The organism is Aeromicrobium sp. Leaf350, from assembly GCF_916858655.1.
Lineage (GTDB): Bacteria > Actinomycetota > Actinomycetes > Propionibacteriales > Nocardioidaceae > Aeromicrobium.
Map to the genome: position 1 here is coordinate 1686605 of NZ_CAKASL010000001.1, position 55691 is coordinate 1742295.

General features: G+C 73.1%; 55 protein-coding genes (2 of these 55 running past the window's edge). 32 read left to right on the forward strand and 23 right to left on the reverse strand.

What is annotated here, in order from left to right:
- The 8 genes from LO931_RS08480 to aqpZ form a co-directional block, all read right to left on the reverse strand.
- Positions 1-882, reverse strand: partial view of a S1C family serine protease gene (locus tag LO931_RS08480; protein ID WP_229052970.1) — the 5' portion only. 639 nt of this gene lie to the left of the window's left edge; 882 of the gene's 1521 nt are visible here — the first part of the coding sequence; it begins with the start codon at positions 880-882; its stop codon lies beyond the left edge, outside the window.
- Between the two features lie 19 nt (positions 883-901).
- Positions 902-2359, reverse strand: a complete 1458-nt coding sequence (locus tag LO931_RS08485; protein WP_229052971.1) for a cell wall metabolism sensor histidine kinase WalK — start codon at positions 2357-2359, stop codon at positions 902-904.
- Positions 2356-3045 carry a response regulator transcription factor gene (locus tag LO931_RS08490; protein ID WP_229052972.1) on the reverse strand — a complete coding sequence of 230 codons (690 nt, stop codon included), beginning with the start codon at positions 3043-3045 and terminating at the stop codon, positions 2356-2358. The genes LO931_RS08485 and LO931_RS08490 overlap by 4 nt, the downstream gene beginning before the upstream one ends.
- Before the next feature lie 106 nt (positions 3046-3151).
- Complete coding sequence (locus LO931_RS08495; protein WP_229052973.1) at positions 3152-4012, reverse strand: fructosamine kinase family protein; 861 nt, start codon at positions 4010-4012, stop codon at positions 3152-3154.
- 10 nt (positions 4013-4022) lie between these two features.
- Positions 4023-4523, reverse strand: a complete 501-nt coding sequence (locus LO931_RS08500; RefSeq protein ID WP_229052974.1) for a low molecular weight protein-tyrosine-phosphatase — start codon at positions 4521-4523, stop codon at positions 4023-4025.
- 4 nt (positions 4524-4527) lie between these two features.
- Positions 4528-4914 (reverse strand): phage holin family protein, encoded by a 387-nt coding sequence (locus LO931_RS08505; RefSeq protein ID WP_229052975.1) that lies wholly within the window; start codon positions 4912-4914, stop codon positions 4528-4530.
- Between the two features lie 39 nt (positions 4915-4953).
- Positions 4954-5916, reverse strand: coding sequence for an EamA family transporter (locus LO931_RS08510; RefSeq protein WP_229052976.1), 963 nt, complete (start codon positions 5914-5916; stop codon positions 4954-4956).
- 16 nt (positions 5917-5932) lie between these two features.
- Complete coding sequence (gene aqpZ, locus LO931_RS08515) at positions 5933-6637, reverse strand: aquaporin Z (protein WP_229052977.1); 705 nt, start codon at positions 6635-6637, stop codon at positions 5933-5935.
- A 71-nt stretch (positions 6638-6708) separates the two neighbouring features.
- Here aqpZ and hisC point away from each other — a divergent pair, with 71 nt between their 5' ends.
- The 5 genes from hisC to LO931_RS08540 all read left to right on the forward strand — a co-directional run bounded on the left by hisC (position 6709) and on the right by LO931_RS08540 (position 12711).
- Positions 6709-7755, forward strand: a complete 1047-nt coding sequence (gene hisC / locus LO931_RS08520; protein WP_229052978.1) for a histidinol-phosphate transaminase — start codon at positions 6709-6711, stop codon at positions 7753-7755.
- 197 nt (positions 7756-7952) lie between these two features.
- Positions 7953-9074, forward strand: a complete 1122-nt coding sequence (locus LO931_RS08525; protein WP_229052979.1) for a thiamine pyrophosphate-dependent dehydrogenase E1 component subunit alpha — start codon at positions 7953-7955, stop codon at positions 9072-9074.
- Positions 9071-10060 carry an alpha-ketoacid dehydrogenase subunit beta gene (locus tag LO931_RS08530; protein WP_229052980.1) on the forward strand — a complete coding sequence of 330 codons (990 nt, stop codon included), beginning with the start codon at positions 9071-9073 and terminating at the stop codon, positions 10058-10060. Before LO931_RS08525 ends, LO931_RS08530 begins: the two co-directional genes overlap by 4 nt.
- Positions 10060-11340, forward strand: a complete 1281-nt coding sequence (locus tag LO931_RS08535; protein ID WP_229052981.1) for a dihydrolipoamide acetyltransferase family protein — start codon at positions 10060-10062, stop codon at positions 11338-11340. The genes LO931_RS08530 and LO931_RS08535 overlap by 1 nt, the downstream gene beginning before the upstream one ends.
- Positions 11341-11427: 87 nt before the next feature.
- Positions 11428-12711, forward strand: coding sequence for a nitrate/nitrite transporter (locus LO931_RS08540; RefSeq protein WP_229052982.1), 1284 nt, complete (start codon positions 11428-11430; stop codon positions 12709-12711).
- A gap of 13 nt (positions 12712-12724) precedes the next feature.
- Here the strand turns inward: LO931_RS08540 and LO931_RS08545 are convergent, their stop codons facing one another.
- Entirely contained in the window at positions 12725-13240 is a 516-nt protein-coding gene (locus LO931_RS08545) for a GNAT family N-acetyltransferase (protein WP_229052983.1), read from the reverse strand.
- A gap of 76 nt (positions 13241-13316) precedes the next feature.
- A complete protein-coding gene (locus LO931_RS08550; protein WP_229052984.1) occupies positions 13317-14252 on the reverse strand; it encodes an oxidoreductase in 936 nt (311 codons plus the stop codon).
- 464 nt (positions 14253-14716) lie between these two features.
- Here LO931_RS08550 and galE point away from each other — a divergent pair, with 464 nt between their 5' ends.
- The 13 genes from galE to LO931_RS08615 all read left to right on the forward strand — a co-directional run bounded on the left by galE (position 14717) and on the right by LO931_RS08615 (position 28503).
- Positions 14717-15718, forward strand: coding sequence for a UDP-glucose 4-epimerase GalE (galE, locus tag LO931_RS08555; RefSeq protein ID WP_229052985.1), 1002 nt, complete (start codon positions 14717-14719; stop codon positions 15716-15718).
- On the forward strand, positions 15715-16788 hold the full coding sequence (locus LO931_RS08560) for a GNAT family N-acetyltransferase (RefSeq protein ID WP_229052986.1): 1074 nt from the start codon (positions 15715-15717) through the stop codon (positions 16786-16788). The genes galE and LO931_RS08560 overlap by 4 nt, the downstream gene beginning before the upstream one ends.
- A gap of 121 nt (positions 16789-16909) precedes the next feature.
- On the forward strand, positions 16910-18142 hold the full coding sequence (locus tag LO931_RS08565) for a hypothetical protein (protein WP_229052987.1): 1233 nt from the start codon (positions 16910-16912) through the stop codon (positions 18140-18142).
- Between the two features lie 15 nt (positions 18143-18157).
- Complete coding sequence (locus tag LO931_RS08570) at positions 18158-19276, forward strand: glycosyltransferase (protein WP_229052988.1); 1119 nt, start codon at positions 18158-18160, stop codon at positions 19274-19276.
- Positions 19273-20787, forward strand: a complete 1515-nt coding sequence (locus LO931_RS08575) for an oligosaccharide flippase family protein (RefSeq protein WP_229052989.1) — start codon at positions 19273-19275, stop codon at positions 20785-20787. The genes LO931_RS08570 and LO931_RS08575 overlap by 4 nt, the downstream gene beginning before the upstream one ends.
- Positions 20784-21596, forward strand: coding sequence for a polysaccharide deacetylase family protein (locus LO931_RS08580; RefSeq protein WP_229052990.1), 813 nt, complete (start codon positions 20784-20786; stop codon positions 21594-21596). The genes LO931_RS08575 and LO931_RS08580 overlap by 4 nt, the downstream gene beginning before the upstream one ends.
- Positions 21590-23047, forward strand: coding sequence for an O-antigen ligase (locus tag LO931_RS08585; RefSeq protein WP_229052991.1), 1458 nt, complete (start codon positions 21590-21592; stop codon positions 23045-23047). Before LO931_RS08580 ends, LO931_RS08585 begins: the two co-directional genes overlap by 7 nt.
- 1 nt (position 23048) lies before the next feature.
- On the forward strand, positions 23049-24161 hold the full coding sequence (locus LO931_RS08590) for a glycosyltransferase family 4 protein (RefSeq protein WP_229052992.1): 1113 nt from the start codon (positions 23049-23051) through the stop codon (positions 24159-24161).
- Positions 24158-25258, forward strand: a complete 1101-nt coding sequence (locus LO931_RS08595; protein ID WP_229052993.1) for a glycosyltransferase — start codon at positions 24158-24160, stop codon at positions 25256-25258. The genes LO931_RS08590 and LO931_RS08595 overlap by 4 nt, the downstream gene beginning before the upstream one ends.
- Entirely contained in the window at positions 25255-26046 is a 792-nt protein-coding gene (locus LO931_RS08600) for a hypothetical protein (RefSeq protein WP_229052994.1), read from the forward strand. Before LO931_RS08595 ends, LO931_RS08600 begins: the two co-directional genes overlap by 4 nt.
- Before the next feature lie 17 nt (positions 26047-26063).
- Entirely contained in the window at positions 26064-27389 is a 1326-nt protein-coding gene (locus tag LO931_RS08605; protein ID WP_229052995.1) for a polysaccharide biosynthesis tyrosine autokinase, read from the forward strand.
- Positions 27386-27853 carry a hypothetical protein gene (locus LO931_RS08610; RefSeq protein ID WP_229052996.1) on the forward strand — a complete coding sequence of 156 codons (468 nt, stop codon included), beginning with the start codon at positions 27386-27388 and terminating at the stop codon, positions 27851-27853. The genes LO931_RS08605 and LO931_RS08610 overlap by 4 nt, the downstream gene beginning before the upstream one ends.
- Positions 27850-28503 (forward strand): sugar transferase, encoded by a 654-nt coding sequence (locus LO931_RS08615; protein ID WP_229052997.1) that lies wholly within the window; start codon positions 27850-27852, stop codon positions 28501-28503. Before LO931_RS08610 ends, LO931_RS08615 begins: the two co-directional genes overlap by 4 nt.
- A gap of 293 nt (positions 28504-28796) precedes the next feature.
- On the opposite strand, the gene LO931_RS08620 is transcribed toward LO931_RS08615, so the two are convergent.
- From LO931_RS08620 to LO931_RS08645, 6 genes are all read right to left on the reverse strand, one after another.
- A complete protein-coding gene (locus LO931_RS08620) occupies positions 28797-31622 on the reverse strand; it encodes a CHAT domain-containing protein (RefSeq protein ID WP_229052998.1) in 2826 nt (941 codons plus the stop codon).
- A gap of 7 nt (positions 31623-31629) precedes the next feature.
- Positions 31630-32229, reverse strand: a complete 600-nt coding sequence (locus LO931_RS08625) for an anti-sigma factor (protein WP_229052999.1) — start codon at positions 32227-32229, stop codon at positions 31630-31632.
- On the reverse strand, positions 32226-32840 hold the full coding sequence (locus LO931_RS08630; RefSeq protein ID WP_229053000.1) for an RNA polymerase sigma factor: 615 nt from the start codon (positions 32838-32840) through the stop codon (positions 32226-32228). Before LO931_RS08630 ends, LO931_RS08625 begins: the two co-directional genes overlap by 4 nt.
- Before the next feature lie 388 nt (positions 32841-33228).
- A complete protein-coding gene (locus LO931_RS08635) occupies positions 33229-33747 on the reverse strand; it encodes a hypothetical protein (protein ID WP_229053001.1) in 519 nt (172 codons plus the stop codon).
- 77 nt (positions 33748-33824) lie between these two features.
- Complete coding sequence (locus LO931_RS08640; protein ID WP_229053002.1) at positions 33825-34613, reverse strand: maleylpyruvate isomerase family mycothiol-dependent enzyme; 789 nt, start codon at positions 34611-34613, stop codon at positions 33825-33827.
- Positions 34614-34711: 98 nt separating this feature from the next.
- Complete coding sequence (locus LO931_RS08645) at positions 34712-36589, reverse strand: acyl-CoA dehydrogenase (RefSeq protein WP_229053003.1); 1878 nt, start codon at positions 36587-36589, stop codon at positions 34712-34714.
- Between the two features lie 216 nt (positions 36590-36805).
- On the opposite strand from LO931_RS08645, the gene LO931_RS08650 reads away from it, so the two are divergent.
- From LO931_RS08650 to LO931_RS08660, 3 genes are all read left to right on the forward strand, one after another.
- The gene (locus LO931_RS08650; protein ID WP_229053004.1) at positions 36806-37525 is read left to right on the forward strand and encodes a hypothetical protein; all 720 of its coding nucleotides are present in this window, start codon (positions 36806-36808) and stop codon (positions 37523-37525) included.
- Between the two features lie 25 nt (positions 37526-37550).
- Positions 37551-38285: a hypothetical protein gene (locus LO931_RS08655; RefSeq protein ID WP_229053005.1), complete on the forward strand. Its 735-nt coding sequence runs from the start codon at positions 37551-37553 to the stop codon at positions 38283-38285.
- A 90-nt stretch (positions 38286-38375) separates the two neighbouring features.
- Complete coding sequence (locus LO931_RS08660) at positions 38376-39137, forward strand: hypothetical protein (RefSeq protein ID WP_229053006.1); 762 nt, start codon at positions 38376-38378, stop codon at positions 39135-39137.
- A gap of 27 nt (positions 39138-39164) precedes the next feature.
- Here LO931_RS08660 and LO931_RS08665 read toward each other — a convergent pair whose 3' ends face one another.
- A complete protein-coding gene (locus tag LO931_RS08665) occupies positions 39165-39914 on the reverse strand; it encodes an enoyl-CoA hydratase (protein WP_229053007.1) in 750 nt (249 codons plus the stop codon).
- Between the two features lie 30 nt (positions 39915-39944).
- On the opposite strand from LO931_RS08665, the gene LO931_RS08670 reads away from it, so the two are divergent.
- The 4 genes from LO931_RS08670 (at position 39945) to LO931_RS08685 (ending at position 43588) form a co-directional block, all read left to right on the forward strand.
- Positions 39945-40847, forward strand: a complete 903-nt coding sequence (locus tag LO931_RS08670) for an alpha/beta fold hydrolase (protein ID WP_229053008.1) — start codon at positions 39945-39947, stop codon at positions 40845-40847.
- A 153-nt stretch (positions 40848-41000) separates the two neighbouring features.
- On the forward strand, positions 41001-42323 hold the full coding sequence (locus tag LO931_RS08675) for a hypothetical protein (protein ID WP_229053009.1): 1323 nt from the start codon (positions 41001-41003) through the stop codon (positions 42321-42323).
- Entirely contained in the window at positions 42307-42963 is a 657-nt protein-coding gene (locus tag LO931_RS08680; RefSeq protein WP_229053010.1) for a GNAT family N-acetyltransferase, read from the forward strand. Before LO931_RS08675 ends, LO931_RS08680 begins: the two co-directional genes overlap by 17 nt.
- 61 nt (positions 42964-43024) lie before the next feature.
- On the forward strand, positions 43025-43588 hold the full coding sequence (locus LO931_RS08685) for a dihydrofolate reductase family protein (protein WP_229053011.1): 564 nt from the start codon (positions 43025-43027) through the stop codon (positions 43586-43588).
- Between the two features lie 34 nt (positions 43589-43622).
- Here the strand turns inward: LO931_RS08685 and LO931_RS08690 are convergent, their stop codons facing one another.
- A complete protein-coding gene (locus LO931_RS08690; RefSeq protein WP_229053012.1) occupies positions 43623-44012 on the reverse strand; it encodes an RNA-binding S4 domain-containing protein in 390 nt (129 codons plus the stop codon).
- 32 nt (positions 44013-44044) lie between these two features.
- Between LO931_RS08690 and LO931_RS08695 the strand changes: the two genes are divergently transcribed.
- Entirely contained in the window at positions 44045-44269 is a 225-nt protein-coding gene (locus tag LO931_RS08695; protein WP_229053013.1) for an RNA-binding S4 domain-containing protein, read from the forward strand.
- A gap of 3 nt (positions 44270-44272) precedes the next feature.
- Here LO931_RS08695 and LO931_RS08700 read toward each other — a convergent pair whose 3' ends face one another.
- A complete protein-coding gene (locus LO931_RS08700; protein ID WP_229053014.1) occupies positions 44273-45214 on the reverse strand; it encodes a DMT family transporter in 942 nt (313 codons plus the stop codon).
- A gap of 93 nt (positions 45215-45307) precedes the next feature.
- Here LO931_RS08700 and LO931_RS08705 point away from each other — a divergent pair, with 93 nt between their 5' ends.
- Positions 45308-46555: an ATP-binding protein gene (locus tag LO931_RS08705; RefSeq protein ID WP_229053015.1), complete on the forward strand. Its 1248-nt coding sequence runs from the start codon at positions 45308-45310 to the stop codon at positions 46553-46555.
- 45 nt (positions 46556-46600) lie between these two features.
- Here LO931_RS08705 and LO931_RS08710 read toward each other — a convergent pair whose 3' ends face one another.
- Positions 46601-47227, reverse strand: a complete 627-nt coding sequence (locus LO931_RS08710) for a TetR/AcrR family transcriptional regulator (protein WP_229053016.1) — start codon at positions 47225-47227, stop codon at positions 46601-46603.
- An 81-nt stretch (positions 47228-47308) separates the two neighbouring features.
- Between LO931_RS08710 and LO931_RS08715 the strand changes: the two genes are divergently transcribed.
- From LO931_RS08715 to LO931_RS08725, 3 genes are all read left to right on the forward strand, one after another.
- Positions 47309-48670 carry a cytochrome P450 gene (locus LO931_RS08715; RefSeq protein ID WP_229053017.1) on the forward strand — a complete coding sequence of 454 codons (1362 nt, stop codon included), beginning with the start codon at positions 47309-47311 and terminating at the stop codon, positions 48668-48670.
- Complete coding sequence (locus LO931_RS08720; protein ID WP_229053018.1) at positions 48667-49491, forward strand: SDR family oxidoreductase; 825 nt, start codon at positions 48667-48669, stop codon at positions 49489-49491. Before LO931_RS08715 ends, LO931_RS08720 begins: the two co-directional genes overlap by 4 nt.
- Positions 49492-49585: 94 nt before the next feature.
- A complete protein-coding gene (locus tag LO931_RS08725) occupies positions 49586-50005 on the forward strand; it encodes a hypothetical protein (RefSeq protein ID WP_229053019.1) in 420 nt (139 codons plus the stop codon).
- A 3-nt stretch (positions 50006-50008) separates the two neighbouring features.
- Here the strand turns inward: LO931_RS08725 and LO931_RS08730 are convergent, their stop codons facing one another.
- The gene (locus LO931_RS08730; RefSeq protein ID WP_229053020.1) at positions 50009-52963 is read right to left on the reverse strand and encodes a crotonase/enoyl-CoA hydratase family protein; all 2955 of its coding nucleotides are present in this window, start codon (positions 52961-52963) and stop codon (positions 50009-50011) included.
- A 115-nt stretch (positions 52964-53078) separates the two neighbouring features.
- Between LO931_RS08730 and LO931_RS08735 the strand changes: the two genes are divergently transcribed.
- Complete coding sequence (locus LO931_RS08735; RefSeq protein ID WP_229053021.1) at positions 53079-53681, forward strand: TetR/AcrR family transcriptional regulator; 603 nt, start codon at positions 53079-53081, stop codon at positions 53679-53681.
- On the opposite strand, the gene LO931_RS08740 is transcribed toward LO931_RS08735, so the two are convergent.
- A complete protein-coding gene (locus LO931_RS08740; protein ID WP_229053022.1) occupies positions 53682-54431 on the reverse strand; it encodes a glycoside hydrolase family 16 protein in 750 nt (249 codons plus the stop codon).
- A 7-nt stretch (positions 54432-54438) separates the two neighbouring features.
- Entirely contained in the window at positions 54439-55413 is a 975-nt protein-coding gene (locus LO931_RS08745) for a hypothetical protein (RefSeq protein ID WP_229053023.1), read from the reverse strand.
- Between the two features lie 238 nt (positions 55414-55651).
- On the opposite strand from LO931_RS08745, the gene LO931_RS08750 reads away from it, so the two are divergent.
- Positions 55652-55691: the 5' end (the start) of an RNA polymerase sigma factor gene (locus LO931_RS08750; RefSeq protein WP_229053024.1), read on the forward strand. The gene runs 467 nt beyond the window's last position; the window shows 40 of its 507 coding nt (coding positions 1-40); it begins with the start codon at positions 55652-55654; its stop codon lies off the right edge, out of view.

The following is a 55691-nucleotide window of genomic DNA, read 5'->3' on the forward strand; positions in this document are numbered from 1 at the left end:
CGAGCTGCCGAGCGTGGCGGGCTTGAGCCCGCTGACGCCCTCGGCCTTGATGACCGCGAGGTCGGTGACCGGGTCGCGGCCGAGGATCGTGGCCTCGGCGTTGGTGCCGTCGCTGAAGGCGACCGTGATGGTGCCCTCCTCGGCGGCCGTCTCGACGACGTGGTTGTTCGTGAGGATCTCGCCGTCGGCGCTCAGGATCACGCCGGAGCCCGAGCCGCCCTCGTCGCCGCTGCGGACGTTGATCTGCACGACCGAGGGCATGACCTCGCGGGCCACGGTCTCGACGTCGCCCGTCGGGGCCTTCTCGTCGGAGGCGGGGACGTCGAGCGCGGACGTGCCGTCGGGCACCGAGCCGCCGTCGTCGTCACCCTGCAGGGCTGCGCCGCCGTAGCCGGCTCCGGCGGCGATGACCGCGACGAGCGCACCGATGCCGACGACCTTCGCGATCCGCTTGCCCCGACCGGAGCCACCCGAGCCGGAGCCCGTGGCGTCGCCGTCGGTGGGAGGAACGGCCGGGGGCACGAACGGCGGGCTGTCCGACGAGCCTGTCGGAGGGGGCCCGGACTCGGTGGGCGGCGGGACGACCGCGCCGACCGGCAGGACCGAGGTCGAGGCAGGGGCGCCGGCACTGGCCGGGTCGACCGGGTCGCTGCTCAACGGCTCTGACGCGCGGCCGGCGGACGACTCCGCCATCTGCGGCGCGACGGGCGGCGGCGGGGCCTGGGTCGCGAGGTGCTCGGTGGCCGTCTCGTCGGCGGCGGTGCCGCCGGGAGCAGGCGCGTCAGGATCCTTCTCGGGCGTCGTGTCGCGGCTGGAGTCCTCGGGGACGTCCACGGGCGGCGCAGGAACGCGCTCGGCGAAGGGATCGTGCGGTTCGTTCATGGGGACAGGATCTCCGTGGTCACTGAGACGGCTCTGAGACGGACGTGTGAGGCGGCGAAGGGTTGGACCCGGGAACGGTCATGCGGAAGGTCGCTCCCTCGCCGGGCTCGGACTCGACCTCGACGGTACCGCCATGGCGTTCGGCGGCACGGCGAACGATCGACAGGCCCAGGCCGGAGCCGGGGAGCGTGCGTGCCTCGCGCGAGCGGTAGAAGCGCTCGAACACGTGCGGGAGGTCGGCCTCGGCGATGCCCGGGCCGTGGTCGCGGACCGTCACGACGCCGTCGAGGAGCGACACCTGGACCGTGCCCTCGCTGGGGCTCCACTTGGCGGCGTTGTCGAGCAGGTTGGTCACCGCGCGCTCCAGCGCCCGCGGCTCGCCGACGACCCACCAGGGCTCCAGCGTGGCCTCGAACGTGACCGCCGGCGCGCGCAGCTGCACCCGGTTGATCGCGTGCTGCACGACCTCGGACAGGTCGAGCGGCTCGGGGTCGTGGTGCAGGGGCTCGTCACGGGCGAGCTCGACGAGGTCGCCGATCAGGGAGGTGAGCTCCTCGACCTGGGCGCTGATGTCGACCATGACCTCGGTCGACTGGTCGTCGGTCAGCGGGCGTCCGGCGGCGTTGGCCTGGGTCAGGAGCTCGATGTTGGTGCGCAGGCTCGTCAGCGGGGTGCGCAGCTCGTGGCCGGCGTCGGCGACGAGGCGACGCTGCTGGCTCTGCGACGCGTCCAGGGCGACCAGCATCTGGTTGAAGGACGTCGTGAGGCGGGCCAGCTCGTCGCGGCCGACGACCTCGATCGGCTGCAGCTCCTGCGTGCGGGCGACGTGCTCGGCCGCACGGGTCAGCCGGCGGACGGGCCGCAGGCCGTTGGAGGCCACGGCCCAGCCCGCGGCACCGGCGACCGCCATGCCGGCGAGCGTCGTGATGACCAGGACGAGCCCCAGCCGGTCGAGCGTGTGCTGCACGGAGTCCATGCGCTGCACCATCACGAGGGCGGCGGCGGGGCCCGCCTGCACCGCCACGACGCGGTACGCGTCGCCGTCGACCATCGCGGTGCGGGCCGAGCTGGTCTGCTGCCCGAGCGAGACCGCGACCTCGGTCTCGGTGAGCTGGACCTTCGTGCTCCCGGTCAGGGTCGCGAGCACGCGGTCGCCCTCGACCCGGTAGATCTCCATGCCGGCGACGTCCAGGAGGTCGGCGTCCTGCTCGTTGAGCGCTCCGGGCGTGTACCCGGCAGCGACGGCCTGCTCCGCGCGGGCCCGGATCGAGGCGTCGAGGTTGTCGACGAGCTCGGCGCGGACGACGACGTAGACGCCGGCGCTGACGCTGCTCAGGGTCAGCGCGACCGCGGCGGTGGTCAGGGTCGCGACGCGGGCCGCCAGCGAGACGCGCAGCGTCCACTGGTGCATCCGCTGGTGCACCGTCTCGACCACGCCACGGCGGGGGTGTTCGCGCTCGGTCGTCGCCTGGCTCACGGCGGCGTCTCGCGCAGGACGTACCCGACGCCACGCACGGTGTGGAGCAGGCGGGTCTCGCCCTCGGCCTCGAGCTTGCGGCGGACGTAGCCGACGTAGACCTCGAGGGAGTTGGCGGTCGTGGGGAAGTCGAAGCCCCAGACCTCCTGCAGGATGAACGACCGCTCGAGCACCCGCTTGGGCCGCTGCAGGAACAGCTCCAGCAGCGTGAACTCGGTGCGGGTCAGCGAGATCTCGCGGTCGCCGCGGCGCACCTCGCGGGTCACCGGGTCGAGCGACAGGTCCGCGAACGTCAGCGGCTCCTCGTCCTCGAGGCCGGGGGTGATGCTGGCGCGGCGCAGCAGCGCGCGCAGGCGCGCGAGCAGCTCCTCGAGCGCGAACGGCTTGGTCAGGTAGTCGTCGGCGCCCGCGTCGAGGCCGTCGACGCGGTCGGTCACGGCGTCGCGGGCGGTGAGCACGATGATCGGCACGTCGTTGCCGGCGCTGCGCAGCGCGCGGGTCGTCTCCAGGCCGTCGAGCCTCGGCATCATGACGTCCATGACGATCGCGTCGGGCTGCACCTGCGGCGTGCGGGCGAGGGCGTCGACGCCGTCGGTCGCCACCTCGACGGTGTAGCCGTTGAACTCCAGGGACCGCCGGATCGAGTCACGAACGGCGCGATCGTCGTCGACCACGAGTATGCGCATCCCCCCAGTCTGCCGGGTGCTGCTGAAGGAGGCCTGAGTTTTGGGAGTCCGGAACGCTGAGGAGCTCCCTTCGAGGCTCGTCCCTCGCACCTCAGGGAGCGGAGGGTCAGAGGAGCGAGCGGGCGGCGTCGGCCGCGCGGGCGCCGTAGCCGCCGCCGAACAGCACCGCGTGCACCAGCAGCGGGTGCAGCTGGTGCAGCGCGACGCGGTCCTCCCAGCCCTCGGCGAGAGGGGCGGCCTCGTCGTAGGCGTCGAGGATGCGCTGCAGGTGCGTGATGCCGAACAGCGAGAGCATCGCCAGGTCGGTCTCGCGGTGACCGCCGTGCGCCGCGGGATCGATGATCCACGCGGTGTCGTCCTGGCCCCACACGACGTTGCCCGACCAGAGGTCGCCGTGCACGCGCGCCACCGGCTCGGGGTCGCCGGCGAGGGTGTGGATGCGCTTGACGACGGTCTCGATGACGTCGGCCTCGTCGGGGGTGAGCGCTCCGCGCTGCACCGCCGCCCGCACGTAGGGCATCACGCGTCGCGAGGCGTAGAACTCGGGCCACGAGGGCAGCGGACGGTTGGGCAGCGGCGCGAGACCGATGTAGCCGTCCTGCGCCGCACCGAACTCGTCGGCGCCGGCCGCGTGGGTGGCGGCGAGGGCGCGACCCAGCGACTCGGCGGCCTCGGTCGTGGGCCGGCCGGGCTCGATCCAGGACAGCACGAGGCAGTCGTCGTCGACCGCCAGCAGGTCCGGCACCGCGGCACCGCCGGCGTCGCGCAGCCACCGGAGGCCGCGCGCCTCGGCGGCGAAGAAGCCGGCCGGGGCCTGGGGGCGGGTCTTGATGACCGCGGAGCGGCCGTCGGACAGTCGGAGCCGGGTCGAGGTGCAGATGTCGCCACCCGCGACCGGGGTCGTCGACACCACGGCGACGCCGAGCAGCTGCTCACCGCGTGCCGCGGTGCCCGTCATCCGTGCCATGTCGAGGACTTTACGGGGCGCTGGGCCGAAGGTGTTCCGTGAGCGCATCGCTCGTGCGCTCCACCATCGCGAGCACACGGGTGAAGCCGCCCTCGTCGCCGAACCAGGGGTCCGGGACCTCGAGGTCGTCGGGCCCGGCCTCGGGGTCGAACGAGCGGTACATCCGCACCTTCTGCTGCTCCTCGACGGTCGGCGCCAGCTCGAGCACGTCGGCCTCGTTGCTGTGGTCCATGACCAGGATCAGGTCGTTCTCGGCGTAGGAGTCGATCGAGAACTTCCGGGCCCGGTGCCGGCTGGCGTCGTAGCCGGCCTCGGTCAGCGTGGCCGCGGCGCGGGGGTCCATCGGGTCGCCCGTGTGCCACCCGCCGGTGCCCGACGAGGTCACCGTGAACCGGTCGCCGAGGCCGGCCGCCTCGAGGCGGTCCTCCAGCACCACGTGGGCCATGGGGGAGCGACAGATGTTGCCGAGGCAGACGAGCGTGACGCGGTACGGGGCGGCGGCTGCGGCCACGGGGTCAGTCACCCTCGGGCAGGAACGCCCGGACGACGGCCTGCGCGATCGAGATGACGATCGAGGCGAGCACGGCCCACCAGAAGCCGTCGAGGATGAAGTGCACGCCGAAGCCGTCGCTGATCGCCTCGACCAGCAGCAGCATGAGCGCGTTGATCACGAGCAGGGCGAGGCCCAGCGTCAGGATGATGAACGGCAGCGACAACAGCTTCACGACCGGCGCGACGAACATGCTGATGACGGTGAAGAACAGGCCGACCAGGACCACCGCGAGGACCCGGTTCGTCATCGTCTCGTTGGGCTCGCCGATGTCCATGTGGCTGCCGAGCAGCCAGGCCGCGAAGGCGAGCGCGACCGAGCTGGCGACCCAGGTGCTGAGGAAACGTTCCATGGGGCGAGTCTGGCAGAGGCCCGATCCGGCCGCTCCGCGCTACACCGGGGTCGGGGGGAGGGTCTCCACCGCGACCCGTCGGGAGGTCTGGGCCAGCACGATCCCGCCCAGCACGAGCAGCACGCCCAGGACCTGCACGGGCGCGAGGCTCTCGGCGAACCACAACCAGCCGACGACGACGGCCCCGGCCGGCTCGAGCATCGCGACGACGCTGACGGTCATGGCCGGCAGGTGGCGCAGGGCCAGGAGCAGGAGGAAGAACGGCGCCGTCGTGCCGAGCACCACGACCGACGTCATCGCGACCCAGGCGGGCACGCTCAGATGGTCGAGCCGCCCCAGCATCGAGGCCGTGCTGCCGAGCTGGTCCGCGGTCCAGAACGGCTGCACCACGTTGAGCACGACCGTCGCGACGAGGAACGCCCACAGGATCACGGCCAGGGGCGTCATGCTGCCCGTGTCGTGCTCGCCGAGCAGGAAGTACGCCGCGAAGCACAGACCCGCCGCGAGCGCCGCGAGGAGCCCGATCCCGTCGAACGCGACGCCGGACCAGATCCGCCCGACGAGCGCGAGCCCGACGAGCGCCAGGCCGAGCGCCGGCCACATGCGGGGCTGCACCGGCTCGCGACGCACGAACCGCACCCACAGCACGACCCAGACCGGTCCGAGGTACTCCACGAGCAGCGCGATGCTGAGCGGCAGCCGGTCGATCGCGACGTTGTAGAACCCCTGCAGGCCGGCGACGCCGACCAGTCCGAGCCCGATCACGAGCGGGACCTGGCGCCCCCGCGGCAGCCGGAAGGCGGTGCGCTCGGTCAGCAGCGCGATCAGCACCAGCACCAGCAGCGCCCCCGTCACGCGCACCGCGGTGAAGGTCTCGATGTCGGTGCCGGAGCGCAGCGGGACCCGCGACATCCCGGCGTTGACGGCGAACAGGACGGCCGCCGTCAGGACGAAGGCGTAGCCGATCCAGGGGCGGGTCGGCGCGGGGGAGGGCGTGCTCACGCCTCCATGGTGACGGTCAGTCGCGGCCGAGGATCACGTGGTGCACGGCTCCGGCGATCGCCGCCCCGACGAGGGGCGCGACGACGAACGCCCACTGCTGCGCCAGCACGTCGCCGCCGGCGAACCACGCGACCCCGAGCGAGCGCGCCGGGTTCACCGACGTGTTGCTGATCGGGATGCTCACGAGGTGGATCAGCGTCAGGCCGAGCCCGATCGTCAACCCGCTGAAGCCCACGGCGGCCCGCTTCGCCGAGGCGCCCAGGATGATGAACAGGAACACCGCGGTCAGGAGGGTCTCGGCGACCAGCACCGACGTGAGGTCGTAACCCTCGGGCGATCGGTCGCCAAAGCCGTTGGTGGCGAAGGCGCCCTTGGCCGAGAACCCGTCGGTGCCCCGCGCGATGACGTAGAGGACCCCTCCAGCGATGCTCGCGCCGGCGACCTGGACCGCGGCGTAGCCGGGCACGTCCTTCCACGCGAAGCGGCGTGCCAGGGCGAGCCCGACCGTGACGGCCGGGTTGAAGTGCCCACCCGAGACCGGGCCGAAGGCGTAGGCGCCGGTGACGACCGTGAGGCCGAAGGCGAGCGCGACACCGAGGTAGCCGACCTCCTCGCCAGCGAAGATCGCGGTGCCACAGCCGCCGAGCACCAGCCAGAAGGTCCCGAGCGCCTCGGCGCCGAGACGCTGGGCGGTGGTGGGGTCGGACGTGAGAGGGGTCATGCCCGCACGGTAGACCCGCGATGGCCCCTCCGGGAGACCCGAACTGACCACCCCGGCCTAGTCTCGAGGTCATGACGACTCCCGTGCCCAGGCCCGCGATCGCCGCCGTCCCGCCGTACCGTCCGGGTCGGCCCGCCGTGAGCGACGAGCTCAAGCTGTCGAGCAACGAGCTGCCCTTCGCGCCGCTGCCCGGCGTGCTGGCGGCGGCCACCCAGCTGCTCGGCCGGATGAACCGGTACCCCGACGCCGGCTGCACCGCGTTGTACGAGGCGCTGGCCGAGACCTTCGAGGTGGAGCCCGACCAGCTGGCCGCCGGCACCGGCTCGGTCGACGTGCTCTACCGGGCGATCGCCGCGTTCGCGGGACCCGGTGACGAGGTCGTCCTGCCGTGGCGCTCGTTCGAGGCGTACCCGCTCGCGGTCGCCGTGAGCGGTGCGACCGCCGTGACCGTGCCGCTCCGCCCGGACGCCACGCACGACATCGACGCGATGGCGGCGGCCGTCACCGAGCGCACCAAGGTCGTGCTGGTCTGCACCCCCAACAACCCGACGGGACCGGTGGTCACGGCCACCGAGCTCGAGCACCTCCTGGCGCGTGTCCCGTCGCACGTGCTCGTCGTGGTCGACGAGGCGTACGTGGAGTTCGTGCGCGACCCGCTCGCGGCCTCGGGCCTGGCCGCGCTGCAGACGCACCCGAACGTCCTCGTGCTGCGCACGTTCTCGAAGGCTCACGGCCTGGCGGGCCTGCGCGTGGGCTACGGCATCGGCTCGCCCGACGTCATCGAGGCCGTGCGCGTGGCGGTGCCGTTCGGCGTCACGGACGTGGCGCAGGTCGCCGCGATCGCGTCGCTCGGCGAGACCGACGCGATGCGTCGCCGGGTCGAGACCGTCGTGGCGGAGCGCGACCGGGTCGCCACGGCGCTGCTCGCGGCCGGGTGGGAGGTGCCGGTCTCGGAGGCGAACTTCGTCTGGCTGCCCGTCGGGGCCCAGGCCCTCGCCGTCGCGGCCCGCTGCGAGCCCGTCTCGGTCAGGCCGTTCGCGGGCGAGGGCGTCCGGGTCACGATCGGCGACCCGTCGGCCAACGACCTCGTGCTCGAGGCGCTGCGCGACCCGGTGTGACGACAGCAGGGCCGTGCTGGTGTCGGCGTGCGGCCGGTGACGTCTGTGTTGCAACCGGGTGAAAGCCCTTCCCGAAGGGCCCGTCCTCCCTTAGCGTGAGTGGGACCTAGGTCACGTCGCCCGTCCTCACCTGGTCGGCGGCGAACCACCGACACTGCCGCCGGAGACCCCGGCGTCGGCCGACGTTGGGGGATCCCATGAACCCGTCCCTGCCCACCGAGAGCGATGAGTCCGACCTCGTCCGCCTGCTGACGCCCGAGGGCGCGCGGGTGGAGCACGCGGATGCCGGCTGGTCCGGCACGGACGCCGACCTGTTCGCGCTGTACCGCGACATGGTCCTGACGCGTCGCATCGACACCGAGGGCTACGCCCTGCAGCGCCACGGCGAGCTCGGCCTGTGGCCGCCGTGCCTCGGGCAGGAGGCCGTCCAGGTCGGCACCGCCCACGCCCTGCGCGCGCAGGACATGGCGTTCCCGACGTACCGCGACCACGGCGTCGCCTGGGTCCGCGGCGTCCCGCCCGAGCGTCTCCTCGGGATCTACCGCGGCACCGAGCACGGCGGCTGGGACCCGGCCGAGCACGGCATCGCGCTGCCGGCGATCATCATCGGCGCCCAGACCCTGCACGCGGCCGGCTACGCGATGGGCGTGCTGATGGACGAGGCCGTGGGCCATGCCGACTCCTCGCGTGACGCGGCCGTGGCGGTCTACCTCGGCGACGGGGCCACGAGCCAGGGCGACACGCTCGAGGCGATGTCGTGGGCCGCGTCGTTCTCGCTGCCGCTCGTGTTCGTGATCGAGAACAACCAGTACGCGATCTCGACCGCCACCAGTCGTCAGACGACGGTGCCGCTCGTGCGCCGCGCTGCCGGCTTCGGCATCCACGGCGTGCGCGTCGACGGCAACGACGTGCTGGCCTCGCAGGCCGTCATGGAGGCGGCCCTCGGCCGGGCTCGCGACGGCCACGGCCCGACCGTGATCGAGGCGGTCACCTACCGTCGCGGCGCCCACACGACCTCCGACGACCCGTCGCGCTACCGCGCGGGGGAGGAGACCGAGTACTGGGAGGCGCGCGACCCGATCGCCCGGGTGCGCGTCCTGCTCGACTCGCTCGGCACCTTCGAGCGGGAGCTCGCCGAGCTCGACGCCGAGGCCGAGGCCCTGGGGGAGCGGCTGCGATCTGCGTGCCGCACCCTGCCCGAGCCCGACCTCGCGGCGCTGTTCGACCTGGTGCACGTCGAGACCACGCCGGAGCTGCGGGAGCAGCAGGAGGCGGCGATCGCCTGGAAGGCCCTCGACACGGAGGAGACGGCGTCATGACGCGCATGAGCATCGCGGCCGCCCTGAACGCCGGCCTCCGCGCGGCCCTGGAGTCCGACCCGCACGTGGTGCTGATGGGTGAGGACATCGGCGCGCTCGGCGGCGTCTTCCGTGTGACCGACGGACTGCAGAAGGACTTCGGGGCGGCGCGCGTGATCGACGCGCCTCTCGCGGAGTCGGCCATCATGGGCACCGCCGTGGGGCTGGCGATGCGCGGCTACCGCCCCGTGGTCGAGATCCAGTTCGACGGCTTCGTCTACCCGGCGTACGACCAGCTCGTGAACCAGGTCGCGCGTCTGCACTACCGCTCCGGCGGGCTCGTGCGCATGCCGATCGTGGTGCGCATCCCCTACGGCGGCGGCATCGGTGCGGTCGAGCACCACTCCGAGAGCCCCGAGGCCCAGTTCGCGATGACGCCGGGCCTGAAGGTGCTGACCCCGGCCACGGCGCACGACGCGTTCTGGATGGTGCAGGAGGCGGTGGCGTCGGACGACCCCGTCGTGCTGATGGAGCCGAAGCGGCGGTACTGGGAGTCGAGCGAGGTCGGTGACCAGCCGGCGCCGACCTGGTCGTCGGTCGTCCGCCGCGAGGGCAGCGACGCGACGCTCGTGACGTACGGCCCGATGGTCGCGACGTGCCTGGCGGCGGCCGAGACCGCCGCCGCGGAGGGCCGCGAGATCGAGGTCGTCGACCTCCGCACGCTCTCGCCGCTGGACCTCCAGCCCGTCATGGCATCCGTGCGCCGCACCGGTCGCGTCGTCGTCGTGCACGAGGCCCAGCGCACGCTCGGCATCGGCGCCGAGGTGGCGGCTCGCATCGGCGAGCGCTGCTTCTTCCACCTCGAGGCCCCGGTGGGCCGGGTGACGGGATACGACATGCCGTACCCGCCGAGCCGCGTCGAGGAGGAGTTCCTGCCGGACGTCGACCGCATCCTCGACGCCGTCGACGCGACCTTCACCGCCGGCTCCGACGGGGAGGCCCTCTGATGGCGCAGTTCCGTCTCCCCGACGTGGGTGAGGGCCTGACCGAGGCCGAGATCGTCACGTGGCACGTGGCGGTCGGCGACGTCGTGGCGGTCAACGACGTGCTCGTCGACATCGAGACCGCGAAGTCGGTCGTCGAGCTGCCGAGCCCGTTCGCGGGCACCGTGACCGACCTGCTCGTGGAGCCCGGTCGCACCGTCCCGGTCGGCACGCCGATCGTCGCGATCGGTGAGGCCGCCGAGGTGGCGGACGCCGCGGCCGAGGAGAAGGCACCCGAGATGCTCGTGGGCTACGGGCCCAAGGACGAGGCGTCGGGAGGTCGGCGACGCCGGCGAGCCGCCGTGCCCGCCGCCGTGGGTGCCACGGCCACCGCGACGGTGGAGCGTCCGCGTGCCGCGCCGCCGGTGCGGCTGCTGGCCCGCCGCCTGGGTGTCGACCTGGCCCGCGTCCCGTGCGACGGCATCGTGACCCGCCGCGACCTGGAGAGCTTCGTGCGGTCGCACGACGGCGACGCGTCTCGGGTGGCTGGCGACGCCGCTGCGGCGCCCGCCCCCGCCCCCGCGACTGCGCCTGCGCCTGCGCCGAGCGCGGGGGACCGCACGGTTCCGCACACCGCCGTGCGCCGCGTGACGGCGGCGGCGATGGTCGCCTCGGCCTTCACCGCGCCGCACGTCACGGAGTGGGTCGAGGTCGACGTCTCACGCACGGTCGAGCTCGTCGAGCGCCTGCGCGGCGAGCGGGAGTGGCGCGACGTCCCCGTCTCGACGTTGCACCTGGTGCTGCGCTCGGTCTGCCTCGCGCTGCGCCGCACGCCCGAGCTGCACGCCGTCTGGGGCGACGACGCCCTGACGATCCCCGAGCACGTCGGCCTGGGGGTCGCGGCGGCCACCGACCGAGGGCTCGTGGTGCCGGTCGTGCCGCAGGCCGAGACCCTCGACCTCCGCGGGATCGTGGAGCAGGTCGGCGAGCTCGTCGCGGTGGCGCGCAGCGGTCGTCTCCAGCCGGCCCAGATGGCCGGAGGCACCTTCACGGTGACCAACATCGGGGTCTTCGGCGTCGATGCCGGCACCCCGATCCTGCCGCCGGGGCAGACCGGGATCCTGGCCGTCGGGGCCATCACGCGCAAGCCGTGGGTGGATGAGCACGACCAGGTCGTGCCGCGCTGGGTCACGACGCTCGCGCTGAGCTTCGACCACCGCGCGGTCGACGGTGCGCAGGGCTCCCGCTTCCTGCGCGACGTGGCCGACCTGCTGCACGACCCGGCCCTCGCCCTGACCGTCTGATCCCGCGAGACGTGGTCGCTCCGGCCTCGGATTCCGCCGCGAGGCGGTGCCGGAGTGACCACGTCTCGGGGGACCTAGGATGAGCGGGTGCTGCTGAGGCGAGATCGTCAGGGGTCGGCGGCCCTCATCTGGGCGGTCGCGCTGGCGGCCTACCTCCTCGCCGTCTTCCACCGGTCGTCCCTGGCGGTCGCGGGCCTCGAGGCGGCCGACCGGTTCGGCATCTCGGCGGCCCAGCTCGCCACCTTCACGACGGTGCAGCTCATCGTCTACGCCGGCCTGCAGATCCCGGTCGGCCTGGCGCTCGACCGGTTCGGTCCGCGGCGCCTGCTCGTGATCGGTGCCGTCGTGATGACGATCGGCCAGGCCTGCTTCGCCTACGTCGACTCCTACCCGGCCGCCGTCGCGGCCCGGGTCCTGGTCGGCGCCGGCGACGCCCTCACCTTCACCTGCGTGCTGCGGCTGATCGCGACCTGGTTCGCGGGCCCGCGCGTGCCGCTGATGACCCAGCTCACCGGCGCTACGGGCCAGGTCGGCGCCATCGCCGCAGCGCTGCCCATGACGTGGGCCTTCCGGCACTGGGGCTGGACCAACGCCTACCTCACCGCGGCCGGGCTGGGGGTGCTCGTCACGGTCCTCGTGCTGCTGGTGATCCGCGACGCCCCCGGCACGTGGCGGCGTCCCGGACCCGCGATCTCGGTCGCGTCGGTGCGGTTCAGCCTCGCGGAGTCGTGGCGGCACCCGGGCACGCGGCTGGGCTTCTGGACGCACTTCACCACGCAGTTCAGCGGCACGACCCTGGCCCTGCTCTGGGGGTACCCGTTCTTCGTGCGCGGCGAGGGCCGCACGTCCGAGCAGGCCGGCCTGTTGCTGACGCTCCTGGTCGTCGCCCTCGTGATCGCCGGGCCCGTGCTGGCACTGATCACGTCCCGGCACCCCTACCGCCGCTCGGACCTCGTGATGGGCATCGTCGTGGCGATGGCCGCGGCCTGGGGAGTCGTGCTCGCGTGGCCGGGGGACGCGCCGACCTGGCTGCTGGTCGCGCTGGTCGTGGTGGTGGGCATCGGGGCGCCCGCCTCGGTCATCGGCTTCGAGTACGGGCGCGAGTTCAATCCCGACGTCCGGCTCGGCGCCGCCATCGGCATCATCAACCAGGGCGGCTTCCTCGCGAGCCTGCTCCTGGTGGTGGCGATCGGGCTGATCCTGGACTGGCGCACCCCGAGCGGATCGGACTACACGTCCGAGGCGTTCCGGTGGGCCATGTCGGCGCAGTACGTGCTCTGGGCGCTGGGGCTCGCGAACATCTGGCGGGCGCGTCGCCGCACCCGCAAGCACGTCGCCGCGGTCCCGGAGACCGGAACCGCGGCGACGTAGGGGGGCTGCTGCGTCAGCGTGTGCGCAGCATCATGAGGTTGACCTTGCCCTCGTGCTCGAGGCGGCCCACCTCCCGGTAACCGCGTCCCGTGTGGAACGCGATCGATCCGTCGTTGGTCTCGTAGATCTCCAGCCCGATCGGCAGGTCGCCCTCGATCGCGTCGTACAGACGCGAGGCGACGCCCTGGCGGCGGTGCGTGGAGGCGGTGACGATGCGGTCGAGGTAGACGTAGTCCTTGAGACGGTCCTCGAACCAGCGGTAGCGGCTGGAGTCGTAGTCGGCGCCCGGGGGCAGCGTGATGACGAAGCCGGCGATCGCGCCGTCGTCGTCCAGCACCAGCGCGTCGTCGGCCTCGGCCACGAGGGCGGCCAGCGACTCGCGGTCGAGCGGGCCGACGCCCTCCAGGGCACCCTGGTTGATGTCGATGACCGCGTCGAAGTCGGCGGCCTCGAGGGGCCGCACGTAGGGGCCGCTGGTGTCGGGCAGCGCCTGCTCCAAGGTCGGGGTGGACGTGATGTTCGTGCTCATGTCTGGGCTCATCGGGCTCTACGTTATGTCAACTCCGCCGGCCACGCATCTTGAGCGACTCCGGACGACGGCGGGATCAGGCCACCGTGAAGGTCTCGCCGACCGCCCGCTCGGACGCCTCCCAGAGCAGGGTGGCGAGCTCGGGGTCGCGGGCGGCACGGGTCATCGAGGCGGGTCCGGGCTTGCCGCGGACGCCCCCGAGACCCCGGGGTCCCAGGTACTCGCCGCCCTTCAGGGCCGGGTCGGTCGCCGCCTGGAGGACAGGCAGCGACCCGGCGCGCGCGGACTGGGCGACGACCTTGGTGACCTGGTGCATGAGGAACGTGAGGGGGTTGCCGCCCCCGACGGAGAAGCCCGTCTTGGTGAGCTCGGTCGAGGCGTACCCGGGGTGCGCCGCGACGCTGACGACGCCGGTGCCGGCGGCCGCGGAGCGGCGCTGCAGCTCCTGGGCGAAGAGCAGGTTGGCGAGCTTGGACTCCCCGTAGGACTGCAGCCGCTTGTAGCTCCGGGGCGAGCCCTCGGGGGTCAGAGTGCGCAGGTCGATGCCGCTCACGGTGGTGTGGGCGATCGAGCTGACGGCCACGACCCTGGCCTGCGACGCGCGCAGCAGCGGCCAGAGGCGCGCCGTCCAGAGGAAGTGGCCGAGGTGGTTGGTCGCGATCTGCAGCTCGAAGCCGTCGACCGTGCGACGGAACGGCGGCGTCATGATGCCGGCGTTGTTGACGAGCACGTCGATGCGGTCATAGGACTCCAGGACCTGGTCGGCCGCGGATCGTGACGACGCCAGGTCGGCCAGGTCGAGCGTGACGACGTCGACCTCGACGTCCGGCACCTCGCGCCGCAGCTTCTCGAGCGTCGCGTCCGCCTTGGCCGCGTCGCGGGCCGTCACGACGAGCGAGGCGCCGTGCCGGGCCAGCTCGAGCGCGGTCTGCGTGCCGAGGCCTCCGGTCACCCCGGTGATGAGGGCGCGCGTGCCGGAGAGGTCGCCGATGTCGTCGGTCTTCCAGGTCATGCCGTCACGCTAGCGGCGCCCCGGTGGATCCGCCGAGGTTCGGGAGAGGGGCGGCGGGTGGAAGCGGCTCGGCGTCCCCGCGGGACAAGCGGCATGGACCAGGAGCGGTGGGCCGCGGCTCACCAATGTCCGCACGCCGCCCGGACTCCGTCAGGACCGGAGATGATGCATTCGGGTGGCCCCAGCGACCGCGAGGCATCGGTCCTCGGCGGTCGGGCACTGGGAATGATGCTTTCCGGTTCCCGGGGCGACCCGGATGCATCACCTCCGGTTCCCGCGCCGCTCCGCCCGTCCCATTCCGTGGGATTTCTTGGTCTCGCGCCTCGGGACGTCCGACGTCGAGAGCGCTCTGACCCGACCTCTTGATCCGCGCGCGGTGTCGGTCCGGAGGCGGTTTGATCCACCGGGAGCACGTGAGTTTCGGGACCCTGCGCACGGCCTTTCCGCGTGCCAGATTTCAACCCATGAAGGTTCTCGTCACGGGTGGTGCGGGCTACATCGGCTCCACCACCGCGAAGGCACTCGAGCGCGCCGGGCACGTCCCCGTCGTGCTCGACTCGCTGCGCACCGGACCCCGGGCCTTCGTGCGCGACCGGATCTTCTACGAGGGCGACGTCGCCGACCGGGTCCTGCTGCGCCGCATCGTCGACGAGCACCCGGACCTCGGCGCCGTGATCCACATGGCGGCCCGCATCGTCGTGCCGGAGTCGATCGCGCAGCCCGCTGCCTACTACCGCGCGAACGTCTCCGCCTCCCTCGACCTGTTCGACGAGCTCGACGCCCTCGGTCTGCACCGCGTCGTCTTCTCCTCGTCGGCCGCCGTCTACGCGCCGACGGCGTCCTTCGAGGTCGACGAGTCGAGCCCCCTCGCGCCGGCGTCGCCGTACGCCCGCAGCAAGCGGATGATGGAGGAGGTCCTGCAAGACCTCGCCGCCGCGAGCGGCCTCCGCGCCGTCGTGCTGCGCTACTTCAACCCCATCGGCGCCGACCCGGAGCTCGACTCCGGCGTCCACCTCCCGGAGCCGTCGCACGTCATGGGCCGCCTCGTCATGGCCGCCCGCGGCGAGCTCGACGCGTTCACGATCACCGGCACCGACCTCCCGACCCGCGACGGCACCGGCCTGCGCGACTTCGTGCACGTGTGGGACCTGGCCGAGGCGCACGTGCGCGCCGTCGAGCGGTTCGACGAGCTCGTCGACGACAGCCGTCCGAGCGTCGTGATCAACCTGGGCACCGGTGCCGGCGTGACGGTGCGCGAGCTCCTCACGGCCTTCGAGGCGGTGCACGGCTCGCCCGTGCCCGTGCGTGAGGCCGAGGCGCGCCCCGGCGACGCCGTCGGCGCCTTCGCCAACGTCGACCGCGCGGTCGACCTGCTCGGCTGGAAGGCCCGTCTCGGCCTCGAGGACGGCATCGACTCCGCGCTGCGATGGGCGGCACGCCGCCCCGAGGTTCTGGGGACCGCATGAGTGCGCTGCGCATCCTCGAGGTCTCGACCCTCGGCGACCGGGCCCCCGCCTGGGACGCCCTGGCCGCGACCCTCCCCCTGCCGACGCCGTTCCTGATGTCGTGGTGGATCGAGGGCGTCGCGACCGAGGAGGACCACTTCGTGCTGGTCCTCGACGGCGAGACCCTCGTCGGCGGCTGGGCGCTGAGCCGGCGTCGGGTGCTCGGCGTGGACCGCTTCACCGTGCAGGGTGGCGGCAAGCTGTGCCCCGACCACCTCGACGTGGTGGCGCACCCGGACCGCGTGGCCGAGGTCTCGGCCGCGCTGAGGACGTGGTGGCGTCGACCGGGGGCCCGGGTGCTGGACCTCGACGGAATCCGCGAGGACGCGCTCGTGACCGGCGCGATCGCGCCCGAGGCGCGGGTCGACGTCGTCGACGTCGCGCCCTACGAGAAGCTCGCGGCCGACCCGGAGGCGTATCTCGCCGCTCGTTCGAAGAGCTTCGCCAAGAGCAGCCGCAAGTACCGGCGCCGGCTCGACAACGCGCTCGTGATCCACCGCCGCCTCGCCGACGACGAGGTCCCCGCCGCGATGGAGACCTTCGCGGCGCTGCACCGCGTCCGCGACGACCGCGTCGAGCTGGCGCGCGAGCTGCCACGCATCCTGCGTGCCGTCGAGCTCGGCACCGCCGCCGGCGGCGTGCGGGTGTACGTCGGCGAGAAGGACGGCGCGACGGGTGCCGTGCTGGTGCTGTTCGCCGCCGGCGGGCGCCTGTGCGTCTACCAGACCGCCCGCGTCGTCGACGACCCCTCGTACAACCACATCGGCACGGTGCTCGACGTCGAGGCGATCATGGACGCCGCTGCCGACGGGTTCCACGAGATCGACTTCCTGCGGGGCGACGAGTCCTACAAGCGTTCCTTCGTGGCCGACGAGCGGCGTCTGCTGCGGGCGCGCGTGGCGCGTGGCGTGCGCGGTCGAGCACTGCTGGCGGCCACGCTGCTGGCCGGCCTGCTGCGCCGCCGTGCCGGTGCCGTCTACCGGTCCGTCGTCGCTCGCTCACGCGCCGACGGCGCCACGACCGCCGACTGATCTCTCCGCGCAGCGCCTGGAACGGCAGGCCAGATCGTCGACATGACGCGATCCGCGAAAAAAGTTTCAGAAAGTTTGGATCCGGATGGATCAGACCGGGGTCTCCCTGCACTAGAGGGACATGTTCAAGCGCGACAAGGACGACCTCGGGGACGACGCCGACACCCGAGCCACTGCCTCCGACGGCCAGACGGCCGGATCCGTCGACGACCAGGTCACCGACCAGGCCGACGACTCCACCAGCTCCGACTCCGCTGACGGCCCTGCCGCCGACGCGGTTCCGCCCGTGGCCCCCCGCCGGTCGCGGTCCCGCGACTCGTCGGAGGACGTCGACATCGACACCCTGCTCCGGCGCCTCGACGAGGTCGCTCGCTCCGCGGGCGAGTCCGGCGGCGGAGCACTGCGCCGCGTGACCGACGAGGTCCAGCAGCACAGCGACGCCCTCGCGGCCACCTCCAGCGCGCGCCAGGAGGCCCAGCGCCTCCTCACGCTGGCGACCGAGGAGCGCGAGCGCGCCTCGACCGCCGGTGCGGCGATCATCGAGGAGGCCCGCCAGATCGCAGCCCGCCTGACCGGTGAGGCCCAGTCGCACGCCGCCGAGGCCATGGCCGAGATCCAGCGGTGGGCCACGGGTCAGCGCGAGTCGATCGCCACGGTCGTCTCCGACCTCGCCGAGGCCGCCCACCGCGAGGCGGAGGACGTCCGCGAGTCGGCCTACGCGACCGCGATGGAGGAGGCTCGCGCCTCCGCCGAGACCTACGTGTCCCGCGCCGCCGCCCTGGCGACCCGTGACGCCGAGGCGCACCGCGCCCAGGCCGCCGAGGCCCTCGGCCGCACGACCGAGGTCGTCAGCGCCGCCCACGGCACGATGCAGGAGTTCGCCGTCACGATCTCGTCGTTCGTCGAGTCGATGAGCGGTCACCTCGAGGCGCTGCAGCAGGTCGTCGAGCAGGCCGAGGCCAGCCGCGCCGCGGCTGCCGAGCAGGCGCCGATCGCCGTCGATCCGCAGAGCTGGTCGCGGTCCGGGCTCGTCGACGACGACCTGGAGCTCATCGTCCTGCCGGTGCCCGTCCGTGGACCGGTCGAGGCCGACGAGACTGACGAGACCGAGGGCGACGACACCTCGGCCGACGAGGCGACGTCCGAGGACGAGCAGGTCGCCGAGACCGAGTCCACCGACGATGAGACGCCCGCGGACGACGCGGCCGAGACCGCCGTCGAGGAGACCCCGGACGAGTCCGAGGAGACCCCGGGCGACGACGAGGACGACTCCACCCCGCCCGCCGGCACGCTGCCCCCGCCGCCCGCCGGCCGTCCGCTGGGGTCGCTGTTCCGCGACCCCGGCTACCCGTGAAGAGCAGGAGCCCCGATGCGCGTCCTGCACGTCTCCGAGGCACTCGGAGGAGGGGTGACCTCCGCCGTGACGGCCATGGTGGAGGCGACTCCTGAGATCGACCACCACCTGTACGCCCGACCGCGTCATCAGCACGACGTGGGCATCGACACGGCGCGGCACTTTGCCAGCGTCCACCCGATGTCGGGCAACCCGGCGGTGGCGATCGGCGAGCTCAGGGCGCTGGTGCGCGAGATGTACCCCGACGTCGTGCACGCGCACTCCTCCGTCGCCGGCGTCGTGGTGCGCATGGCCGGCCTGGACCTGCCGAGCATCGTGTACAGCCCGCACTGCTTCGCCTTCGAGCGCCGCGACGTGAGCGGGCTCGCCCGACGGGCCTTCCGCACCATCGAGCGGGTCCTGGCCCCGCGCACCGACCTGCTCCTGGCGGTCGCTCCGCACGAGATGGACCTCGCGGCCGAGATCGGCCACCACGCGCTCGCCTACGTGCCGAACCGCGCGACGATCGTGCCGCGCGCCCACGCCGAGTTCCGCTCGCCCATGAGGATCGTGACCGTCGGTCGCGTGTGCGCGCAGAAGGACTGGCGCTACCTCGTGCACCTCAAGCGCTTCGTCGACGACCAGATCGGTCTCGACGCGACGTGGGAGTGGCTGGGCGACGGCGACGAGTCCGGCGTGCGTGAGCTCGACGACGCCGGCATCGACGTCTCGGGATGGATCGATCGCACCGAGGTCCTCGACCGGTTGACCGAGGCCCAGGTCTACGTGCACACGGCCGCCTGGGAGGCCGCACCCATCAGCATCCTGGAGGCCGCGAGCCTCGGCCTGCCGCTCGCGATCCGCTCGGAGCCGGCGCTCGACAGCCTCGCCCTGCCGGGTCTGGCCAGGGGCGTTGGTGCCCTCGCGGCCCGTCTCGAGGCGCTCGCGAACGAGCCGGCTTGGGTCGCCGCGCAGGACGCGTCGCTCGCTCTCGCCGGCCGTCACTCGGCCGAGGCGCAGGCCCAGCACCTGCTGCGCGCCTACGACCGCGCGATCGGTGGCACGCCGGCGGTCTCGCTCGTCCCGACCGGTGGTGCGGCGGGCTTCGGCGTCGTCGACGGCGTGGCGCTGCGGCGCGCGGGGAGCGACGGATGAACCGTCCCGAGGAGCACATCGAGGGAGAGACCGACCCCGACCTCCGCGACCCCGAGCCCGTGCTCCGCGAGCCCGACCTCGACGAGCCCGTGCTCGCCGAGGCGGCCAAGGGTGCGGGTTGGCTCGGGCTCGGCGCGGGGGTCGTGAAGGCGTCGCAGACGATCGTCCTGCTGATCCTCGCGGCGATCCTCGCGCCGAGCGCGCTCGGCGTGCTCGCGATCGGTGCACTCGTGCTGAACGTGACGTCCTCGATCACCGACCTCGGCAGCAGCACCGCCCTCGTGTACTGGCGCGGCGACGTCGACCGCGCCGCCCGCAGCGCGCTCTCCGTGGCGCTCGGCTCCGCGCTCGTCCTGACCGCCGTGGTGTGGGCGATCGCGCCCGCCATGGCCGAGGTCCTGAACACGGGCCCCGACGGCGCCTCCGTGATCCGCGGCCTGATGCTCTGCCTGCCGTTCCTCAGCGTCGCCGGCGTGAGCCAGGAGCTGCTGCGCCGCGACCTGGCGTTCAAGCGCCGTGTCTTCCCGGACATCATCTCGGGCATCACCGGCGCGACGGTCTCGGTCGTGCTGGCTGCGTCCGGTCTCGGCGTGCACTCGCTCGTGGTCGGCCAGCTCGTGCAGGCCGTGCTCGTGATGCTGCTGTGCTGGGCGATGCGCCCACCGGTCCTGCCCGGCTGGCGCCGTTCCGACGTCAGCGGACTCGTCGCCTACGGCGGCAGCCTCGCCGGCGCGAACATCGTGCAGCTGCTCATGCTCAACGTCGACTACGTGATCGTGGCCCACCAGCTGGGCGCGACGGACCTGGGCGTCTACTCGATGGCGTTCCGCCTCGCCTACATGCCGTTCCTGGTCGTGGGCATGGTCGTGGCCGGAGCAGCGTTCGCGTTCCTCTGCCGCCTCGAGGGTCCTGCCGTCGGCCGTGCCGTCGGCCAGGTCGCGGTGGCGCTCTCGGTCATCTCGGTGCCCCTGCACCTCGGGATGCTGCTGCTCGCACCGCAGCTCGCGCTGCTCGGCGACCAGTGGGAGCCCGGCGTCCCGGCGCTGCGCTGGCTGGCGCTCTACGGCCTCGCGCTCACGGCGCTCCACCTGCTGATCACGGCCCTCAACGCCGTGTCCCGCACCCGCGACGGACTGGTGCTCAACCTGCTGCACCTCGCCCTGCTGACGGGTCTGCTGGTGACCTTGACGGGCCGAGGTGTCGAGCTCGTCGCCGTGTCCCAGCTCGTGGCCGTCCTGGTCACGGCCGTCGTCGCCGGATTCGTCGTGCGCCGCCGGATCGAGGGGATCGACCTCGTGCGCATCCTCGTCGTCCTGCGGCCCGTGCTGATCGGCGCGGCCGCGATGACGGCGACGGGGCTCGTGGCACACGCGCTCATGCCGTGGTCCGTCGTGTCGGTGCCCGGCCTCCTGCTCGTCGGCGTCCTGATGGTGGCCGCCTATGCCCTGCCCCTGTGGACCTCGCGGCGTCGCTTCGTCGCGCTGGTCACCGCCCTGAGGAGTAACCCATGAGAACCAGTGCCCGCCTCGCCGGTCAGATCGTCAGCCCCGCCGCTCGTGTCGTCTCGCCCGTCCGCGGGCTGACGATGCTCGGCTGGCACCGCATCGGCGACGCGCCGGACGGTCTCACGACGTCCTTCGACGACCTGCGTCGTCACCTCGACGCGATCGAGGGCTGGGGCGCCACGGTGCTGCCGCTGCTCGAGGCGGTCCGCCGCCGGGCCGACGGCACGCTGCCGTCGCGCTCGGTCGTCCTGACCTTCGACGACGGCTACGCGAGCGTCGTCGAGAAGGCCTGGCCCGAGCTGCGCGAGCGCGGACTCCCGGCCACGCTCTACGCCGTCAGCGGCTACCTCGAGGCCGGCCGTCGCTTCCCGTGGGACCACGAGCACGCGCCCGACGCCGACCTGACCCGCCTCGTGACCGCGTCCGAGCTGCAGGACGCGGCCGCGGACGGGCTCGACATCGGGTCGCACACCGTGACCCACCGCTGGCTCCCGGGCCTGCGTCCTGCCGACGCCGCCGAGGAAGTCCACCGCTCGCGGGTCGAGCTCGAGGACCTGCTCCAGCAGCCCGTCCTGTCGTTCTCGTACCCCATGGGCGGCGTGACCCCCGAGATCCGCGCCGAGGCCGAGCGCGCCGGGTACCTCGCCGCCGTCACGACCGAGCGGGGCCGCAACGGCCGCCGACAGGACCCCCTGACGCTGCGCCGCGCCTTCGCCTTCGACCGTGCGGACGACTTCCAGCGGCAGCTCGACGGCGCCTACACCTGGATGCGGGTCGTCGAGCGCACCCGCCGCCACCGGGTGCCCCGGTGGTGAGCCCCGCCCGCGACGCGGGCCCCGAGACGTCGGAGCGCTACGAGGCGCCCTGGCTCCGTGAGACCTCCGACGACGAGCTCGAGCTCGGCGCGGTGACGCCCCCGGGCCGTGCCGAGGTGCCGACCGGTCCCCGCCTGCACCGGCTGGTCTCGGCCGCCGCGATCGTCGTCGTGACCGCGATCGCGTCGGCCGTGCTGGTCGCCGCCCCGACCGCCACTGCCCTCGGGATCGCGGGTCTGCTGGTCGTCGGCGTGCTGATGGTGCGCCTGCCCTGGACCGTGCTCTGCTACGTCGCGGTCGAGCCCTTCGGCGACCTGATCGGTGCCTCCGTCCCCGGAGGCGTCAAGGTCGTCGGGCTGCTGCTGTTCGCCGCCTGGCTCGTGCGCATCCTCGTGGACCGTCGACCCGTCGCCCTGCGGCACCCGGTGCTGGTGTGGGCCGGCCTGCTCGCGACCGCGGTGCTCGCCTCGTTCACCGTCAGCTTCAACGGTGCCGCCGGCATCGAGGTCGCGGGCCGCTACGCCTCCTACCTCGCGGTGCTCGTGGTGCTCGTCGACACGATGCGCACCTCCCTGCCCCCGCGCCGCGTCGCGATGGTCTTCCTCGCCTCCTGCTCGGCCGCCTCCGTCGTGGGGCTCGTGACCTTCTTCACCGAGGGCGGTCGCGCGCACGGCCCGATGGACGACGCCAACGACTTCGCCTTCTACCTCGTGTGCGCCCTGCCCTTCGCCCTGCTGCTGTGGCGCGAGGGCGGTCGCCGCCGCTGGCTGGGCGCGCTCGCCATCGTGCTGCTCGCGGTCGGCATCGCCGCCACGTTCTCGCGCGGCGCGATGCTCGGCGTCGCCGCGATGCTGGTCGTCGCGCTGGTGCTCGGCCTGGTCCGCTGGCGCGACGTGGGCCTCGGTCTCGCGGCCGTCGCCGTCGCGCTGGGTGTCGTCGCCGTCTCCGCCCCCGACCTCGTGGAGCGCAGCCTCGCGGAGAAGGAGTTCGTGGCCGACTCAAACGTCGAGTCGCGCTACACCTCGTGGACCCTGGCGGCCGAGATGACGGTCGACCACCCGTTCCTCGGCACGGGGCCCGGCGGGTTCCGCACCGAGTTCGCCGCGTACGACCTCGGTCGCAGCTCGAACCCCGTCCACCTCGACGTCGTGCACCAGATGTACCTCGACGTCTCGAGCGAGCTCGGCCTGCTCGGGCTCGCCGCCTTCGTCGGCCTGCTGGGCGCGGGCGCGATCGGCGCGTGGCGGGGTCGCTCCTCGAGCGAGCCCGGGGCCGACCCCGGTCTGGCGACGGCGGTCTGCGTGGCCCTGGTCGGCACGCTCGTCGCCGCGACCTTCCTCAGCGAGCAGTACTACCTGCCCATCTGGCTGCTGGTCGCCCTCGGCGCGGCACTCGACCGCTGGCGACCCGCCGCGACCCGCCCCCACGCGTCGACGCGACGGGGGGCCTGACGTGCGCATCGCCCACCTCGTCACGCAGACCCGCGGCGGCCCGGTCGACCACACGGTCGACGTCGCCGCCGAGCAGGTCGCGCTCGGCCACGACGTCCACCTCGTCTCGCCCGACGGCCCGCACCTCGCGGTCGCCGCAGCAGCCGGCGTGCACGTGCACACCGCCTCGATGACGGGAACCCGCGACCTGCGCGGTGCCCGCGACGTCGCCGCACGGGTGCGCGCGATCCGGCCCGACGTGCTGCACGCCCAGGACCGGCGCGCCGGACTGGTCGGCCGCACGCTGGCGCGCCCCCGGGGGGCCGCCACGGTCTACACGCTCCACGGCGTCCCCGACCCCATGGCCCACCTCGTGCGCGGCAACGACGCCGTCAGCCCGCCGGACCGCCGCGTCCACGTGTCCAACGCTGTGGGGGAGCGCTGGCTCTCCCGCGTGCCGCGGTCGATCGTGGTGACCCCGTGCGAGGCCGTCGCGGAGTTCGCGCGCGACCACCTGGGCCTGCGCGCCGACCGGGTCGTCTCGGTCCCGAACGGCGTCGACCCGGCCTGGGCCGACCTCGGGAGCACGAACCGCCTGCTCACCGACGACGTCACGACCGTGGCGTGGCTCGGCGTCATGCAGCCGGTCAAGCGCGTCCCCGAGCTGGTCGCGGCCGCCGCGGCGGTCCCCGGGGTGCGCCTGCTGCTGATCGGCGACGGGCCCGAGCGAGGCGCGGTGGAGGCGGCGGTCGCCCGCAGCGGCGCCGCCGACCGCATCGAGCTCGTGGGCTTCGCCGACGACCCGGCCCCGCTGCTCGCGCGGGCCGACGTGCTCGCCCTGCCGTCCGGCGCCGAGGCGTGCCCGCTCGCGGTGCTGCAGGCCATGGCCAGCGGCCTGCCCGTCGTGGCCTCGAGCGTCGGCGGCATCCCCGAGGTCGTCCGCCACGGGGTCGACGGCCTGCTGGTCGCGCCCGGTGACGCCGTCGCCCTGCGCGACGCGCTGCGGACGATGCACGTGCAGCCGGGGGACCGTCGCCGCATGGGCGAGAGCGCCCGTGCCCGTCTCCTCGACGGCTTCACGGTGCGGCACTGCGCCGACCGCCTTCTCGCGGTCTACGAGCAGGTGGCGGCATGAGGATCCTGACCGTCGTCCCCGTGATGGGCGTCGGTGGCGCCGAGGTGGTCGCGGCGACCCTCGTGCGGGCCGAGCGTGACCGGGGCCACGAGGTGCTGCTCGCGAGCGCCGGTGGCTTCCGGGCCGACCGCCTCGTCGCCGACGGCGTGCCGCACCTCGAGGTGCCGCTCGCGTCGCGACGCCCGCTCGACCTCCTGCGTGCCGTCCGCGCCCTGCGTCGGGCCACCCGTCGCCCGAGCCGGCCTGACGTCGTGCACGCCCACAACGTCAAGGCCGCCGTCGTGGCGCGGCTCGCGGTCGGCCGTCGCGTGCCGGTCGTGGTGACGGTGCACGGGGTGCCCGACGGCTCGTGGCGCACCGCCGGGCGTCTCCTGACGCGCATCGCGGACGCCGTCGTCGCCGTCTCGCCGCACGTCTCCGAGCAGCTCACGGCCCACGGTGTCCCCGCCTCGCGGGTCCGTGTGGTCCCGAACGCGGTGCAGCCGGTCGCCCGGCACGACCGTGCGGAGGCACGACTCGCCCTCGGCCTGGCCGAGGACGCCCCGGTGGCCCTCTGCCTCGCGCGCATGGTCGAGCAGAAGCGTCACGACCTCCTGGTCGCGGCGTGGCCCGAGGTCGTCGACCGCACCGACCCCTCGTCGGTGCTGATCGTGGCCGGTGACGGACCGACGCGTCCGTCCGTCGAGGCGACCGCCGTCGGTACCTGTCCGCCTGGCTCGGTGCAGTTCCTCGGCGCCCGCGACGACGCGGACCTGCTGCTGGCCGCCGCCGACGTGCTCGTGCTGCCGACCGACTGGGAGGGCCTGCCGATCAGCCTGCTCGAGGCGATGAGCGCCGAGGTTCCCGTCGTGGTCTCCCGCGTCGGCGGCGTCGTCGAGACGCTCGGCAGCGCCGTCCGGCTCGTCGAGCCGGGCGCTGTCGCCCCCCTGGCCGAGGCCCTCGCGGACCTGCTGGGCGACCCCGCCGCGCGCCGCGCCCTGGCCGATCGAGCCTCCGCGCTCGTGGCCGACCGATTCCACCCCGACCGCATGGTCGCCGGCCACGAGGCCGTCCAGGACGACCTCGTGAACGGCAGCATCCAGGAGGCCCGCGCATGAGAACGCCGTCGATCCCGTCCCGCCCGCCCCGCCGCCCCGCGCGTCGGGTCAGCCGGGCAGCCGTGGGGCTGCTCGCGGCCCTCGCCCTGGTCCTCGCGGGGTGCTCCTCGCCCGACTCGGGCATCGTGCCGGAGCCTCTCGTCACGCCGCTCCCGTCCGACCAGCCGACGTCGGACACGGAGCTCCCGGCGGGTCCCGAGATCGTCACCTGGGGCGGTCACGACCAGCAGCTCGCGATCGTCGTGCGCAACCAGTCCGGACTGGTGGTGCGCGACTCCGGCACCGTCATCGAGGCGATCGGCGCCGACGGCGCGGTCCTCGCCACCGTCAAGGGCAACGAGAACACGACCTGCTGTCGCGTCGTCGGGCTGCAGCCGGGCGCCCAGTACGGCCTGTTCGCCGACCTCGAGGTGCCCGTGACGCAGGTCGACGACGTGCGGGTCACGTACCTCGAGCCGCAGACCGAGGCACCGGCGCCGGAGCCGGCTCCCGTGACGACGTCGATCGTCGGGGTCACCCACCCCGCGGGCGACACCGTGGTGCGCGTCGACGTCGACGTGTTCGCCGCGTCGAGCCCGTACCTCGTGGGCCAGGCCTTCCTGGTCGACCAGGACGACCGCCTCGTCGGGGTCGTGTCGGGCCGCTTCTACTGCTTCGGCCCCGACACGACCCGGCAGCTCGACATGCAGCTGCTGAGTCCCACCCCCCTCACCACGCGCGTGAGTCGCGTGGTCGTCCATCCCGTTCCCGACGGCGTCCCCCCGGGCGTCTCCCACCCGTGCAACTGACCCCAGGAAGGTCCGACATGTCCTCCATCTCCACGGCGCCCGACCAGGCGCCCTCCTCCCACTTCGCGCAGCACCACCCCGGCTCGGGGATGCGTGAGCTCGGCGCCCTGCTGTGGCGTCGTCGCGCGATCATGCTGCTCGTCGTGCTGCTCGTCGGCACCACGGTCGGGATCGGCCTGGCCGTCGCCGAGCGCTCGTACACCGCGACGACCCGCGTCACGGTGACGCCGTCGCCGTCGCTCGAGCAGACCCCGGCGAGCTACGAGTCGCTGCTCAGCACGATGGCCGACGTCGCCGAGACGCGACCGGTGCTCGCCGACGTCAGCGACGCGGTGGGCAACCGCTCGGTCGCCCAGCTGCAGGACGGCGTGCGCAGCGCGGTCGTGGCCGGGACGCTCACGATCCAGGTGTCGGTCACCGACACCGATCCCGAGGTCGCCGCCCAGGTCGCCAACGCGGTCGTGACGCTGCTGCCGCGGTACGACCCGAGCAACGGCGGTTTCGAGTTCACCGTCACCGAGCCCGCCTCGGTCCCGCTCTCGCCGTCGTCGCCGAACATCTCGGTGACCCTGCTGGCCGGTGCCGTGCTGGCCGGCGTGCTGGCCGTGATCGCCGCCGTCGTCCACGACCGCGTGGCCCGCACGGTCGAGACCGCCGAGGACGTCGCGGAGGGCACCGACGTGCGCGTGCTCGGCGTCGTGACCCGCCCGGACGACGCAACCGGCGTTCCCGTGACCGACGTGACGAGCCGGGAGTTCGCCTCGCTGCGCGCCCTGCGCGTGGCCCTGGAGTTCGCGACCAGCGACGAGCCGACGCGATCCCTCGTCGTCGCGCCGGTCGTGCCCGACCCGTGGAGCGGCTGGCTCGAGGTCAACCTGGCGGCGTCGCTCGCCGAGCTGGGCCACCGCGTCCTGCTGGTCGACGCGCACCGCGGCGACCTCACGCGGCACCCCGCGCTCGAGGCCCCCGGCGAGCCGGGTCTGTACGACCTCCTGGCCGGCACGGCCGAGCTGCCCGACGTGGTGCGCAGCGGCCCGGTCGACGGTGTCTCCGTCGTACCGTTGGGCAACATCGACCTGGCCGCCCCGAGCCTGCTCGAGATGCGGTTCCGTCAGCTCGTCGACCAGGTCGACGGTGACCACGACGTGATCCTCGTGCACGCTCCGGCGGTGACCGAGTCCGACGACGCGCGCATCATGGCGATCGCGGGCAGCCTGCTGCTCACGGTGCCGTCCGGCCGGGTCAAGCGCCCGGTCCTGGAGCGGGCGCTGGCCGACCTCCGTGCCGTGCGGATCCGGGTCATCGGAGCGGTGCTGCTGGGCGCGAAGGCGGTCACCCGATGAGCTCGTCCTCGGGCGTCCCCGGCGCGCACACGTTCTGGCCGCCCAGCTTTCCCCACGCCGACATCGACCGGCTGGTCGAGCGTCTCGACTCGGGTGCCGGCGACGGCGACGACGCCGAGCGCCTGCTCCTGGCGGTCACGCGCGAGGCGCAGCGCCTGCGCAGCGCGGTCGTCCGGCTGTCCGCCGCGCGGCTGGCGGCGGCCGAGCAGGAGGCGCACGACATCATGACGCGCGCCCACGCCGACGCCGAGGACGTGCGCCGCCGCGCGCTGCGTGCGCTCGACGACCGGCTCGACGAGGCCGACCACCTGGTGCGGGCGATGCGTCGCTCGTTCCTCGTCGAGCAGAAGGCTCGTGGACACTTCCCGCCGGACGAGCCGGCGGAGGACGACCCCGAGTCGTTCCTCGACGCCGAGTCGGCGGACGGCGGTCACGACGAGCCCGGACGGGACGGTCCGACGTGACGGAGGTCTACGCCGACCGGCGCTTCGCGCGGGAGGGCCCCGTGGCCCGTCCCGCCTCGGCGAAGCGCGCGGTCGACGTCACGCTCGCCCTGCTCCTGCTCGTGGTCCTGTCGCCGGTCATGCTGCTGATCGCGGTCCTCGTGAAGGCCGGGGACGGCGGACCTGTCCTGTTCCACCAGATCCGGGTCGGCCGGCACGGCGCCGCCATCACGGTCCTCAAGTTCCGCACCATGAGGGTCGGGGCCGAGAACGCGCTCGGCGCCGTGCGGCACCTCGACGAGACGGGCGACGGTCCGCTCTTCAAGGTGCGCGACGACCCGCGGGTCACCCGGGTCGGGCGGCTGCTGCGCCGCACGTCACTCGACGAGCTGCCCCAGCTGTTCAACGTCGTCGCCGGCTCGATGTCGCTCGTCGGACCCCGACCGGCCCTGGTGCACGAGGTCGCGAGCTACTCCGAGCAGGAGCGCCGACGTCTGCTCGTGCGCCCCGGCATCACGGGCCTGTGGCAGGTCAACGGCCGCAGCACCCTCGCGTGGGACGACGGGGTGGAGCTCGACCTCCACTACGTCGAGCACCGCTCGATGCGCCTCGACCTCTGGATCCTGCTCCGCACGATCCCGGCCGTCCTCCTCGCCCGCGGGGCGTACTGAGAGAACCGGTGCTCCGCCAGCCGTGGAGCGTGGCGGGGACAAGCGGGCATGGACCACCCAGCGCGGCGCGGACCGGCGGTGATGCGTTCGGGTAGCCCGGGCTACCGACGTGCATCACGCCTTGCAGGGTCTGCGGAGAGATGATGCGTTCGGGTGGTCGTGGCGGCCGCATTGCATCAACGCCGGTCCTCGAAGGTCGAGACGGCAGCGGACCCAGCATCCGGCCCGCTTGCGCCCGTTGTCCTGGCCCGCTTGTCGCCCGCCAGGGACAGCGGTCGCGCTGCGCGCGTCGGTCAGGCGTCGTGGAGGACGGTGGCGCCGGCGGCGATGTAGCGGTGGGCGGCCCAGGCCCAGGGGTGGTCGGAGAACTGCTCCGAGACGTCGATGCCGGACTGCTGCACCGCGTCGGCGGGCGAGAAGCCGGCGACGAGGTGCTGGTGGAAGCTCGTCGCGAAGGCCAGGGCGACGGAGTCGTCGACGGGCCACGTCGTGGCGACCACGCCGCGGGCTCCCGCCGCCAGCAGCGCCCACGTCAGGCCGACCGACTCGCTCGTGGTGTCGTGGGCGCGTCCCGTGGCGCAGGCGTTGAGGATCACGAGGCAGCCGCTGAGGTCCATGCGGAGGATCTCGCCCGCCGTGATCCAGCGGTCGCCCAGCCGCAGGCCCGAGCTCGAGGGGTGCTCGGGCCAGTAGAGCCCGTGGCACGCCAGGTGCACGACGTCGTGGTGCGGCGCCAGCCGCCAGAGCGACTCGACGGAGGCGTTGCCCCCCGTGAGGATCGTGGCGTCGGGATGGATCGCCGCCAGCGCGCGTGTCTCGTCGGCGATGCGGGGCGCGTTCGCGTCGGGCACCATCAGCGCCAGCAGGTGGGAGCGCCTCGTCGACGCGCCGCCGTCGTCGGAGCACATCGAGGTCAGGTCGTGCATGCCGGCGGCGAAGCGCAGCGAGAACGCGGCCGCCAACGTGCGACCGCCGAAGGGCAGCGCCTCGAACGGGACGGGCTGCAGCGACCCGGGGGCCACGACCACGAGCGGCATCTCCTCGAGGTCGGCCATCAGGTCACTGATCGGCCACAGGAGCAGGGTGGCGAGCGTGTGGAGGCTGTGGTGACCCGCCCACCCGGAGCCCGGCCCGGAGCCGGAGTCGGGTCCGACGTCCGGCTCGGCGTCGCGCTGCACCCGCGAGCACTCGGCGTGCCACTCGGCGATGGCCGTCTGCACGTCGGCAGACGCACCGACGAGCCGGCGCGCGTAGACCTGGCCCTCTCGGATGACGAACGCGACGAGGTCGGGGCCGAGCTCGTGGAGCTGGAGCACGGGGCCCTCGGGGACCGGCGGCAGGGCGACGGCGTGGTCCTCGGTCAGCGGCAGGCGGGCGTGCGGGATCTGCTGTCGGATGTCGCGGCGCACGGCGACGTGGGTCGCGCGGATCGCGGCGAGGTCGATCTCGCCGGAGGGGTCAATCAGGTGGTCGAGGGCCTGTGACAGGGTCTCGAGCTCGGCCTCCCGGTGCACCGGGAGCAGCAGCGCGTCCTGGGCGGAGCGGGGGTGCTGGTTCGCGGTGGAGGCGAGGTCGCTGAGGCTCCGGGCCTTCGTGACCGCGGCCCATCGCCACGCCTCGGTGACGGCCTCGGGCGTGCCGATGTCGAGCAGGAGCTCGAGGAGGGCGCGGTCGGCCGCGGCGATGACGAGCAGGTGGGCGAGCGGACGGTACGCACCGTGCACGTGGACCGTCGGTGAGCTGGCGGCGGTCAGAGCCGCGCGGATCTCGTCGACCGCGCCGCGAAGGTCGAGCTGGAGCTGCAGGACGCGTGCCGTCGTCACAGCACGAGCGACCTCGAGACCGTTGAGCTCATGGGTCGTGATGAGGCGTCGAGCCGCGTCGAGGTGACGATGGGCCTCGGCGCCGTGGGGCGCCGACAGGGCCGCAGCGAGCTCCGCGATGGCCAGCAGGGTGTCGTCACCGCTGTCGTGAGCCATGGCCTGGGTGAGCGCGCTGAGCCGCCGGGCCTGTTCCAGGGTCTCGCGGCCGGTGCCGACCAGGAGCGTGCTGAGTCGCAGGAGGGCGATCTCCTGCTGGTGGCGCCGCGAGGACGTCAGGCGCTCCGCCAGGTCGATCTCGCTCGACGCGACCGCCGTGTCGCCGATCACGAGGCCGGCGAGGCCGGACACGACGTTGGCCTGGGCGGTGCCCTCGACCCGGTGCAGGCGAGTGAAGATCTCGCCAGCAGCTCGCGCCTCGAGCCGTGCGTCGTGGGCGAGGCCGGCCTGGAGCAGGGCCTCGGCCATCGCCAGGTCCAGCTCGGCGACCTCGGGCAGGAGGCCCCGCTGCTCGAAGACCGGGCGGACGTCCTCGAGCAGGTGGACGGCCTGCGGCACCCGGTCGAGGCGCACGTAGGCCCGCGACAGGGTCAGGGCGCACCGTGCGGCCGCGACGGGCTGACCCAGGCGGGTCAGCTCCTGCCGGGCCCGCAGCAGGTCGTCGAGGGCACGGTGCGTCATGTCGAGGCTGAGGTACGAGGCAGCCCGCTCGCACGCCGTGCGGGCAGCGAACGCGGCGTCGCCGAGGGAGTGGAAGCGGTTCCACGCGAGGTCGTAGTGGTGGAGCGCGCGGCCGTGCTCAGCCCGCGCCGCCAGGGACAGACCCATCTGGCGGTGCACCCGCGCCCGGATCAGGACGACCTGGCTCCCGTCGAGCGCGGCGGGCGTCGAGGCGGGGAGGTCGTCCAGCACCCCCTCGAGGAGGTCGACCGATCGCTGCGCGTCGCCGTTCAGGCGCAGGAGCCGCGCTCGCGCGATGTCGGTGGAGTACGTCTCGAGGACGAGTCCGGCCGCGAGGAGGTCGTGCCGGGCCGCCTGGATCGCGCCGCCGGCCCGTTCGTAGTCGCCGAGGTCGCCGAGGATCTGGGCGCGCATGAGGGACGCGCGGCCGCTCACGGCCGGGTCGGCGTGGCGCAGTCCGGCGGAGTGCATGCCGTCCAGCAGACGCAGGGCCGAGCGGGGGTCGGCCTGGCGGCGACGCTCGGCCTCACGCAGGGCATGACCATCCGCGCCACCCGCACTCGTGTGCGATGCGGCGAGTCCGGGCTCCCCCCCGGGTCGTCGTACGGTGTCGGTCACGTCGTCATCAGGTGTCAGAACCCAGGTCCAGCCTCGCGTGCAGGGAGGCCGTCGGACTGACGACCCAGACCTCGTCGGTGGCGCGCGCCACGTCGGTGAGCCGGAACTCGCCGTCGACCTCGGGTCGGGCCACGCGTCGGGCGGTGGGGTCCGGGGACGAGAGCACGATCTCGGGGCGCGGCTCGCTGCCGTCCCAGGTCAGGAGCCCGTGGACGTCGACGAGCTCGGGGCGCCGGTGCAGCACCGAGAGGGTCAGGGTCACGCCGCTGCCCTCGAGCACGACGTGGCCGACGCCCTCGCCGTCGGCGGAGCGGGCGCCCGAGGCGACGCGCAGCGGACGTGGGTCGCCGCTGAGCTCGGAGACGGGACCGGTGCCCGGAGGCATCGTCGAGTGTCGGCGGAAGGCGTCGCGCAGGTTCTGGCGGACCTCGGACGGCGGGCTCTCCAGCGGCATCGAGGTGCCCGCCTCGCGGAAGGACCGGATCCACTCGACGGCCTCTGCCGCGCTGGGGGTGGAGTCGACGTGGGCGCGCACCGACGCGGCCGCGGCCTCGTCGAGACGGCCGTCGACCCAGTCGAGCAGGGTCGTGAAGGAAGGATTCGTCATGCCAGGTCCTCCGTCATGAGGGTGCGGAGCCGCTCGAGGCAGCGCCCGCGCAGCGGACCGATGCCGCCGATCGAGCGCCCGAGTCGCGTGGCGATGTCGGCGTAGCTCGGCTCCTCGGGGTCGAAGTAGAGTGCGAGCAGGAGCTCGCGGCAGGTGCCGCCGAGGGTGGCGAGCGCGTCGTGCACGACGGTCTGCGTGTCCCAGAGCTCGTACGGGTCCTCCGTCGCAGGCTCGACGAGCGCCTCGAGCGGGAGGTCGCGGCGCGACGTCGAGCGCACCCGCCAGGCCTGTCGGCGGGCCACGGTCATGAGCCACGATGCGAGGCGCTGGTCGTCCTCGAGCCGGTGCAGCGCGTCGATCAGCGCCACGAACGTCGTCTGCGTGACGTCGGCGGCGTCGTCGCGACTGAGGCCGTTGCGCAGGGCGACGGAGAACACGAGGCGCTCGTAGCGCTCGACCAGGAGGTCCCACGCCGCGGCGTCGCCGGCGCGACATCGCTGCAGGAGCTCGGGGTCGGTCGGCGCGGCGAGCGCGCGGCGGATCGGCTTCGCGGGTCGGCGACGGCCGGCGCCGCCGGGCTCGGCAGGACGGAGCGGTACGACGTCACCCACGGTGGCCCCCGACCGCGGACGGCGCGCCGGTGCGACTCCGCCACGGATGTCGACGAGGTTGAGGGCGTGGTGCACAGGGACTCAGAGGGATCGTGCGCGATCGAGCAGCGGGGGCGCAGTTCGCGCAGGCCTGGCCGTCGTCAGCGGTCTGCGGCCCATGATGCGACGGGGCCCCGTGACGGGTCAACGTCGAGATGGGCCAACTCGCCTGAGGGCGCACGACGGACGGGGGCTGCGCTGCACCCATCGCACGACCCCCATTGCCCAGGTTCGGCCGCACTGTCGGACCGACTCACCTGCTCAACGATCGGGGAAGTTGAAAGGTTTGCAACTTCAAGTGACAAAATTGCGGATGTGAGGCAAGTCTCGCGTCGGTCGGTGTGTCGCGTCACTCGCGGCCGGCGAGTCGTGTACGCCGACGCTGCCAGAACACGATGCCGCCGAAGGCGATGCCGACCACGAGGGAGACCGTCCCGATCGTGGCTCCACGGTTGGCCTTGTCGAAGCCGTCGACCACCGCGAAGCCGTACGCCGCCGCGTCCGTGCCGCCGTCCGAGGGGACGCAGGAGATCGTGACGCCGTCGTCACCGGCGGGCTGCAGAGCCAGCAGGTGCCAGTCGGTGCCCTGCTGCTCCACCACGATGTCGAGGGCCGCGCCGGAGACCGTGTCGCCCTTCGCGTCCGGCTTGTCGGCCGGACGGGTCGTGCAGGTGATCTCCCGGTCCTGCGGCTGGTCGGTGAAGATCGCGAGGGTGCTGCCGCCCGCGTCGATGGGCTCGGTGGCGGGGGCGATCGTGGCCTCTCGCACCCCGTCCCAGGCGCTCGCGGCGACGGCCGTGCCCACCATCGACCCGGCGAGCGCGATCGCGACCGCGACCAGGTACCAGAGGGGGCTCGTGAGGCGCACGGAACCACCTTCTCAGACGCGACCGCGCTCGGCCGGGCACCGGCCGGGGGCCGGGCGTGCGTGTCAGGCCGCGTCGGTCAGAACGTGAGGGTCATCGCGCCCAGGACGGCAGCCGCGAGCTGCGCGTCCCCGTCGATGCCGACCTCGACGTCAGCCGGGCCACGGCGGCCCGCGGCCAGCACGCAGAACGCCTCGGACGTCATGCCGAGCGTCACGTCCGCGACCGTGCCGGGCTCCGCCCGTCGCGCCCGCCCGTCCTCGCCCACGAGCAGCTCGATCGTGACGGCAGCCCCGCCGGTGACGAGCCAGCGCACCATCGTGCCGGCGGGTGCCTTGACCTTCTTGCCGAGGACGAAGCCCATGCCTGCCGCGAACGTGTGGGTCGTGACCTGGGCGCCGAGCGAGCTCAGGTCGCCCGGCACGCCGACGGCCCGACGGATGTCCTGCTCGTGCACCCAGAGGTCGACGGCGCGGTTGCGCAGCAGCGTCTCCCAGGTCCACGGCACGCCGGCGGGGGTGACCGGAGCCGTCTCCGCCAGGTCCAGCCGGGTCGAGGTGAGGAAGTCGTGCCGCTGGGCGGTGTGCTCGCGGAACGACGCGAGGAGGTCGGCGGTGGGGACGTCGCGCCGCTCGGCGACTCCGGCCTCGGTGTAGTCCGAGGCCACGATCGCGATGCCGGCGGGCGGCTCGGGCCGGCCGTTGGCGACCGTCTCGAGGTGCTCCAGGTGCGCGACGACGTCGTGCACCGACCACCCCGGGCAGTCGGTCGGTGCGGCGATCTGCGCCGCGCTCAGCGTCGGCACGAGGTCGACCACGGCGTCGGCTGCCTGCTTCCACGCACCGACGTACATCTCCTGGCTGTCCATGCCCACACTCTGCACCACGGCGACCGGGCGGGGGAGAGGACGGCGAAGGGCCCGCCGGATCGCTCCGGCGGGCCCTTCGGGTCAGGCTCGGTCGTGCGTCAGAACGCGGCCTCGTCGAGCTCCATGACGGAGTCGTCGACGTTCTCGGCCATCGCGCGCTCCGCGGCCAGCTTCGGCAGCGTGTTGCGGGCGAAGAACGAGGCAGCGGCGATCTTGCCCTCGTAGAACGACTTGTCGGCGCCCGTGGCGCCGGCGTCGAGCGCGGCCAGGGCGACGTCGGCACCGCGCAGCAGCAGCCACGCGACCGTGATGTCGCCGAGCACGTAGACCAGACGCGTCGTGTTCAGGCCGACCTTGTAGATGTTCGTGATGTCGCCGTTGGCGTCGGCCGGGTTGGCCGCCATCAGGTCGGTGAACACCGCGCCGAGGATGGCCTCGACGTCGGCCATGCCCTGCGCCAGCAGCTCGCGCTCGGTCTTGAGGCGGCCGTTGCCGGACTCATCGGCGATGAACTGCTTGATCTCGTTGGACAAGTAGCCGATCGCCCGGCCCTTGTCGCGGACGATCTTGCGGAAGAACAGGTCCTGGCCCTGGATCGCCGTGGTGCCCTCGTAGAGCGTGTCGATCTTGGCGTCACGCACGTACTGCTCGATCGGGTAGTCCTGGAGGAAGCCCGAGCCGCCGAACGTCTGCAGCGACTCGGTGCCCAGCAGCACCCAGGAGCGCTCCGAGCCGTAGCCCTTGACGAGCGGCAGGAGCAGGTCGTTGATGCCCTCCTCCGCGGAGGCGTCCTCGCCCGCCGCGTGCTTGAGCGAGATCGCGTCCTGCCAGGTGGAGGTGTAGATCGCCAGCGAGCGCAGGCCCTCGGCGAACGCCTTCTGCGTGAGCAGCGAGCGACGGACGTCGGGGTGGTGCGTGATCGTGACGCGCGGGGCGGCCTTGTCGGCGGCCTGCGTGAGGTCGGCGCCCTGGACGCGCTCCTTGGCGTACTCGAGCGCGTTGAGGTAGCCGGTCGAGAGCGTCGCGATGGCCTTGGCGCCGACCATCATGCGGGCGTTCTCGATGACGCGGAACATCTGGTTGATGCCGTCGTGCACCTCGCCGAGCAGCCAGCCGCGCGCGGCCTGGCCCTCGCCGGTCGAGGAGTCGCCGAAGGTGACCTCGCACGTCGTGGAGACCTTGATGCCCATCTTCTTCTCGACGTTCGTGACGTAGGCGCCGTTGCGCTGACCCGTCAGCTCTCCGGTCTCGAGGTCGAAGTGGTGCTTCGGCACGAGGAACAGGCTCAGGCCCTTGGTGCCCGGGCCGCCGTGGCCCTCGACGCCCTGGGGGCGGGCCAGGACGAGGTGCATGATGTTCTCGGACATGTCGTGCTCGCCCGAGGTGATGAAGCGCTTGACGCCCTCGATGTTCCAGGTGCCGTCCTCGTTGGGGAAGGCCTTCGTGCGGCCGGCGCCGACGTCGGAGCCCGCGTCGGGCTCGGTCAGCACCATCGTGGCGCCCCAGAGGCGGTCGACCATGAACTGCGCGATCTTCTTGTCGCGCTCGACGCCGTTCTCGAAGACGATGCGGGCGAAGGCCGGGCCGCACGCGAACATCCAGATGGGCGGGTTCGCGCCGAGCACGAACTCGGCCGAGGACCAGACGAGCGAGTTGGGGGCCTTCTGGCCACCGATCTCCTCGGGCACCTGCATGCGCCACCACTCGGCAGCCATCCACTTGTCGTAGCTCTCGACGAAGGCGGGCGTCATGGTGACGGAGTAGTTCTCGGGGTCGTAGACCGGCGGGTTGCGGTCGGAGGCGTCGAAGGACTCGGCGAGGTCCTCGCGCGAGATGCGCTCGATCTCGGCGAGGACGCTCTTGGCGGTGTCGACGTCGAAGTCCTCGAACTCGCCCTGGCCGTAGACGTCGCCTCGGCCGAACAGCTCGAAGAGGTTGAACTCGATGTCGCGCAGGTTGCTCTTGTAGTGGCTCATGGCCGTTCCAATCCTGGGGGGTCTGTCGGGTTTCGCTGAAGATGGTCCGGGCGGTCGAGCGTCCCGGCTACTCCAGGGTACTACTTACGAGTAACTTGAGTATCCGCTGGTCAGGGGTGCGCTGGCAAGTCGGCGAAGGACCCGGCTGTTGGCTACGGTGGGGGCGTCGCACCAGGGGGCTGCGGCTGCATCACGAGCGGGGGCTGGGGGCGCGTCATGGGTCGACGACTGGCAGGGCTCGTCGCCGCGGCCGTGCTGTGCGCGTCGTGCGGCTCCCAGCCCGAGGCCGAGCCCTCGCCCGAGCCCGAGCCGACGACAGGGCGCGACACCCAGCCGGGACTGACGAAACGCGACCTGCGTCCGGCGCTCGTCCGCGCCGAGGACGTCCCGCCCACGCACGGCACCGGCTTCCAGCCGTTCTTCGTGCGGCAGGACGACGTGCCCTCCGGCAGCGACGTCGTCAGCGGCGAGCCGGAGTGCGGCGACTACCTCGACGGCGAGCTCGGGGCCCGGGCGCTGCAGCAGGTCGAGTCCGCGTACGGCGACCCGAGCACGACCGTCACCGTCACCTCGCGGGTCGAGTACTTCGCCGAGGGCGACGCCGAGGAGGTGCTCGCCACGGTGCGGGACCTCGTCGAGGCGTGCGACCGTTTCACGATGGAGCTCGAGGGCCAGGAGGTCGAGGTCGACGCGTACCTCTCCGAGCTCTCCGAGATGGACGCGTACGAGGGCCTGGGTGACGACGGCGTGCTGGTGGGACTGCTCGTCATCATCGACGGCGTGCCGTTCCGCGGCACGGCGACGACCTTGCTGCGGGTGGGTGACGTCGTGGGCACGATCGGCATCGAGGTGCCGGCGAACTTCGGGCGTGACCCGAGCCCCGAGCTCGTGACGGTGATGGACGAGAGGCTGCGCGACGTGGTTGCGGCAGCATGACGGTGGACGAGACGAAGGAGACGCCGTGACGACGTGGCGGAGCATGGTGGCAGCAGGGACGACGGTCGTGGCCCTGGTGGTCCTTGCGGCCTGTGGCGGGGACGACCCCGGGCCCGAGCCGACCCCCGAACCGACGACGACGCAGGACGACGACGCTCCCGAGGAGCTCACGGGACAGCAGCTGCGGTCCGCGCTGCTGCGCATCGAGGACATCCCCTCTTCGCTCGGCACCGACTTCGAGAGCGCGCGACAGGCCGAGACGACCGGCGACTCCGACGTCACCGACGGGGCGCCCGAGTGCAGCGAGTACCTGAGCGGCGACTACGGCGGCGAGGAGAGCGACCGCTACGAGTACGAGTTCCGCGACAACGTCGTCGTCACGGCGGTCTACACGACGATCCGCAGCTTCGAGGACGGTGACGTCGACGACGAGCTCGAGGCGATCCGCGACATCTTCGCGGTCTGCGACCGGTTCGAGGTGACGCCGGACGACGTGCCGATCGAGGTGGCGGTCGAGCTGACCGACTTCGCCGACCTGGAGGGCTTCGAGGACCTGGGCGAGGACGGGCTGCGGCTGCACTTCACGCTCTCCGAGGGCGGTGTCCCGACGCGGTCGATGTACTACCACTTCATCCAGATCGGCGACTTCGTCGCGCAGGCCGGCGGGCAGCTGGCCGCCGACGGTGATCCGGCTCCGTTCCTCGAGCTCGTCACGACGGCGGAGGGGAAGCTGCAGGACCTCGTCGACGAGGTGGGGTGATTCGGAGAGATGACGGGCAGGTCGGTGGGAACATTCTCGAGAGCCGACGCATCTGACCGTCGTCACTCCCCGACCTGTGAGGACCCCGAGATGAAGACTCGTGCCCGCCAGCCCCGTTCCCTCCGCCCCCGTTCCCTCCGCCTCGCCGCCCCGGCCGCGGTCCTGTCCGCCCTGCTGCTCGTCAGCGCGTGCGGCGGCGACGACTCCGACCCCGATCCCGACCCCACGCCGTCCGAGACGGCCGAGGACGAGGAGACCGGGCTGTCGAAGGGCGACCTCGAGGACGCGCTGCTGACCGAGGACGACGTCGCCGACCTCGCGAGCGACATCGAGGAGGTCGAGGTCAACGAGGGCGAGATCACCGGTGACGACATCGTCGACGGCGACGAGGCGTGCGCCGCGTTCCTCGACGACGACTACGGCATCGAGGAGGAGGAGAAGGCCGAGACGGAGTTCGAGTCCGAGGCCGACCAGATCAGCGTCTACTCCACGATCGAGTCGTACGCCGAGGGCGAGGCCGCGGAGGAGCTCGAGGCCACCCGCGACCTCTTCTCGGAGTGCTCGACCTTCACGGTCGACCTCGACGGCCAGGCGGTCACGGTCGACGTGCTCACGATCGACATCAGCGACCTCGACGGCTACGACCTCGGTGACGAGGGCCTGGCGGTCGACCTGACCTTCTCGGTCGAGGGCGCCGAGGTGCTGCGCCAGGGCTACACGCTGGTCCGCATCGACGACGTGCTGACGATCAGCGGCGCCGCGACGGTGGGCGACCTCGGCGACGACATCATGCTGACGATCACCGAGGCCGCCGTCGACCGCCTCCAGACCGTCCTCGACGACGCCGCCTGACCCACCCCCTCCTGGGGTGGTTCAGGGTCAGCGCTTGAAGCGCTCGGCGAAGGCGGCGAACTCGTCGCTCGCGAGCGAGGAGGCCTGGGCCCAGGACTCGACGTCGAGGGTCGTGGCGAGGTCGCTGGTCGACGCGACGCGCACCGACTCCTTGACGTCGGCCATGAGGCGGGGGTTGCGGGTCGCGTAGAGCGCGGCGAGCTCGGCGGCGCGTGCCTTCGGGTCGTCGACGAGCTCCTGCGCGAGGCCGAGCCGCAGGGCGGTGTCGGCGTCGACCGGAGCCCCGGCGTACAGCACCGCGGCCGCGTTGCCGGCGCCCAGGCGCTGGGTCAGCATCCACGTGCACCCGCCTCCGGGGTGCAGGCCGATCGCGGTGAACGTCGCGCTGAACTTCGCCTCGGGGCCGGCCACGATGACGTCGCAGGCCAGCGCGATGTTGAGGCCCGCGCCGACCGCCGGACCCTGCACCGCGGCGACGGTCGGGATCGTGAGGTCGCGCAGCGGCAGGAACGAGTCGTACACGCCGAGGAGCACCTGGCGGAGCACGCCGGTCGGGCGCGTGCGGTCGCCGAAGAGGCTGTCGAGATCGGCCCCCGCGCAGAAGGCCCGTCCCTCGCCCGTGACGACCAGCGCCCGCGCCTCCGCGTCGTCCGCCACGGCGTCGATCGCGGCGCGCAGCTCGTCCAGCAGCGGCCGGTCGAGGGCGTTCAGCCGGTCGGGAGCGGTGAGCGTGATGGTGCGGACGCCGCCGTCGGCGGTCAGGTCGACGAGTGACATGGTGCCAGCGTAGGCGGTTAGTCTCGGTCCATGAGCGCCGAGATCGCCGCCGGGATGCCCCAGCTCGAGGGCGTCGAGCACCGCTGGATCGACGTCGACGGGGTGCGTATCCACGTCGCCGAGGCAGGGGTCGGCAACGACGGCCCGCCGATCGTCCTGATCCACGGCTGGCCCCAGCACTGGTGGTGCTGGCACCACGTCATCCCGCTGCTGGCCGAGCGCCACCACGTCGTCGCGCTCGACAGCCGCGGAGCCGGCTGGAGCGACGCGCCGTCGCCCGGCGGCGACACCTACGACAAGCGCGTCGTCGCCGACGAGCTGGCGGCAGTCATCACGCAGCTGGGTCTGGATCGCCCGGTGGTGGTGGGCCACGACTGGGGCGCGTGGCTCGCGATCCTGATCGGCGGTCGTCATCCCGAGCTGACCCGGGGCGTCGTGGCCACCGCGATCGTCGCGCCCTGGGCCAAGATCGAGACCAAGGACCTGTGGCGCTTCCTCTACCAGCCGCTCGTGGGCGGGCCGTGGGGCGCGTTCCTGCAGCGCGGGCTCGGCCAGGTGGTGCTGCGACGCGTGTTCGCGCTCGGGTCGCGCGACGGCAAGCCGTGGTCGGAGCGAGCCGTCGAGCCGTACCTCGCGCGCTTCCGCGAGCCGGCGCGGGCGGCGGCCGGTCGCTCGACCTACGCGACCTTCCTGACCCGGGAGTTCCGAGCCGTGCAGAAGCGCACCTATCAGGCGCCGTACGACCACGTGCCGCTGCTGTTCCTGCCGGGCCGTCGCGACGGGGTGCTGGTGCCGCGCATCGTCGCGGGCGGCCTGGTGCGCCCGACCATGTCGATGCACGTCGTCGACGACGCGGGCCACTGGGTGCCCGAGGAGCAGCCGGAGGTGCTCGTCGAGCACGTCGAGGCGTTCATCGCCGGCCTCGACGCCTGACCCGACGGCCTGGTCCAGTCGGACCAGCGCGGGATGGTCCCTTCGAGCAGTATTCGCCGGTGACGCCCGGATCTGGTCGGCACGGCCCCCGCCGGACGGGAGGATGTGACCTGGCGTGTCGTGTCGACCGCCATCGCCTGATCGGGAGAACTCATGCGTCGTCGTCCTCGTCCTGCCCGCACGCTCGTGAGCCGGATGGCCATCGCCTCGGCCGCCGGCCTGGCCGTGGTCGCCTCCGGCGGCACCGCCGCCCTCGCCGAGGACTCGTCGCCGGCTGACGAGATCGCCCCGGGTGACTCCTCCTCGGTGACCGAGGACGACACCACGCCCGAGACCCCGGTCGAGGAGACGCCCGAGACGCCCGCCGAGACGCAGCCCGAGGGCACCGAGACGGCTGAGCCGGGCACGGACTCCGAGGCGGGCGACGACGCGGCCGAGGAGACCGGCGACGAGGCGGCCCAGCCCCTGGTGCTCGCCGACTACGGCACGCAGAAGGTCCGCATCGGCGTGCAGCAGGCCGACGGCTCCTGGCTCTCGCCGAGTGCGAGCCTGCTCGGCACGACGATGTCGATCACGATCACGGGCGTCACGGACGACGAGGGCCAGCCGCTGCCCGACGAGACCACGTCGTGCGTCGTGGAGTTCGAGGACCGCGAGGACGAGGGCGACGCCTACGCGGACTGCGACGTCGTGAGCGACGAGGACGGCTCCCTGTACCTGGAGGCCGGTGAGTCGGCCACGATCACGGTCACCTCGGTGCCGACCGGTGTCGTCATCGCGCCGACGACCCAGGTCGTGAACCCCTGCCTCACCGACGACTGCCCGTCATTCCCGGACGCGACCTTCGTCGACTTCGACGCCTCGTCGACGCCCGCGGCGATCTCGGCGAGCACCCCGGCCGGCCAGCCGGTCGTGCTCGACGTGGTCGGCCCGATCGACTTCGGCCTCGACAACGCCGTCACGGGCCTGACCGTCACGAGCCAGCCCGGCAACGGCACCGCCGTGGTCACCGGCGACCTCCCGCCCGTGCCCGAGGAGCCGGTCGACCCCGAGGGTCCGGGCGAGGAGGGCCCCGGCGGCGGCGGCCCGGTCCCGGAGCTGGCCCTGGCGCAGGCCCCGGTCGTCGCGGCCGCGCCGTCCGGGACCGCGCGCATCGTCTTCACGCCGAACGCCGGCTTCGTGGGCACCAACACCTTCGGCTACGCCATCGCGACGCAGAACGGCACGCTCACCGGCACGGCGACGATCACCGTGACCGCCGCGGCCGTCACGCCGCCCGTCGTGACCTCGCCGGTCGGCTCGGGCCTCGGCACCGGAACCGGTCGCCCGGTCCGCGCCGGTGGCACCCTGCCCAGCACGGGTGGCCCGGCTGCGGAGCTGCTCGCTCTCGGTGCGGTCCTCGTGGTCGCCGGTGCGGGCGTCGGGACGATGGCGGCGCGCCGCCGGTCGGACCGCGAGCGTGCCCTCGTCGGCTGACCCGAGGTCGGTCCCGGCCGGGCTGACGCAGGTCGTCGCGCTCGGCCCGGACGACTTCCCGGTGTGGCTGGCCGTCCTCCTCTCGGAGGACGGCCAGGACCCGCCCCCGGTGGTGCTGCCCGAGGCGGCGGCGACCGAGCGGGTCGGCGACGCCTGGCTGACCCGCGCCCGCCTCGGCGAGGTCGGACAGGTCACCGCGATCGAGGTCAGCGCCCTGGTGGCACCGAAGGCCCCGCCGATGTGGTTCGCCGAGGTGCCCGAGACGGGCCCGCCGCGGGCGCTCAACCTCGTGGCGTTCGCGGGCTTCGACGTCGAGCCCGGGTCGGTGCTCGACATGGCGGCCCAGCTCGAGGTCAGGGGCCTGTCGGGCGAGCAGCAGATCGGCGCGATCCGCTGGTACCCGGACACGGGTGAGATGGACCAGGCCTACGTGGCTCCCGACTGGCGTCGGCGCAGCATCGCCACGGCGCTCATGGGTGCGTGCGCGACGTACAACCTCGCGATCGGGAAGCCGATGGGCTGGGGCGACGGTCAGCGCACCGCGATGGGCGAGAAGTGGCGCAACAGCCACGGCTGGGGTCACCGCGCCGCCGACCTGGAGGCCCTCGCGCCCCCGATGACCCCGCCCGACCAGCGCTGACCCTCGACAGGAGAACCGCGACTCACCAGGATGGTGGCACCGCTACCTCTGGAGGAGTTCCGTGCGCCAGGTCATCGTCACCGCGTTCGTGTCGCTCGACGGGGTCATGGAGGCCCCGGGCGGCGAGCCGGGCTATCGCAACTCCGGCTGGACGTTCAAGGACGTCGAGTTCGTGCCCGAGGCCTACGAGATCAAGGGGACGGAGCAGGCCGAGGCGGGAGCGCTCCTGCTCGGCCGCACCTCGTACGAGGCCTTCGCCCCGGTCTGGCCCACGATGGAGGAGTTCGCCGCGTACAACGCGATGCCGCGCTACGTCGTGTCGACCACGCTGCAGTCCGACGACGATCGCTGGCCGGCCACGATCCTCCGGTCGGTCGATGACGTGGCGGCGTTGAAGGAGACTGACGGCGGGCCGATCTCGGTCCACGGGAGCGCGACGCTCGGAGCGTCGCTCGCCGACGCGGGCCTGGTCGACCGCTACCACCTGCTGGTCTTCCCCCTGCTGCTCGGCGCGGGGCGTCGGCTGTTCAGCCAGGCCGACCAGGACACGGTGAAGCTCCGGCTCGTGGACCACGCGGTCTACGCCAACGGCATCCAGAAGCAGGTCCTCGACGTCGTGCGCTGACGCCGTGGCTCGGTCACGCTTGCCGGGCAAGGGCCTACGACCGCCGGAAGCGGTCCATGGCTCGGCGCTCGCGCTTCGTCGGGCGTCCCGCTCCCGGGTCGCGCCGCGGCATCGCGAGGCGCACCTCGCGCGGCTCTGGCGGCGGGGAGTGGTCCTCGTAGCACTCGACCGCGACGCTGGCGCCGACGCGCTTGCTGAGCAGTCGCTTCACGACGACCACCCGCACGCCGCCCGGCGTGGTCGCCTCGATGCGGTCGCCCACGCGGACCGGCTGCGACGGCTTGGCACGCTTGCCGCCGAGGTGCACGTGCCCGCCCTTGCAGGCCGTCGTCGCGGCCGATCGGCTGCCGAACAGACGCACCGACCACACCCACGCGTCGAGGCGCACGCTCGCCGTTCCGGCGTCCGGGGTCGATCCGCTCACGCGCCCGAGCCTACGTGCGGCACGCTGGTGCCATGGACATCGAGGACGTGCCGATCACGGGCGACATGATCCGCCTGGGCCAGCTGCTGAAGTTCACCAACGTGGCCGAGTCGGGAGCGGACGCCGCCGCGATCGTCGCGTCGGGTGACGTCACCGTGGGCGGCGAGGTCGAGACGAGGCGTGGCCGACAGCTGGTCAAGGGCGACGTCGTCGAGATCGCGACCCCGCTGGGCACCACGGCGTTCCGCATCGCCTGACCGTCAGGTCGGCGCCGGGGGCAGCTCGCGCGGCCGCAGGCCGACGACCGCCGCCAGGATCAGCACCCCACCGACGACCGCCGTCGCGGTCAGCTGCTCGTCCAGGAGGATCGCGGCGAGCGCCGCGGCGCTGAGCGGCTCGACGAGCGTCGCGACGGTGGCCGCCGAGCCGGAGGTCGTGCGCAGGCCTGCGTAGAGCAGCCCGTAGGAGAGCGCCATCGTCGCGACACCGAGGTAGACCAGCAGTGCGAGGGCGTCGGGCTCCGTGCTGATGACGGGCCCGGACCCGAGGGCGGCGACCACGAGGAACGGCGCGAGGGCCACCGCTCCGACGCTCGTCGCACACGTCGTGAGGGCAAGCGGGTCGATCCCGCGGGCCAGGTGGTGACCGAGCACCGTCGTCGCCGCGTACACCGCGCCGGACGCCACCGCGAGCACGATCCCGAGCACGGGGGCGTCGCCGGCTCCGCCGTGACCGGCGGACGCCACCGAGACCAGCACGAGACCCGTGAGGGCGGAGACGAGCACGACGACCTCGCGCGCCGTGGGTCGCGTGCCCGCACGGGTGTGCTCCCACGCGGCGGCCAGCACCGGTGCGAGGCCGAGCGAGACGACGGTCGCGACGCTCACGCCGACGGCGAGCACCGACAGGAAGTACAGCGCCTGGTAGACCGCCGTGCAGCACCCGAGGGCGACGACGAGGGCGGGTTGCGCCCGGAACGTGGCGACGACCGAACCGAGGCGGCGGGCGACGAGAGCCAGGCCGAGCAGCGCTGCCGTGGCGACCAGCATCCTCCACGCGCTGGTCGTCATCGCGCCCAGGTCGTGGCGGTCGTTCAGGACCGTGACCACGAGGCCGCCGGTGCCCCAGAGCAGCCCGGCGGCGCACACCTGGGCCAGCCCGATGGCCGACGAGCGCTGCCCGTGCCCGACGTCGCTCGTCACGACGTCAGCCTAGAGCGCCGCCGTTCCGGGACCTCTGGCCTGGTGCGCCGCGTACATTGGTCCCTGCCTGGGGGAGACAGGGAGGTGGTGCGGATGAGCATCGACGACGTGCTGGCCGAGCACCACGTGCTCGACGACCCGCCCGAGGAGTGGCGCTCGATCGTCGAGCTGGCCGCGTTCATGGCGCAGGTGCCCATGGCGACGGTCAACATCCTCACCGACGAGTCACAGCACCAGATCTCCGCCGTGGGCTTCGACGCAGCGATCTCGCGTCGCGAGGACTCGATGTGTCGCGTCGCGGTCGAGTCGGGCGAGGCGATCGTCGTGGAGGACGCCCGCGTCGACCCCCGGTTCCAGGACAACCCGTTCGTGACGGGCGCCCTCGGATCGGTCCGGTTCTACGCGTCCACCCCCCTGCGGCTTCCGTCGGGCGACGTGATCGGCACGCTGTGCGTGTTCGACGAGCAGCCGCGGGCGATCGAACCGGAACGGCAGGAGTTCCTGCACACCCTGGCCGACCGGATCGTCGACGTGCTCGGCCTCGCCCAGCGCAACCGCGAGCTGCAGGAGTCGCTGCGTCGCACCGAGGTGCTGCGTGACGAGCTCCGTCGCTCCAACGACCACCTCTCGGCGTTCGCCGGGCAGGTCAGCCACGACCTCGCCGGCGTGCTGTCGACCGTGACGATGTCGCTCGACGTCCTGGACGAGCAGCTCGCCGCCGCTGACGAGAGCTCGGAGTCGGTGCAGTTCTGGGTCGACACGGCCTTGCGCGGCAGCGAGCGCATGGCCGCAATGGTCAGTGACATCCTCGCGTTCGCGCGCGTCGGTGGCTCGCTCGATCGCAAGCCGCTCCACCTCGACGCCGTGGTCGAGTCGGTGCTGCTCGACCTCGGCATCCCGGCCGACGACCCGCGTGTCTCCCGGACGCCCCTGCCGGTCGTGGAGGGCGACGCGACGCAGATCGGCTCGGTCATGCAGAACCTGATCTCGAACGCCCTGAAGTTCGGCGGGGACGAGCCGGTCGTGGAGATCTCCGCGATGCGCGAAGGGGCGGTCTGGGAGGTGCAGGTCGCCGATCGGGGCGTGGGCATCGAGCCGGCGGACGTGGCGCGGGTCTTCGAGCCGTTGGTCCGTGCGCGCGACGACGTGCCCGGCTCCGGCATCGGTCTGGCCACGTGCCGGCGCATCATCCAGGCGCACGGCGGGACGATCGGTCTGCGGCCGCGCGAGGGCGACGGCATCGTGGCGTGGTTCCGCCTGCCCGCGGTGGTGGAGGTCCTGGCGCCGGAGTCCGTGATCCCTCCGCGAGCGGTGAGTCAGCAACCTCTCAGGGGTGCCTGAAGGGTGCTGGTCCACCGCTCCGCGCCGGGTTCCTGACCCGGGGTCCTACGACTGGGCGAGGTGCTCGAAGGACTCGGAGCCGATCGCGACGAGCTCGGCGTTGGTGAGGTCGAGCTCGCCGGCGAGACGAGCCGTCACGAGCTCGGCGAGCCCGGCGACGTAGAGCAGTCCCTGCGCGCGGGCCCGCGCGGCCGTCCACGTCGACGGTCCGTAGAGCCCGGCCGCCTCGCTCACGACCAGGTCGGCGAAGATGCCGAGCAGCTCGCGACGTCGGGCACGCAGGGTGGGGTGCGCGTTCGACTCCACGAGCGCGACGCGCGCGCTGACGGGATGGTCGTCGACCCACGCGACGAGGGCCGTCAGCGCGGCAAGCACTCGCGCCGTCGCGGGACCGCCGGTGTGCTCGATCGCCTGCACGACGACGACGGCGATCTCGTCCGAGACCGTGTCGAGTGCCGCGACGAGGGCGGCCTCGCGACCCCGGAAGCTCTCGTAGAAGTAGCGCTCCGTCAGCCCGGCCTCGACGCAGATCGCGGACATCGTGGTGGCGTTCTCGCCCCGACCGCCGAGCACGGAGATCGTCGCCGTGACGAGGCGTGCGCGGCGCTCCGTCCGGCGGTCGTCCGCAGACTGTCCGCCGTAGCGTCGCGCGGGCTCGGAGGAGGTGCTCACGGCAGCATCCTGCCACCGCCCTCTTGACACGAGGTGACCGGCGTCACAAACTGACAGGACGTCCTGTCAGATGGAGATCCGATGACCGTCACCTCGCCCGGCCCCACCCGCGTCCCCCGTCGCCGGGCCGTGCCCGTCGTCGGCCCCACCCTCGCGTACATCGCCGATCCGCTCGCCCTGATGCGCGACCAGCATGACCGGTTCGGCGCCGTCTCGGAGATGCCGTTCCTCGGTCGGACGTGGACGGTGCTGACCGGCCCGGACGCGTGTGGGGAGGCCCTGCGCAATCCCGAGAAGGCCTTCAGCAACGAGCTCGGGTGGGACTACCTCGTCGGCCCGTTCTTCAACCGCGGGCTGATGTTGCTCGACTTCGAGGAGCACCACCGCCACCGCCGCCTGATGCAGGAGGCGTTCACGCGCGACCGGCTCCACGGCTACGTCGACGGGCTCGGCCCCGCGATCTCGCGCGGGCTCGACGCCTGGACCCCCGGACCCGAGGTGCAGGTCTATCCGGCGCTCAAGCAGCTCACGCTGGACCTCGCGACCCAGATCTTCATGGGCGGCGCCGACCTGATCGACCGCCAGGAGATCGACCGCGTGAACCGCGCGTTCATCGCGTGCGTCCAGGCCGCGACCGGGTTCGTCCGCGCGCCGGTGCCCGGCACGCGCTGGGGCCGGGCCACCCGCGGGCGGGCCCTGCTCGAGGAGTTCCTCGGGCGGCAGGTCGAGGCCAAGCGTGCGTCCGACGGGGACGACCTGTTCTCCGTCCTCACGCGACTGACCGACGACGAGGGCTCGTCCTTCTCCGACGAGGACGTCGTCAACCACATGATCTTCCTGCTGATGGCCGCGCACGACACGAGCACCATCACGGTGTCGACGATGATGCGTTTCCTCGGTCAGCACCCGGAGTGGCAGGAGCGGTGCCGCGAGGAGTCGATGGCGCTCGGTGAGCACCCCGACTTCGACGAGCTGGCCTCGCTGACGTCGCTCGACCTCGTCATGAAGGAGTCGTTGCGACTCGTCCCGCCGGTGCCCGTGCTCGCTCGCCGCACCGTCAAGGACACCGAGATCATGGGCGTGCCGATCCCCGCGGGTCGGCTGACGGCCGTGATGGTGCACCTGCAGCACCACATGGAGGAGTACTGGCCCGACCCGGAGCGGTTCGACCCGGGTCGGTTCGCCGACGACCGTCGCGAGGACAAGGCGCACCGGCACGCGTGGGAGCCGTTCGGTGGCGGTGTGCACAAGTGCCTCGGCATGCACTTCGCCGGAGCCGAGGTCCGCGCGATCATGCACCAGCTGCTGCGCCGGTACCGCTGGACCGTGCCCGCCGGCTACTCGACCCCCCTGAACTACGGCTCGCTGCCGTTCCCGGACGACGGACAGCCCGTCGACCTCCGCCCCCTTGCCCCGCAGAACGAAACAGGAGCCCGTCGATGACCCAGGAACTCACCGGACGCGTCGTCGTCATCACCGGAGGTGCGCGCGGCATCGGTCGCGCGACGGCCGAGCGTCTCGCCGCAGCCGGATGCACCGTCGTGCTCGGCGACCTCGACGCGGCCCTGGCCGCGACCGTCGCGAAGGCGATCGGTCGTGGCGCCGTGTCGGCGGAGCTGGACGTGACGTCGGCGGAGTCGTGGCGGACGTTCCTGGCCGCGACCTCCGAGGCAGGTCCCGTCGACGCGCTGGTCAACAACGCGGGCGTCATGCCGATCGGCTCGCTGCTGAAGGAGCCGGACGAGGTGACGCGCACGATCGTCGACGTGAACCTGCACGGCGTGATCCACGGGACCAAGGCGGTCGTGCCGGGCATGGTCGAGCGCGGCCACGGCCACGTCGTCAACGTGTCGTCCGCCGTCGGTCGCGTGGCGGTCGCGGACGGCGCCACCTACTCGGCCTCGAAGTTCGCGGTCGTCGGCTTCAGCGAGGCGATGCGCAGCGAGCTGCGGCCGCAGGGGGTCGACGTGAGCGTGGTGCTCCCGACCGTCGTGCAGACCGAGCTGTCGGTCGGCGTGCCCGCCGCGAAGGGCGTGAGGCCCGTGACGGCGGACGACGTCGCGAAGGTCATCGAGCAGGTGCTGCGCAAGCCGAAGGCCGAGGTGTGGGTGCCGCGCTGGAGCCAGGCGATCGTGAAGGTCACCGGCGCGCTCCCGCGTGGAGTGCAGGACGCGGTGAGCCGGGCGATGGGTGCCGACCGGGTCTTCAAGGCGGCTGACTCCTCGAAGCGCGAGGCCTACGAGGAGCGCGCCCGGCGCTCCTGACCCGCACGACGTGGTCAGCCCGGCACCGCGAACGGCCGGAAAACCATGTCGAAGTGACCACATCGGGCGGCGCTGGTCCGCCACACTGGCGCACGTGCCCGCCGAGATCGTCGTCCGTCGCCTGCGCACGCGGGGTGCGCCCGGCGTGATGCGGGTGGCCGTCGACGGTCGAGCCGTCGCCTCGCTCAGCCGCCGCGAGTCGGCGCGGGTCCCGGTCGACCCCGGCCCGCGGGTCCTGACGGCCGAGATCCAGGGCATGCCGCTGCCGCCGGTCGAGATCGACGTCGCGGAGCAGGAGTCCGTCGCGGTCGACCTCTGGATGCCCGCAGCGATCCTGTTCGACCTGCACCACGCCACGATCCGTGCCTCGGTGCGGGGCGTGGTGGTGCCGTCGCCGGCCGCGCTGGAGAGCCGTCGCGCCGGTCGGCAGCTGCGGCGAGCCGGCCGGTGGCTCGCGGTGGTCCTCCTGCTCGCGGCTGCGTCCTGCGCCGTCCTGGTCGGGGTGCGCGGCTGACGCTCAGCGGCCGGTCCAGCGGGGTGCCCGCTTCTCGGCGAACGCGGCAACTCCTTCGCGGGCGTCGTCGGACAGGATGACGGGGCTCGCCATCTCGCTCTGCCGCGCGAACCCGTCCTCAGGTGCCCAGGTCGGCGCGGCGTCCACGATCTGCTTCCCGACCGAGACCGAGAGCGGTGCGTTCGCCGCGATCCGGGCCGCGAGGTCGAGCGCCTCCGCGAGCGCAGTGCCCGGCTCCACCAGCGAGTTGACGAGTCCCAGCTCGGCCAGGCGGGCGGCCGGCAGTGCGTCCGCGACGAGCGCGAGCTCCATCGCGACCGGTCGCGGCAGGCGCACCGCGGTGCGCCAGAGGCCCCCCGCGGCGGCGAGCAGGCCGCGCTTCGCCTCGGGCAGCCCGAACGTCGCGTCCCGCGCGGCCACGACGAGGTCCGCGCACAGCACCAGCTCGAAGCCGCCCGCGAGCGCGGGTCCCTCGACCGCGGCGATGGTCGGCTTGGTCGGCGGCTCGGCGGTCAGGCCGAGCGGTCCACGGCGATCGGTCACGGGGATCTCCCCGCGGTGGGCTCCCGACAGGTCCATGCCGGAGCAGAAGCTGCCGTCGGCCCCCGTCAGCACGATCACGCGCACCGACGCGTCGGCCTCGGCGTCGTCGACGGCGCGCTCCAGGGCGAGGGCCATGGGTCGGTCGACGGCGTTGCGCACGGCGGGTCGGTCGAGCGTGATGACGAGGACCTCTCCGTCGTCGCCGTGCCGCTCGGTGCGGACCGTGGCGTCGGGCGGCGAGGGCAGGTCGGCGGCGGGAGCGTCGTCGAGGACGAGCAGGTCGCCCTCGAGCCGGATCGTGCGGCGCAGCGGGTCGGTCTCCGTGAGGAGCGCGATGTCGGCCGGGTCCTCGCGGCGCAGCAGCACGCGGTCGCCGCTCGGGGTGATCGCCGAGACGATGATCGCCTCCGGGTCGTCGGCACGGCCGAACGGCACGGTGACGGCCTCGACCACCGCCGAGCCGTCCAGCACGGCGAGTGCCGTGCGTGCCGGCGGGCGCTCGAACGCCGGCTTCAGGTGGGCGAACGGCCGCTGCGGCGGGGTGGCCGAGTAGACGCCGAGGGCGTGCTTCGTGGCGTACCAGCCGAGGGAGCTCGACAGCCCGACGTCCTCCGGTCGGTCGCGCAGCAGCGGCACGATGGTCGAGACCGCGTGGAGCCCGTAGTTGTTGCCGGGTCCCCCCGCCGAGGTGAGGCCGCCGGTCACGGTGAGCGGCCGGGCGGGATCGGCCCACGGCAGGCCCAGTGCCTTCGCGCCGAGCTGCACGGCCGCCGGGAAGCAGGAGTAGAGGTCGATCGGGCCCAGGTTCTCGGCCGTGACACCTGCGTGGTCGAGGGCCGCCGATGCGGCCGCCGCGATCGCGGGCGACTCGGCCAGGTCGGCGCGCTCGCTGACGAACCACTCGTCCGTGGCCGACGCCCCCGCGTGCAGGAAGACCCAGCGGTCCTGCGGGACGCCGGCGGCCTGGGCCGCCGCCACGCTCGTGACGATGACGCCCGCAGCGAGGTCGACCTGGAGGTTCGCGCACATCAGCTTCGTGTACGGGTCGCTGATGCGGCGGTTCTCCGGCGTCGGGTCGGCGATCTCGTCGGCCGACCGGGCCGTCGGGTCCCAGGCGTAGGGGTTGTCGGCGGCGACCGAGCTGGCTCGCGCCCACAGGTCGGCGATCTCGTCCTGGTGCGCCTCGGCGGTGGTGCCCTCGGCGGCGCGGAGCGCCGACTCGATCAGGGCGTAGACGTAGATCGGTGCACCGAGCCCGACCCCGGTCTCGACCTCGTTGTTCGCCGAGCGGTCGTTCCCGATCTCGCGGTCGGGCGCGGCGCCCGCAGGCTGACGGGTCCAGTCGGGGTCGCGCCCGAGCTTCTGCAGCGCTGCCACGGTCGAGCCGGCCTCGGCCCCGGAGACCAGCACGACGTGCGCGGAGCCGTCGACGACCTGCTGAGCAGCGTCGTTGAGCGCGAGCTGCGCGCCGTCGCCGCCGTACTGCGAGGTCTGCACCGTGGCGGCGTCCGCGGCACCGACCAGCTCGGCGACCGCGCCGGCCTGGTCGCGGTAGGCCCACGAGGCGCTGGGCACGGCGTAGACGACGTCGGCCGCGGCCAGCAGGTCGACGGACGCGCCGGCGTCCTCGGCCGCCTTCCGCAGGGCTGCCGCCGACAGGGCCGTCGGCTCGAGCGGTGCGTCGAGGTCGGGGGTGCGCTGGACGAGCTGCCCCACGCCGATGACGACCGGGGTGGTCGGGTCGAGCAGCGTGTCCGTGCGTTCGTAGAGGACGGGCTCGTCCGGCACCCTCAGCGTCGCGGCACCCCCCTCGAGCAGGGAGGCGAGCGCGGCGAGCGACTCCTGCAGCGCGGTCTCGACGCTGCGCACGGCGGTCAGGCCGATCGGCCCACGGACCGGAGCGCCGTCGAGGGCGCCGTCCATCCGCACTGCGGCACCGCCGGCGTGCGGGGCGATCGAGCACCACAGGCCGACCGTGATGCCCATGGGGCCGGTCCCGCGGAGCGCGAACCCCGAGTCGTCGGCCTTCTGGGCGTGCCAGCGCGCCTGGGCAGGGATGTCCATGAGCGAGATCTGCTGCACGAACTCGACGCCCTGGTCGATGCGCTCGGGGCGCTCGCCGCGCCACGCCACGTGGAGCGTCAGCCAGTCGGGGGTGCGCGCGAGGTCGCGCACGAGCTCGGCGACCGCGGCGGGCGAGGCCGCGACGAATCGCTGGGCGCTCACGGTCCGGGCGTACCCGGCGACGCCGTCGGGTGCGGGCAGGTCCACGGCCACGTCGCCGAGGTCCGCAGCGTCCCGCGAGCCGGGAAGGACCCGGCCGATCGCGTCGGTGGCCGCGTGGGAGAGGGCCCGGGCGACGACGCGAGCGCTCTGGGTGTGGCGGGCCATGGGGCTGCGGGAGGAGGGAGACATCGAGATCCTTGTTCGGTCTGATCAGACTGTTTAGTCATGATGCGGGACGGGGCACGGCCTGCGCAAGCCGCTCGGGGCCCGCTGGGACGCGACGGGCGTCGACTAGGGTGCGGCCATGGTGGCGACGCGACGCGCGCAGCAGCAGCGGGCGCTGACGACGCGCGCGCGTCTGATCGAGGCCGCCTTCGACGGTCTCCTCGAAGACGGCTACGCCGCCACGACCGTCGGTGCGGTCCAGGCCCGGGCGGGCGTCGCCCGCGGCACGCTGCTGCACCACTTCCCGACGCGCGGCGACCTCATGGCGGGCGTCGTGGAGGACCTCGTCGAGCGGCGTCTCGAGGTGCTCGGCACCTCGCTGCCGGCCGGGCCGGAGGTGGCGTCGTGGGACGAGGTCGTCGACCTGGTCTGGCGAGCCCTCCGCAGCCCCGCCTACACCGCGGCCCTCGAGCTGTGGGTGGCCGCGCGGACCGACCCGGAGCTGCGCGACGCCCTCCTGCCCCTGCAGCAGCGCATCTTCGCCGCCGTGCACCGCAGCATCACGCTGCTGGTCGGTGAGGACCACCCGCAGGCGCCGATGCTCGTGCAGTTCACGATCGACCTGCTGACCGGCTCGCACCTGGCCGGGGTGCTGGAGCCGCGCCTCGGCACCGACCGCGTCGTCGAGGCCTGGAAGGTCGCCCTCCGCACTCTCGCCGACGCCTGGGACACCGACGCCTGATCAGCCGTTCCCCGCCCCCGTGACGCGGTGCACCGTCAGCTCCGGGACGAGGTCCGGCCCCGCGTGCGGCGTCGCGGACGGGAAGTCGAAGACGCCGAGGATCAGCATCATCGGGTAGTCGGGCGACTGCGTGGACGACGCGACGTGCTCGCCGTCGATCGACCAGTCGATGCCGTCGGGTCGCCAGTCGACCGCGTACACGTGGGGCTCCGCCACGTCGATGCGCCGACGGGGGGCGGCGAACTCCTCCCTCAGCTGCGGGTCGCGGAACGCGTGGACGCCACGGCCCACCTCGGCCGTGCCGTCGGCGAGGCTCGAGCCGAACACCTCGACCAGGCAGATCTCGCCGCACCGCTCGGGCTCGTCCTCCAGGCCCACCATCCACGCCGAGAACATGGAGCCCGGGCCCACGCGGGCGCTGCACTCCACCTCGATGCGGCCCAGGTGCGGCACGAACCCCATGAGGGTCGGCTGCTCCTCGCGGACCAGGAGGCCCTCGCGGAACGGCTGCTGGCCCCGCGTGCTGCCGACCGGACCGGACCAGCTGCCGCTCTGCACGGCCGAGATCCGCAGTGGTTCCTCGTGCAGGTCGGGGCACCAGAGCGGATGCTGCGGCGGGATGCTCAGGCGCAGGCCGTCGGGGCCGAGGGCGTAGGTGGCCGCCGAGGCCGCTCGCGAGCTCCAGGCCGGCAGGTACGACGCGACCCATCGGGACGGATCCAGGCCGGGTCCGTCGAAGCGCTCGTCCATGGACCCATCATCGCCGTGCGGCTGCCTCGTGGACAGTGGTCGACCTGCCGCGGACCACCGTCACCGCGACGATCGCGAGGCAGATCGCGGCAGCGACGACGTCGGCCACGAGCTCGGCGCCGGCGCCGACCTGGTCGTCGTAGGGCTCGGACCAGAACGGCATGACGACGCCGACGAGGATCGATCCGAGAACCAGGGCCAGCGTGTGTCGGTCGGTCCAGCGGGTGCTGCGGGACCAGGTGCCGATCGCAGCGATCGTCGCGGCCGCGACGCAGATCCCGACGACGAGGGCGCTGGAGCTCTCGCCCGGGAGGTAGAGCAGGTAGGCCAGGAAGCCCCAGAGCACGAGCACCCAGGGCGGCGGGACGCGTCGCTCGGTGGAGCGTCGGCTCCGCCATCGCAGGGCCGCCGTGACGAGCGCGGCGACCGTGACCAGGGCGACGAGCGACTGCACGGGTCGGGCCTGGAAGCCGTTGCCCGCCTCCTCCTTCACGCCCAGGTGGTTGACGAGCGTCGCGAGGGCATAGAGGCCGGCGAAGACCCAGGTGGTGCGGCGCGTCAGCCACGGTTCGGACCCGTGACGCGACCACGTCTCGGCCACCATGATCGGCGCGGCGATGCTGGCGACGACGTGCCCGGCCGTGAAGGCCAGGAGGTAGTAGAGGCTGACGTCGATCCCGTCGACGTGAGCCGGGTGCTGGAAGTCGAAGCGGTCGTACGCGGGGTTGAACAGCGACTGGTCGACCAGGCCCGCCTGGAGCACGCCGAAGGCGGCGGCCAGCAGGAGGATGGTCGGCCACCCGCGGCCGCTGCGCCGCGCGATCTCCCGGATCAGCAGCGCCGCCCCGCCGTACATCGGTGCCAGGAACAGCAGGATCGCCGGGATGTCCGTGAACGGGTACCCGCCCCACGACATCTCGGCGAACCACGGCGCGGCGACCAGGACGATTGCGACCGGGGCCCACCTCGTCGACTGCGCCATGTCGTCCAGCCTAGGAAGACCGACGGCTTGAAGCATCGGGCTTTCGGCTCGTCGTCTCCGCCGAAAGTTCCGACTCCTGTCTCGGCCTCCTTCCGTTTCTTGTCACGCGCGTGACAACTTTTCGGCCTTCTCCCGGATCTCGCGAGCTCGACCTTCCGGAGTGCCGGACGTGACAACGAGGTTGGGCCCGTCCGAGGTCGACCAGGCACGCGTGCCGCGAGTGACGAGAGCTGCCGTCATGGATGACGACGAGTACCGGGTGCTCTACGAGCGGTTGG

What these genes read in the sequence shown, in the direction of transcription:
- LO931_RS08720 (WP_229053018.1), top strand. Translation starts at nt 48,667, where the DNA reads ATGACCCAGGAACTCACCGGACGCGTCGTCGTCATCACCGGAGGTGCG.
- LO931_RS08570 (WP_229052988.1), top strand. Translation starts at nt 18,158, where the DNA reads ATGCGCGTCCTGCACGTCTCCGAGGCACTCGGAGGAGGGGTGACCTCC.
- LO931_RS08715 (WP_229053017.1), top strand. Translation starts at nt 47,309, where the DNA reads ATGACCGTCACCTCGCCCGGCCCCACCCGCGTCCCCCGTCGCCGGGCC.
- LO931_RS08575 (WP_229052989.1), top strand. Translation starts at nt 19,273, where the DNA reads ATGAACCGTCCCGAGGAGCACATCGAGGGAGAGACCGACCCCGACCTC.
- galE (WP_229052985.1), top strand. Translation starts at nt 14,717, where the DNA reads ATGAAGGTTCTCGTCACGGGTGGTGCGGGCTACATCGGCTCCACCACC.
- LO931_RS08545 (WP_229052983.1), bottom strand. Translation starts at nt 13,240, where the DNA reads ATGAGCACGAACATCACGTCCACCCCGACCTTGGAGCAGGCGCTGCCC.
- LO931_RS08670 (WP_229053008.1), top strand. Translation starts at nt 39,945, where the DNA reads ATGAGCGCCGAGATCGCCGCCGGGATGCCCCAGCTCGAGGGCGTCGAG.
- LO931_RS08565 (WP_229052987.1), top strand. Translation starts at nt 16,910, where the DNA reads ATGTTCAAGCGCGACAAGGACGACCTCGGGGACGACGCCGACACCCGA.
- LO931_RS08495 (WP_229052973.1), bottom strand. Translation starts at nt 4,012, where the DNA reads ATGGCACGGATGACGGGCACCGCGGCACGCGGTGAGCAGCTGCTCGGC.
- LO931_RS08665 (WP_229053007.1), bottom strand. Translation starts at nt 39,914, where the DNA reads ATGTCACTCGTCGACCTGACCGCCGACGGCGGCGTCCGCACCATCACG.
- LO931_RS08640 (WP_229053002.1), bottom strand. Translation starts at nt 34,613, where the DNA reads ATGGACAGCCAGGAGATGTACGTCGGTGCGTGGAAGCAGGCAGCCGAC.
- LO931_RS08595 (WP_229052993.1), top strand. Translation starts at nt 24,158, where the DNA reads ATGAGGATCCTGACCGTCGTCCCCGTGATGGGCGTCGGTGGCGCCGAG.
- LO931_RS08605 (WP_229052995.1), top strand. Translation starts at nt 26,064, where the DNA reads ATGTCCTCCATCTCCACGGCGCCCGACCAGGCGCCCTCCTCCCACTTC.
- LO931_RS08560 (WP_229052986.1), top strand. Translation starts at nt 15,715, where the DNA reads ATGAGTGCGCTGCGCATCCTCGAGGTCTCGACCCTCGGCGACCGGGCC.
- LO931_RS08610 (WP_229052996.1), top strand. Translation starts at nt 27,386, where the DNA reads ATGAGCTCGTCCTCGGGCGTCCCCGGCGCGCACACGTTCTGGCCGCCC.
- LO931_RS08695 (WP_229053013.1), top strand. Translation starts at nt 44,045, where the DNA reads ATGGACATCGAGGACGTGCCGATCACGGGCGACATGATCCGCCTGGGC.
- LO931_RS08490 (WP_229052972.1), bottom strand. Translation starts at nt 3,045, where the DNA reads ATGCGCATACTCGTGGTCGACGACGATCGCGCCGTTCGTGACTCGATC.
- LO931_RS08625 (WP_229052999.1), bottom strand. Translation starts at nt 32,229, where the DNA reads ATGACGAATCCTTCCTTCACGACCCTGCTCGACTGGGTCGACGGCCGT.
- LO931_RS08650 (WP_229053004.1), top strand. Translation starts at nt 36,806, where the DNA reads ATGGGTCGACGACTGGCAGGGCTCGTCGCCGCGGCCGTGCTGTGCGCG.
- LO931_RS08535 (WP_229052981.1), top strand. Translation starts at nt 10,060, where the DNA reads ATGGCGCAGTTCCGTCTCCCCGACGTGGGTGAGGGCCTGACCGAGGCC.
- LO931_RS08660 (WP_229053006.1), top strand. Translation starts at nt 38,376, where the DNA reads ATGAAGACTCGTGCCCGCCAGCCCCGTTCCCTCCGCCCCCGTTCCCTC.
- LO931_RS08740 (WP_229053022.1), bottom strand. Translation starts at nt 54,431, where the DNA reads ATGGACGAGCGCTTCGACGGACCCGGCCTGGATCCGTCCCGATGGGTC.
- LO931_RS08645 (WP_229053003.1), bottom strand. Translation starts at nt 36,589, where the DNA reads ATGAGCCACTACAAGAGCAACCTGCGCGACATCGAGTTCAACCTCTTC.
- LO931_RS08735 (WP_229053021.1), top strand. Translation starts at nt 53,079, where the DNA reads ATGGTGGCGACGCGACGCGCGCAGCAGCAGCGGGCGCTGACGACGCGC.
- hisC (WP_229052978.1), top strand. Translation starts at nt 6,709, where the DNA reads ATGACGACTCCCGTGCCCAGGCCCGCGATCGCCGCCGTCCCGCCGTAC.
- LO931_RS08745 (WP_229053023.1), bottom strand. Translation starts at nt 55,413, where the DNA reads ATGGCGCAGTCGACGAGGTGGGCCCCGGTCGCAATCGTCCTGGTCGCC.
- LO931_RS08580 (WP_229052990.1), top strand. Translation starts at nt 20,784, where the DNA reads ATGAGAACCAGTGCCCGCCTCGCCGGTCAGATCGTCAGCCCCGCCGCT.
- LO931_RS08505 (WP_229052975.1), bottom strand. Translation starts at nt 4,914, where the DNA reads ATGGAACGTTTCCTCAGCACCTGGGTCGCCAGCTCGGTCGCGCTCGCC.
- LO931_RS08675 (WP_229053009.1), top strand. Translation starts at nt 41,001, where the DNA reads ATGCGTCGTCGTCCTCGTCCTGCCCGCACGCTCGTGAGCCGGATGGCC.
- LO931_RS08525 (WP_229052979.1), top strand. Translation starts at nt 7,953, where the DNA reads ATGAACCCGTCCCTGCCCACCGAGAGCGATGAGTCCGACCTCGTCCGC.
- LO931_RS08550 (WP_229052984.1), bottom strand. Translation starts at nt 14,252, where the DNA reads ATGACCTGGAAGACCGACGACATCGGCGACCTCTCCGGCACGCGCGCC.
- LO931_RS08600 (WP_229052994.1), top strand. Translation starts at nt 25,255, where the DNA reads ATGAGAACGCCGTCGATCCCGTCCCGCCCGCCCCGCCGCCCCGCGCGT.
- LO931_RS08705 (WP_229053015.1), top strand. Translation starts at nt 45,308, where the DNA reads ATGAGCATCGACGACGTGCTGGCCGAGCACCACGTGCTCGACGACCCG.
- LO931_RS08730 (WP_229053020.1), bottom strand. Translation starts at nt 52,963, where the DNA reads ATGTCTCCCTCCTCCCGCAGCCCCATGGCCCGCCACACCCAGAGCGCT.
- LO931_RS08530 (WP_229052980.1), top strand. Translation starts at nt 9,071, where the DNA reads ATGACGCGCATGAGCATCGCGGCCGCCCTGAACGCCGGCCTCCGCGCG.
- aqpZ (WP_229052977.1), bottom strand. Translation starts at nt 6,637, where the DNA reads ATGACCCCTCTCACGTCCGACCCCACCACCGCCCAGCGTCTCGGCGCC.